The organism is Pseudoalteromonas sp. JB197, from assembly GCF_002332205.1.
Classification (GTDB): Bacteria; Pseudomonadota; Gammaproteobacteria; order Enterobacterales; family Alteromonadaceae; genus Pseudoalteromonas; species Pseudoalteromonas nigrifaciens.
This window is the reverse complement of the sequence record NZ_NRGZ01000001.1, coordinates 807,402-865,072: the sequence shown is the minus strand read 5'-3', so window position 1 is coordinate 865,072 and position 57,671 is coordinate 807,402. Positions and strand designations below refer to the sequence as shown.

Genomic DNA, 57,671 nt, shown 5'->3' with positions numbered 1-57,671 from the left:
GTAGTGCCTAAAGAATTTAAGGTCGATGTACACCACTGGCTAATACTGCACGGGCGTTATACCTGTGTGGCGCGCAAACCTAAATGTGGCAGTTGTATCATCGAAGATTTATGTGAGTTTAAAGAAAAGACCGAAGAATAAAAAGCACAGCTAAATAGCTGCTTGATTTATTTACAGTGAGGAGCACTTTTGTCTAATTTTTTGGATTACTTAGATGAATAAGTCTTACTTGATCTATCAAATCCAACTAATAGGACTCGATCAAATCTGACAGTCCCATATGTTCCATTAACGGGCCTTCAAGACGTGAATCTGAAACTTTGTTGGGTGGCACCTTCGGCTTAACCAACCTATCTTTTGACGTTGATTGAGGTTGGTTTGAGCGCAGCGAAACCCAACGAAAAAAGGCAGTGCCTGTTAACATTAGCGTTATGTATTATCGATTACCTAAAAAAGTACCGGATGTAGGTCGGATAAGCGAAGCGCCATCCGACACAGTAAAATATCTTGCCAATTATTATTATCAGCATTTTATATTGTCGGATGGCTGGAAAGTGCCAAAAGCAGACAATAGAAGTTGCAGCAGTCGTATTATAACTTTTCAATGAAAGCTTAGGTTAATGAAGATAAACAAAGGCTTTAAAATTTTGGAGACAACAATGATTTGCGAAAAAAGTTAACAATGCTGGATTCTTAATTTTGTGTTTCAAGATGTCACAGGTTCTAGAGGACTTAGTGTGGCTAAATTGAAGTGTCCGAATCAGTCCGACCACACCGAAGCAATAGCAGCCGCCTGTCGGCAAGCTGCTATTAATTAATTGATCCTGTGGCTTGTTAAAGCTTCAATATTTCGCCATCGTTTGGGACTTTGACACTTTGCGTCAGGCTATTGGCTTTAACAAATTCTCTCAGTTCTTTACGAGACAAGGCTGCATGGTTCACTGCATCCATATGCACGCCAATAATGGTTGCTTGAGGTGCAATGTTTTTGGTTCGAGTCACGTCTTCTTTTCCCATGATAATAGAGTTTGGAAATCCCTCAAGCTGTGCATAGCCGGTATTCAGGATCACAACTTCCGGCTGGTGCTTGTTTAAAGCTTGTTCTACAACACCGTTCCAGATCGTATCCCCAACCACGTATGTTGTTTTGTAACCGGGAGCCTGAAATACAACGCCCATTGCTTCACCAAGCAAAGCGGCCAATTGCGGAACTGCGTACATGTCGTCCGTACCATGTTGACCACCGGTTTTAGTCAATGTAATACCTTCAAACTCAGTGCGATCATGGATGACAGTAACCTGTTTAAACCCCTGCGATTTGATTAATGCTGCATCTGCTTCATGCTGCACAAATATTGGCAGATCTTTAGGCAGTAATTGCTGTGCGGCTTCATCCCAGTGATCCAAGTGCGTGTGCGTGACAATAATGGCGTCCACTCCGGAAATGACTTCGTCAACAGACATAGGTAATTCCAGCAATGGGTTTCTTAACGTACTACGGTAGGTGCCTTCAAACCCCGGATAAGCTCCTTTTTTCGCCAACATAGGGTCGAGCAGAAAGGTGGTATCCGCATAGCTAATTTTGAGTGTCGCATTTCGCACCAGCTGGATTTGTGTCTGCTTGTGGGCTGGCGTGTTTTTATCCGGCGTTGCCTGAGCTAATGCAGGCCCGGTCAACAAAACGCTACCAACTATTAGACTGGACATTAAGGTTCTTAAGTTCATCTCTGTTCTCCATATCAACTAAGTGAGGTGTTCAACACAGTGGCTATGATAAAGAACAATACAATTGACAAAAACTGACCTAAATGACAATATTCGAAAGTATTGGGCCACATCAGTAGAATTCAAACTTTCAGACGTTGCGGGGACGCTATGACAAAACTAAAAATTGGCTTGGTGCTTTATCCTTCCTTCAGCCCATTTCATGTTTCTGTACCCTATATGATTTTTGGGTCTATCCTCCCTGAAGAATCGCTGTTTGAATTGTTTCTAATTGCGCCCGATAGCAGCGCCATCAACGCCGAGCGGAGTATGTTTGTTCAACCTGACGGAGGGCTGGAGCTGCTGGCAACAATGGATGTGGTTATTGTACCCGGCTGGCATAAGCTGGATGAAAAACCCAGTGCTCAGATGCTTTATTCGTTGCGAGAAGCCTACAACAGAGGGGCTTATCTGGTAGGGCTTTGTTACGGCACTTATGCTTTAGCCTACGCAGGTATTCTGGATGGGAAAAAAGCCTGTACTCATTGGTTAGCTGAGCAGGATTTTAAAACCAGATTTCCCCAAATCCAGTTAGACACCAATGCGCTTTATAGCGAAGACCAGCGGCTTATTACCTCAGCTGGTACAGGGGCAAGTTTAGATTGTTGCCTCTATATCGTCAGAAAGTTTTTTGGGGTGAAAATTGCCAACAAATTTGCCCGTTTAATGGTGGTTCCGCCCCATCGTGAGGGAGGGCAGGCACAATTTATAGAACACCCAATCGCTCGCTCGACTTCGGAAGCTCAAATTAACACACTGATCGATTTTCTGCGTGAGAACATCGCCAAACCACATAGTATCGATGAACTTGCTACTGTAGTTGGGATGAGTAGACGTACCTTTACTAGGCGGTTTCAAAAGGCAACCGGGATGACTGTTGTCGAATGGTTAGTGAATGAGCGCTTGCAGCGCAGCCGTGAATTGTTAGAACTCACCGCATTGTCGATTGAACAAATCGCTGAACGGGTTGGATTTCAAACCGCCACTTCATTTAGGTTACATTTTAAACAAAAACATGCAGTCTCTCCAACAGCATGGCGAAGGACTTTCGGTGCTAATACTTTGATAGAAATGCCCTTTCCTTTAAACCATTAATTGGATTTAAGTAAGGGACATTGAAATTCTCCGTGCTCATGTAAATTTCACCTATGAAAGTGTTGCGGACATTTGTTTTTGAACGAATCGACTCTTTTTTTGTCTGCTTTTCGCTCTAGGCGGACTTCGCCAAAGTGCCATGAGCGGACTATGGGAAGTCCGCTCATGGCTTATTAAGAGTAAAAAAACCTGTTGGTTAAAATTGGCGACACATGAGTAAAACAAACTGTTTTTGTCCTACTTAAATTACCTTTATGTGATTTCTATACGTTTTTACTCAAATCTAAATTAAATTTATCTTTTGCAAATTTAACAAAAGAATCGAGCTCTTTTCTAGCATGCGTATCATCATAATCTACTCTAGGAAAAGACCTTTGCAGCTCAGCTTTAGTAACCTCTATCTGAGTAGCTGTCACTATCATGCTTCTGCAAAAACGAGAACGAGCAGTAAATTCAGGAGGTACCAAAATTGATTTAAGTTCTAAACACCTGGAAACCATTGCGTCATCTTCAAATGTCATTGGTCTTGATAAGTGAGCAAATTCATTCCGAATTTTTCGTAATATAGACAAGTCTTGCATTATATTCTTAGCTAATAGCCCTAATGAATATGCTATGTCGATTCTTACTGCAAAACTCCCCAAAGCTCCACTATTTCCTAATAACCGCTCTGTCACTTTTGCATCATCAACTAGATACAAACTCAACAACTCTCTTAACTGTTCATCAATAAATGCGGCAGCCATTAACGCACACCCTCGGTCAGACTCAGCGGCTAAAGTTTTTCTAAATAGAATAACAGCTTGCAACGGCTCAGCTGAAGTACCTTTACTCATGTCAGCAATGTTTTCTTCCATGAGTTGCATAAATTCAGGGAAGTCATCAGGGGATAACTGCATTTTTAGAGATACTCCTATTAAATAATGTCTGCCTAACATGCAATGTTTTGACGCGCTTTGAACTTCATAAAAGTGCCAATTGCGGACATTCGTACATGGCTAGTTTCTAGCCCCCAATAAGTTATAACCCTAACTACTTAAGCTATCAAGAGCATCTACTGCCACACAATGAACAGTTTTTCTGATGACACAAAGTGGTAACCCTTAAACTCATGGGGCGCTTCTTAATCAAGCTATTGCACTATGACCATATAGAAGCAAATGCAGCATCAGAAGACTTAGGCTTAGGTTTAGCTTCATCTATGGAAAAACGAATTGGGATGTTGAAAGCTGAACCGAATCCAATAGCGTCTCCTCTGGGTAAACCAGAGATTTCACTAAGAGTATGTTCGTTACCATTTTCTATCGCATGTCTTAATGCATTGATATCTCGCTCATTAGTTAAACGCAAAGAAATCCAATTTGAACACATGGCAAGAACTGTAGAAGATAGCTCTGAAGGCCTCTGCGTACTCACCAGTAAAGAGCAGTTAAATTTACGTCCTTCTTTTGCAAGCCTTTCGTATGCTTTAAGTTGAGCACTTTCCTCTGAAAAAGGATCTCTGAGGTAGTGATGTGCTTCCTCTAAAAGAAGCATTGTTGGATAATTCTTATCTTGGCCTCTTTTAAACAATACATCTGCGTACATTTCTAAAAGTGAACCTAAAATCATTGGGGAATGATCGTCTGCAATATTTTTTAAATTAATGATATGAACATCCCAATCTTGCACTTCCCCCGACTTTTTACCAAAAATATAGTCGACTTCTTTTTCAATTTCTTCACCCCACATAGCCGTAGGGTTATTGATAGCTTGGCCACCAGATAGATTAACCACATTATTAAAGCGTGGGTCATCTACAAGTTGTTGAATAATTTTAACTAATGGCAATACGTTGCCATAACTAAAAGCATCCCTTTTACTTGTACCGTTAGGCATAAAAGCTTGGCAGCCAAACTCTGCAACAAGGTTAGCTAGCGCTTTAAAAGGAGGCCATGTTGGAAAATGTCCAAGTGAGTTGCTTCTTAGTTTCATTAACCATTTACTTAATTGTTCTTGTCCATCTTGCCTACAGTCATCAACTAATTCGAACCAATTTTGAGTTGTTGATGGTGGTATGGTTTCTCCTGTAAGAATGGTGCCATTGTTACCTGCACAGACCATATGAAGTGATTTCAATGCATTTCGTAATGCAGGTAATTGTGTTTTATCGCTCGGTCTTAGTAGCTTGATTAATCCTGCATAGCCAAATGCTTGATAGGGAATTCGATGATAAACTGGGTGTCTACCGTCAAAAATATCGGGGGAAGGAATTGGAACACTTCCTAAGATCGTCTCCTTCACTCGCGCTTGCCCAATAAAAGCATCAGCGTATTCACCATTTATATCGAATATAACGAGTCTAGAGCTTTTGAATTTTTCACGAATTCTTTGTGACAATAAAGCATTGAAATTAGATTTTCCATAACCTGTACTACCTAGAACAGCCAGGTGTCTTGAAAGTAGAGAGTTGAGGCCTACATTAATCTTAGTTGTTTTAGTTCTAGAATCTCGCCCGAGTTCAATTGTTGATTCTTTTTCGTCTTCATTTACACCGTAAATAGTTTCTAAATAGTCGCTTGATAGTGGGATAGCTTTCGCCCCTAATGTTGGTAATTTCCAACTCTCGGAAATAAATTTTCGACTTGCACCATCCTGATATACATAACCGATTGAATATGCAATTAACTGCCGTAAAGGGGTATCAGTTACATTCATTGTGCCAACGTTAGAGGTGTGGGCTTTATCTGGATCAACAAATGCCATGTCTGTTACTCTAGCAACAACTAGGTTAGTACCTGCATCCAATCCAATTAAATCACCAGGCTGCGAGACTGAGCTTACACCTCGTCGGTGAGATGCCAATTGACCTTTGTGTCCCTCAAGTAAGTTTACACGAATTTTAGTTCCTTCAAGAGCAACAACATAGCCAATAGAATCAACGGTTTCAATGCTCATATCTGATTACCATTTAGAACTAAATCATTAATAGCTGAAACGAGATCCTGTGTGGTATTGTCTTTAGGGAACAGCACGGGTTTTGGAATGTATTTAACAAATGAGTTGAAGTAAGCCTTTGAACCTCCGCCAACAATCGTAATTTGATTTAATGACAAAGATTTAAGCTTTTTGATGCATTTTTGAGCTTCATTTAAATCCGTAGAATTTGTCTTTATTGTATCGAGTTCAGGATAAAAAATAACAATATGTAGAGATGGGTTTAGTAGCGCACCGAGAATAATCCTATTAATATGGTAGTCACCGAACCCATATCCGTTGATGAAAATGGCGGTTTGAGGTTTTGATAAAAATTCACTAAACCTGCGAAACATCTCACCGTACACAAAACCTATTGTGTGGTGATACTTATTAGCACCTGGATAAATTAAGAATTGCTTATCGTACACAGGTTCACCTTTTAGCAATGGATCAATATAGCGGCTTTTTGCTAAAGCTGAAGGGATCTCCTTAATATTACTGTCATGCTCTTGAATCCAAGATAGTGACCCATGTAATTTATGCAAATAAGCATGATAATGCCCAAATCTTGCTTCACCTTTTGCTGTGACGTTTCTAAAGCTCAAATCAAAGTTTTGAGGTTGAAATGTTCTAGTGTGAAGTCCAGAGAAGCCATTAACAAGTTGTATCCCTATTTCTTCAGCCGCCCACTCTAATGAGAGATCATAGTTGGTAGTAAAGTAAGCGCGCAATTAAACCCACATACCAATATTAATGCTACCTATGCATAATTTACTCAGCATATTAACCTGAGGTAATTATGAATAAACAGCAAAAAATAAAACACTGGCAAGGCATTTTTGAGCAGCAAAAATCGAGTGGTTTAGCCATCATTCAATTTTGTCGTGATAACAACATTAACGCATCGACTTTCTATGTTTGGCGTAAACGCCTTTCTGACGAAACGATAAGGGTTAAAAAGCAACAGGTGATCCCGTTTGTTATTCATGAGCAAGCCTTTACACACCCTTCAATCATTAAACTCACCACACCAAACGGCTATCAAATAGACTTCGAGTCGACATTAGCTAACCAAACGCTAGCCAAATTATTGAGCGTACTGTGACACCTTGCACCCACCAAGTTTACTTGGTCACGGGATTCACCGACATGCGAAAATCAATCAATGGGTTAAGTATTATTGTCAGCGATACCCTATCTCTCGATCCTTTAAGCCAAGCGTGGTTCGTTTTTTGTAATAAACAACGCGATAAATTAAAAATTTTGTTTTGGGATACCAATGGTTTTTGGCTTTATTATCGTCGCTTAGAGCAAGGACGATTTCAATGGCCAAATCATGCTCAAGCACACGTAGCCATGGGGATTGAACAACGGCAGTTACAATGGTTATTATCTGGCTTACCGGTAAATAATAAAACCCGCCACTCAACTTTATCAGGGTTATCAGTGATATAAATTAACCAGAACGTTTTTTTTACTTGAACGATCTTTCCCATGTGTCATGCTATTAAAATGCCAGACACTATTCTCATCACCGAACTACAAAATCAGCTTGCACTTATGCAGGCTAAGCTTGATGGCTTAGAAAAAGATAAAATTTCACTGCAAGAAGATAAGGTTGAAATGCAATCGCGGATTGACCACTTGCTTGCTGAGCTTAAGTTAAGTAAATCCCAAAAATACGGTAAAAAAAGTGAAAAAGCCCCACGGGGCACCTTCAATGAAGCGGAGCAGCATAAAACGACTGAGCCGCCTAAACACCATAAGAAAGGTAAACAAATACTGGCTGAGCACTTTGAACGAGAAGAGGTTGAGCACACCTTAACCGAGTTAACGTGTCAGTGTTGCGGTGAACAACTACATCAATGTGGTAGTGAAGACAGCGAGCAAGTGAAGATTATTCCGGCGAAAGTCAGTGTCATTAAGCACAAACAATTTAAATATGCTTGCAGACATTGCGAGCATGAACAATTGGCCAGTAAAATAATCACCGCGCCTAAACCCAAGCAGCCTATTCCTGGCAGCATTGCGAGTCCAGAAGCGTTATCGGCGGTTGTTACGGGCAAATACTGCGATGCCTTACCGCTTTATCGTTTCGTTGACATACTGGGCCGTGGCGGCCTTGAACTATCGCGCGGAACATTAGCTAATTGGTGTATTAAAGCGGGCCTGCTAATCAGCCCCTTAGTGGCAGCCATGCAACGTCACTTGCTTAGTGAGCACAGTTTATGTGCCGATGAAACCCGTACACAAGTGTTAGATGAAGGTGACAACCCTAGCAGCAATTCCTACATGTGGGTTTATCGCAGCAATGAGGTCAGCCGTGAGCCTGTCGTGATTTACGATTACCAAGCAGGTCGAAGTCGCGCTTGCGCAAAAGAATTTCTTGCCGGTTATCAAGGCTATTTACAGTGCGACGGTTACCGTGTTTATGACGGTATTGAAGGCATTACCCCTGTTGGTTGCTGGGCACACGCTAGACGCAAATATAACGATGCCTTAAAAGCAGAGTCGAAAAACAAAGGTCGAGCGCATAAAGCCATCAGCTTTATCAGCCAATTATATAAACTGGAAACCCACGCTAAAAACAAACAGTTATCTCCTCAAGCGCGGTATCAGTTACGACAAGAAAAAGCCTTACCCATATTAATGCACTTTAAAGCGTGGCTTGATGAAGCCGAAGGTAAAGTAACGGCGGGGAGTTATATTGGCAAAGCGATAAAATACACGCTTAATCAATGGCCGAAATTAATGCGGTATAGTGAAGATGGCGAACTAGGGATTGATAATAATATTACTGAGCGAGATATTCGGCCGTTTACCACTGGTAGAAAAAACTGGCTATTCTCAAAATCGGTTAATGGTGCTCAGGCCAGCGCGATACTTTATAGTATTGTGATGACCTGCCGTGCCAATGACATCAATCCTTATTACTACTTTGTGCATTTATTTAAAACGTTGCCGAATCGAGATGAGGGTGATGATGATTTTACCGACCTAATGCCGTGGAATGTGCAGCTAGACTTCGATTATAGCTAAGCGCACTGCTTAAATGCGCGCTTACGTAGTAAAAAGCATAGGAGCAGCTTGACCTGGCTGGCGATTCGAAATCAATTTTTCAAGTAATTCTCGGTGATATTGGAATCTATCTTGTGACCCTATATTTTCATTCCCAAAAGTTTCTTGCTCTACCAGTAATGCAGCTTTAGTTACAGATTGATATAAACAAAGGAGGACTTTTAAAAGCCTATTGATCGGTTGCTGCTCTTGGTCAGTATCAGTATTTAGTGGTGTAGTTTTTTTGTATACAGATAAGTATTGGGTTACTTGGTCTAAAAGTTGCTCAACATTTACATCTTGGTTAGTGATGTTTTCTTGAGTTATGAGTTTAAAGGCAAGTAATTCATGAACTATGTTAGATGTGCTGCTTATTGAATCAAGCCACACTTCTTTCATTGTCATACCACCACAACCTACAGAAGCACCAGCTCCAAGCAGAACACCAATGTTTTCTAATTGGCACAAAGAACTTAAATGACTTTTAAAGTCATCCTCAGAAATCACTGAACCACCTTGGTAGATAAATTCACACATCTTGTTCTCTTTACATCAAAAGTAGTATCAAAGAGTGTGCGATTTTTAACAAAGAAACACAATAGCTTACGTAATTTTCCTTAACTTTAGTCAAGTGCGCCTTTGTATCCAGGTTGTAGTGGCATAGTTAATTTGGCCACCACTTTAAGAGTCGATCGGAGGCTCGCTGGGACAGTAACATCAGGGCGTTACAAACGGCAGCTGGCACTTAGCCGAACTTTGACAAAGAGCTAGGTGCGCACTAACGGCTTCCAGTGCTATTGTGCAGAGCCAACAATTATTTTATTGTATGTTTTACTGCAATTTCCAGAGTCTTACTAATATGACTCTACATGTGGAACTCCAAACTTACTATGTCTCGCTAAGTAAGCTTTAGCTTCCTATATATGAGATGAATTTATGGATGATGATACTTCAAGAGACACTACTGAATGTAAAGAAATTAAATTAGATTCACCTTCAGTAAACAGGACTATAAAATCATTGCCTTCGCGGCAGTCTGGCATCGATAAGGCTCTTGCAGCTATGGCAATACCATCTTTTGCAGGTATTGCATCACAAGTTTTTGCTAAGCGGTCTGTTATTGATAACGCAATGGCAGCTATAGCGAGACCATCTTTTATAGATATTGCATCACAGGTTTTTGCTAAGCAATCTGTTATTGATAATTCTTTGGCAGCTATGGCAAAACCAATCGCTTTAGAAAGTGCAATGCAGGCTTTTTTTTCTCAGCAGGCTGTTATTGATAGCGCAATGGCAGCTATAGCGAGACCATCTTTTATAGATATTGCATCACAGGTTTTTGCTAAGCAATCTGTTATTGATAATTCTTTGGCTGCTATGGCAAAACCAATAGCTTTAGAAAGTGCAATGCAAGCTTTTTCTTCTCAGCAGGCTGTTATTGATAACGCAATGACAGCTATAGCAGATTCCTCTAGTCTTGCGCACGCTATTAAAAGTTTTGCTACAGCTAGTTCAGTTTTTCTATCTGATTCAAGTTATTTATCTGAAATGGCGCAAGTAATATCTGCCGTTAATATGGAGTCAGTAAATGCATCTAGCATAGAAAGGGAGCTAGAGAGTACAGAGTCTAAATTTAATTTGGTGGAAAATGGTAAAAACTTTCTCAGCACTTTCAAAAGTTTGCCACCTTTAATTCAATTTATACTTTTTGCCTTTTTAATGAATGTCATTTTACCGCAAGTAAATAGCATTTCAGCAAATCTGCTGACTCCTTTAGTAGAAAATTATTTAGAATCTAACAAAAAATCAGATAGGCAAAAAATCAAAGATATCAAAAAAATTCCACTTACATTGAATGATATTGATACTACAGATTTGCGCTTTATAACAGGCAATAACGTGCGTCTTCGAGCTAGCCCTTCTACCAACGCTGAAATTTATGATGAATTAGTCCTAGGCCAAATCGTAACGGTTTTAGCAAAGAAAAGGAATTGGGTAGAAGTTATGTATGAATATGAAGGCGGTGAGTCTATGTCTGGTTGGGTATTTACTAGGCATACCGCAAAATTCGTAAAATGAAACTAACAAGGAGCTTTTATATACCAAACTTGTGTCATACTACTGACACTAAGCTGTCCTTAAGCCGTAACTCATTATTGTCCAAAAACGAGTTGACCCGACAGTCCGGTTTTCGCTCTAGGCGGACTTCGCCAAAGTGCCATTTCCGGACGTTCGTAACGCTGCGCTAAACGGTGGAGTAAAGTTGGCGACTTTTTTGTGCCCTTTACAAAAAAGGCGACAACTTTACGGAGTCCGTTTGAGCGCCTGGTTATACATTATTACGGCACATCTATACATTTGAATGATCCGCTTATTATTTTGTCGTTTTTTGTTTTTTCATAGTACAAGATTCTAGAACCACATTCACTTGTTTGCCATGGCTTACAATAGTTGTAACTAATAGTACATATTAGCTCTTCACAACCTGCAGAAAGAGTATTTGATTTGTGAGCCATACTGTTACCCACCATACCCGCAAAAACTTTACCTACATTTCGTTCTGATTCATTTTCACAACTAAAATTTTCACTACTTATATCCTCACTAGAATAGTCTGAAAATATTTTTAATTGTTGAACTAACTCTTGGTCATAATCCACATAAGAATAAAATTGATAGAATTTTGTATACCACCCGACAAATACGCCAAGAAATAATGTAGTTGTGAAAATGATAAGCTTCTTCATACTATTTGTGTATAACGCAAAGCACACGGGCGTCGAGCCACGCAGCGGGTTGGCGTCCCAGCGACCAACGCGAGTGAGTGGTGCGCATTGTTAGCAAACAAAGGGAAAAATCCGTACAACACATCAGCACATACATGAATAACATAACACTCATGATTCAATTTTTTACGCATACTTTTAATTGCTGGTCACATTTAAATGACACTGGGCATTGTGTGTCAAACTGGCATTGGCCTTGTCTGCTTAAATTAGGCAATGCACTCGATGGGTTTGGTAGTGTATTTATAGGAGTTCCGAAGTTATTAACTGGTTGTACACACTGACCTGTAGACGACAATGGTGGTTTAACACACTTTAAGGTTCCACCACATTCAAGGTCATTGGTACAGCCATTTTGAACCTGAGGGGCAGAGTATGATGATTGAAACACCTGAGGTACTTTTGTACTTTCTAATGGAGTAAACTGCTGAACAGGTTGCTGGACTTGTTTACGAGAAGGGACTACGGGCGGAACATAAGTTACTGGTGCGGGTTGATAACTATTCTTTGCACCGTAATAATTGCCTATCGCGTTCATGATACCAACAATTGCAACCGTCCATAGACCCGACTTATCCGATTGGTTGCTTGTAACTTGTGTCTGCGACTGCTGGTTAGGTAGGGTTAGAGGTTTAAAATTTGGGCTCGCACCGTTTCTAACCAATAAATCAACAATACTTCTGTGACCTTGAAAGTTAGCAAACTGTATAGCAGACCTTCCAAGCTGATCTGTATCTGCAACTTGAGCTCCATATTTCAGTAATAACTCGGATGTTCCAAAGTCACCTGCAAATGCAGCTTCATGAAGCGGAGTGATACCATTTACAGTTTTGATATTAGGGTTAGCACCTTTAGCCAAAAGCTTATCAACTAATGAAGGGGAATTATTGATGGCGGAAAGATGGAGTGCCGAATACCCTGTACCAGACACAACATTCACATCAGCACCGGCATCAAGCAGCATTTGAGTTATCTCATAACTCTTAGAATAAACTGCTTCAGTAAGTGGATAGACACCTTGGCTGTTATATATATTTGTATCAGCGCCAGCTGCTAAAAGCAAACTGACTACGTAAGTGTTTTTCTTAATAACCGCTCGACTAAGCTCAGATAAACCATTGAACTTGTTTTCGGAGTAGTCTTTGGTCAGAATGCCCGTCGTAGCATCGTTTTCTAGTAGTAACTTCACGAGCTCGTTATACCCGTTCTCAATCGCTCCATGAAGAGCAGTGTAGTTATTAGCTAAAACGACATTAACATTTGCGCCTGCTTTTATAAGTAATTCTGCAGCTTCGGGTTCTTGGGAAATAATTGTTTGTGTTAAAGGGTAGAAATTTTGCTCGTTGTATTGGTTAGGGTCAGCACCACGTTCAAGCAATAGGGCAACAGCATTCTTGTTTTTTGTAATTGCGGCTATAGTCAGTTCTGATAAGCCATTTTGATTTGGGTTTGGCTTGTTCTTGGTTAAGAATCTGGTTTTTGCTCCATTATCCAGTAGCAACTTAACCATTTCGGTATTGCCATTTTCAAGTGCCGCGTGAAGTGCTGTACCATTAAAATAGTCAACAGAATTTGGGTCTGCCCCATACTCTAATAGTAGTTTGACAAATTCATACCGGTTTTGCGCGGCAGCTGTTTTGAGTGGTGGTAGCGGTGCATTAATATTTGGATCAGCTTTATTACGGAGTAACATTTCAAGTTTTCGAACGTTACCGTCACCGAAAGCCAAAAATTGTGTCAACGGCGTGTAGCCGAATGTCACTTCATTTATCTGCTCATAAGTTAACTTCGCAAGTTCATCTTCTTTTTCAAGGTTGACAAGCCTAGCGACACCTATTCCGCTACAGCCAATCAAGAAAAAAAGTAATAAAAATGGCAATAACTTAAATTTTATCATTGTACTGTCCCTTTTACTGATAATAACTGTTAGCTGAATGCATTACTTCTTTAGTCGAAACAGGCCTTAAGCTATGCAACATCTTAGCGCTATCAAAAAGTATCTGCATATCTGTCAAAGACTACAACTTCTGCATTTTTTGAAAATGTGTGGAAAATTTTCACGAGCAAATAGTTTAGACTTTCTCCATCATTAACCCGCAAGTACACATCCTCAAAGTCTTCAACCATTAAAATTCCGCCTTGCTCTGGAATACTGCCAATAGAGTCCGAAGTCCGAGACCATGATATATCTACAGATTCGCCTTTCCTATCGAATGCCTGCAAGTCTGTTATAAATGCACGTTTTGATGTTGAAACATTATGAACTGAAATCTTCAAAACACACTCGCGATGCTCTTTTAGTGCCACAGATGAAGGATGATGCGCCCGACCAAAGAATAGCTTTTCGCCTGCTTTCAGCTCAGCTTTAATTTTTCTTTCATTGAAGAAACTCCATAAAGCAAAAAAGCCAGATAACATGGCACCTGTAGCCGATATAATCGCTGCAAAGTTTGCTGAAATCATAAATCCTCTTTGGGCTGCAGAAGCTAACGCCTACAACAGGGGTTGGCAAACGCGAAGCGTTTGACAATCCCGTTGCTTGTAATTGTTAGCGTGCATTTTTGTATAAGCCTGCCAATTCTTGTGTAAGAAGCGTTGCTGAAATTTCTTTGCATCCGCTTACGTTTTGCCCAGCCCACAAAGGCGAGAACTCACCGCTGCCTAAACTTTCGGCCTTCGCACGCAAAGGGGCAATGGCAGCTGACGCCATTGGAAAATCAGGGGCGGTGTGGTTTATCGGTCCAAGTTCGTCAATTAGGCGGTTCACGATTCCACGAGCCAGCCCCCCACTGAATAGGTTCGTAATTGCGGTGACGCGAGCAGAATCTCTTTTTAGGGCCGCGCGATGCACTGCCGTTGTGTTGGCTTCAGGGCACAGCAGATACGCCGTGCCAATCTGCACCGCAGTGGCACCAAGCTCTATCGCGGCGGCAACACCTTTGGCGTCAGCAATACCACCGGCGGCGATGACTGGGACACTTACCGATCGTACGATCTGCGGAATCAACGCAAAGGTGCCAACCTGGGTGTAAAGATCTTTTGATAGAAAGAAACCGCGATGCCCGCCCGCCTCGAGCCCTTGAGCAATGATGGCATCAACTCCGTGCGCCTCTAACCAAAGAGCTTCGTCGACAGTTGTTGCAGTAGAAAGTATTTTTCCGCCCCATCCACGCACCCGATTCAGCAGCTCTATTTCGGGCAGGCCAAAGTGAAAACTCACGACTGGTGGTTTGAATTCTTCAAGTACGTCGGCAGCTTGAGCATTGAATGGTGAGCGTCCCGATTGCGAGGTTTTAGTGCTTAAATCGATTCCGTACTCGCTGAAGTACGGTGAAAGAGCTTGCCGCCAGTTTCTTTCCACCTCATCGTCAGGTTCTAGAGGAACATGGCAAAAGAAATTGACGTTGTACGGCTTTGTGGTCTGTTGCTTAATTATCGCTAGTTCGTTACGCAAGCCTTCTAAGCTGAGCATGGCGCATGGAAGCGACCCGAGACCACCGGCGCTGGAAACTGCAACGGCAAGCTCATGTCCCTGTACACCAGCCATAGGCGCTTGAATGATAGGCAAATCCACGCCAAGAAGTTCTTTTATGCTCATTGTGTTCCTCGTAAATATTGGCGCCGCGCCGCACGCTAACGCCGTAAATAAACGGCAAAAATTAGTTGGCTATAATTTGTGAGGTACGAACAAAGCCAACTGATTTTTGTCCGCCCTTTTTAATTTGCTTTGTTATATGCCCGATTACACCCCGAGATTTTTAAAAATTACCCGAGCTAACATCAATACAATAGTATAAATGAGAACTAATGTAACAAGCATTCCCAATAACCCCAAAAACACGACGTTCGTGGGTAATTCTCTCAGTGGCTGGTTTACATCTACGTTTAATACACCACCCACATAGTGAACTAAAGACACAAACAGGAATGTGGAAATAAACACTAGAAGTGTATAAACGAAATAACGAACAACTTTTCCTTTTGGGTCCGGAGCAGAATCAAATCTATAATCGAATTTATTCAAGTGAAACTCCAAGTTTGTTCAGGGCATATAACGCTCCGCTAAACCGCGCCGCTTTTTGGCGTCGGATTTGAGCGGCTTGTTATGTGTGTAGTATAAGACCGAGTCAACATTTGCCAGATGCTGATTCCATATACGAAAACGATGACCAAACCTATGGCAAGCAGACGGTTCTCAGGGAATGTAAACCATGCTACTGCCACGAGAATAGTTCGCAAAACCGCGTGGACAATACCTAATGGATGTTGAACTATCCACGACCAGACTACCCAATGCAGGCCAAGGCCCACGCCCAAACTTAACGGGACGAACGTGGGAGCATAGAGAAAGAGAGGTATATGAACCGCCCAAAGCAGGTTCACCATCAGTACGCAAAGGCCCATTAGCTTCGCCAATGGGTTATCAGAGGATATGAGCGCCTCCCCCCTAACCCGAGCTATTGCGAGCGCAAGAGGGAATATGGCTCCTGAGCCGAACAGCAGGATGAGAACCCCTGTGCGCTCGTCAAACTGCGTCGAGATTATCGCTATTGCAAGCCAGACGCATGCACCCGCGATCGGCATCGACGCCGAACCCTTCGCCGCAGCATTGAAGTCGCTTCTGTATTCTTCTAATGTCATTTCCCTGATTCCTGTTTCCAAGGTGGATTCACATAACGCAAAGCACACGGGCGGAAAAACGTGTTAGCGTTTGACGTCCCAGCAGCCGAAGGCTGCGCGTGATGCGTATTGTTAGGCATTTTTTACACCTAAAACTGACCACTGCTGCCAAGAACCTAGAGCAAAGAGGCCGCCAATAAACAAACATATACCAGAACTAATTAACCAAAATGTCAGGCTGTTTTCTGGGAACATTGGCATTAACCCGACGAAGGAAACGCCACGAATTAAAAATATACTGGCAATGAGGATTAGCGCTAATTTTGTCAGAGGTAAACTTTTAATTGCGCCCGCGCCCGACAGGCCATAAAGCGCCCAAACCAAAAGCACCATGACAATGACAGAGGTTACAATTGTCGGATACCAAAGCCCTTGCTCTGCCATCCGAGCCATCTGTTCGCCTGCACCAAAGAAACGATACCAATCGCCCCCGAATACAATACAGCCCAGATGAGCAAGTGCGGCAGCAAAACAACATATTGCCGCAGCCAGAAGATACTTGTTACTTGAAGTGTGCATCTTTCCTCCTTGAATGCCTAACGCCGAGTACTGCGGAAGACTTTTGCGAAGGAGGAACGACGCAGCAAAAGGCTGTCCGGCGCCGAAGGCGCGTACAGGTACGAATTGTTAGGCACTTTTAATTTCGTGCCAGGGTGTTAGTTTATGCTTTTTAAAGACATGCCTATAATAGGAAGCCATAACAACGCCAAAGAAAGCGCCCGCAAACATTGCGGTTGAGAGCATTACGGCCGGAGGTACATTTTGGGTGCCCCAAGCAAAAAAATACATAAATAGCCCCCAAGCACAACCAAAATAAATACCAGTTGAAAGCGCATTCTTCAAAAAGGAATTGTAATGTGGTAATGGGGCTTTAAAGCCAAGCCTGCGAAGCAATCTTGTAATTGGAGGATTGTAGTTCGACTTCCAAATTTTTGCTGCTTCGAGCTCTTTAACTGCAAAATTATATTTTTCTTCATAAGTCATAATCTATTCCCTTTTCGTGATGACGGTTCTACCTGTATTGCCTAACGCTCAAAGCAGCGGCGCGTTTAGCGTCCGCTGCCTTTGCTTGTTATGTGCTGAACTATAAGATCAAGCATGGACCTTACTGCTGTAGATAGTTTATGTTTATTTTCTAGCCATGCCGCAATTGACGGCGATAAAAAATAGTAAAAAGATACAAAACCCCTGCCTATAGATGTGGGAAGAAGTTTGTCATCTCTAAATCTTCTTAGCGCTCTAACTTCTTTACAAGATGGATCACCATAAACGGCAGTAGCGATAAAGCAGCTACTAAATTTTTTAACTGTAGCTGCACAATATGGACACACAGACTTTTCAGGCTCACCACGATACGTAATCATACGGGGAACAATTTTTTTTCTGCAACTAGGGCAACTGATACGATCATCGTTATGCCGACTGTTTTGCTGTGGGGCTTTTGAAATAATAGAGACATTAAATGCACGCAGACCTTTGTTACCAGGTTTAGATTCAAAACTTACCTTGTCTCCATTGGCAGGTAAGTTTGCTCCCTGTACAGACTGAACATTGAAATAATGATCTTCACCATTTTCTGATGTGATAAAGCCGAACCCTTTTTCTTGGCTAAACCATTTCACTGTGCCTTGCATTTATACTCCTTTACTTATTCTTCGTGTGCACATAACGCCGTAAATAAACGGCAAAAATTAGTTGGCTATAATTTGTGAGGTACGAACAAAGCCAACTGATTTTTGTCCGCCCTTTTTAATTTGCTTTGTTATATGCCCGATTACACCCCGAGATTTTTAAAAATTACCCGAGCTAACATCAATACAATAGTATAAATGAGAACTAATGTAACAAGCATTCCCAATAACCCCAAAAACACGACGTTCGTGGGTAATTCTCTCAGTGGCTGGTTTACATCTACGTTTAATACACCACCCACATAGTGAACTAAAGACACAAACAGGAATGTGGAAATAAACACTAGAAGTGTATAAACGAAATAACGAACAACTTTTCCTTTTGGGTCCGGAGCAGAATCAAATCTATAATCGAATTTATTCAAGTGAAACTCCAAGTTTGTTCAGGGCATATAACAATTTAATAGTGCGCTCATCGCGCATATTTCTGCCGACTAAACGCTCATTTGTCTACTCTATATAGTTTTAACAAATAACCTAAGGTATTACTATCACTAAGTTTTCTAAAATATTGAGTTAAGTTAAATAGATCAATATGCGCGTGCAGCTCATTTACATGAATATATGCGCAAAAAGCAGTTTGACCAATCAATTAACTACTATATTTAGCCAATCTCAATGACCGCTTCTCGCTCTAGGCGGACTTCGCTAAAGTGCTACTTACGGTCGTTGGTAACCTTACCCTATTGTTAAATGTTACTTCTCAGCCAATATTTTTTTCTTTTCTATTTCGAACTCTTTCTGGTTTAAAACACCGCTATCTAAAAGGTCTTTAATTTTAGTTAAACGATCATACTTATCAGCCACAGCAATCGCTGTTAGAGTTTCTTCTTTATCAATACACACAAAAATTATTTCTATTCTGGGGAAATTACCAAAGATATATGGTGGGGCTGCAGTGTGTTCTGAAACGGTTAACATCTTTTTATTATGAGCTTGTTTACGACAAAAATCATTTGCTCTTTTAGTCGCAGATCTTCTAATTCCTGATGTTCCACTAAAACCAGTAGATGCCTGATGAAAGATTCTATATCTTTCACCTTGAATTTCTTCGTCTGAAATATAAAAGTCTTTTCCTTCATACACAGCCCCGTCAAAATGTGAACTGCTTTCACTTTCTTTTTGTATTGGCGACATACTTGAGCATGCACTAAAGAAGAAAAATGCTGGAACCAAAAATATTATCTTTTTCATAAACACCTTAGAATGATGTGCAAGAACTACTCTGCACTGGCAGTCAGACTGCAAGTGATTGTTATGTATTTAGCTAGCCACGGTAGATATTATTAATTGCCGTTAGTGCGATAATAAATTTGTTAAATACATGACCCGGCGTGAACTCTGAAGGAGAGCCAATAAAAGATATAATTTTCTTTTTTTGACCACCAAATATTCCAGTGCCCCCATTAACCTTTATAAACAAAAAGGACGTGTCTAGCATGTCTGACTTTAATATAATAAAGCCTTGCGATAAAGCTTCTTGAAAGGCTTCAGTATCTCCACTCAAACTTGGGGCAAGAGAAATATCGTATCCCTTTCCTCGACTCATTTTCATATATTCTTTAAGGTTCCTGAGATCATTATCGTCAAAGGGAAGCCTATTCGTTGTTGATAGAATCGTGTCTAAATCTTGATAATGCAAAATATCTCCTTATTTAATAAGTTCATAACAACTTTATAAGAGGACACTGAATCTATATTCACGCAAAAATGTCCTTATTTTATGTGATTCAATTAATAACAAATAATGTAACTTATTGCCAGCTGTAAACATTGTGCTTGTTGTAGTTTATTTCACTATGCAAAAGGGAAAGTTTACTCATAGTATCTATTAGCTAATGACAATTAACCCTGACCGTCCGCTTTTCGCTCATAGCTGTAAGTCAGATATGAGCTACTTCAACTCAATAATTAATGCGCATTCCAGTATTACTTTTTGTTTTTTAAAGTAGGTGGCTGACTTTGGCACCTTTGATTTTTCATACCTTGTAAGTCAATTTAAATAAAATCTATTTATTCGTGATTTTGCGTAATTATTGGCGCATTTTCAAACTATTAATTTCACAAGTATCAATCCTTTAGTTATGCTACTAAACATTATGAAATTTTATTGCGAAAACGCCTATGTTACCTTTACTTCGTATCTTGTTAATTGAGCAAGACCCTATCATCTTGCAAGAGCTTTCAACGAATCTGTCGAAAACGATCCCTAACTTTGAGCGAAATGATGTTCATATCGACATAATTGAATGTCTTGATTTAAAGCAAGCGTTGGAATATGTAGAGGAAGATGGTGATATTCAAGCTGTGGTTCTCAGTTGGGATGTACACAACAAGGGCGAGAGAACATATAGTCGCTTTATCGAGCAGTTAAAAGGGATCCGTATCGAGTTGCCTGTGTATGTAATCGGCGACGACACTAAAGGATTAGAAATAGTTAACGAGTCGGGGGAAATTGAGTCTTTCTTTTTTAAAGATGAGGTGATTTCTGACCCAGAAGCTATTTTAGGTTATATGATCAACGACTTCGATGATCGAGGAGAAACCCCATTCTGGACGGCATATCGCCGTTATGTTGGCGAAGCAAACGATTCATGGCACACACCTGGCCATAGCGGCGGTTCTAGCTTTAGAAACTCCCCTTATATCAAAGATTTTTATCAGTTTTATGGCCGTAATGTATTTGTTGGCGACCTGTCGGTTTCAGTCGATTCGTTAGGTTCATTGTCAGACAGTACCAATACCATTGGCCGTGCTCAAGAATCAGCAGCGGCGACGTTTGAAGTTAAGCATACCTATTTCGTTACGAACGGTTCATCTACCTCAAATAAAATCATTTTGCAGACACTGCTACGCAAGGGCGATAAAGTAATCATCGACCGAAATTGTCATAAATCTGTGCACTATGGCATATTGCAATCAGCTAGTTTTCCCATTTATTTATCGAGTATTTTAAATCCTAAATATGGGATCTTCGCGCCACCCTCGTTGGCCGATATAAAGCAGGCGATCGAGCAAAATACCGATGCAAAATTGCTGGTTCTCACTGGTTGCACTTACGATGGCCTACTTAGCGATCTGAAACAAGTGGTAGCTTTTGCCCATCAACATGGTATTAAAGTGTTTATCGACGAAGCGTGGTTTGCTTACTCCCTTTTTCATCCCAGCTTACGCTATTATTCTGCCATTCATGCTGGGGCCGACTATATCACCCATTCTGCGCATAAAGTGGTATCGGCGTTTTCTCAGGCGTCTTATATTCATATTAACGATCCAGATTTTGATGCCGATTTCTTTCGAGAAATTTACAGTATTTACGCCAGCACATCGCCGAAGTATCAACTTATAGCGTCGCTTGACGTGTGCCAAAAGCAATTAGAAATGGAAGGCTATAAGCTGCTCAATGCCTTGCTAAAACATGTGGAAGAATTTAAACAACAAATGACCTCGCTCAACCATATTAAAGTGCTTGGTAAGCAAGACTTTATGGAAATATTTCCGCACTTTAGCGGAGACAATATGGGCCATGATCCACTAAAAATTCTCATCGATATTAGTCAATTGCCTTATTCGTTAAAAGATATTCATAAATTCTTGCTGGATGAAATTGGGCTAGAAATAGAAAAATACACTCACAGTACTATCTTGGTTTTACTGACGCTTGGAGGTACGCGTTCGAAGATCATTCGTCTGTACAATGCATTAAAAAAACTCGACAGCGGTAAGGTAAAACTGTCAACATCGACGCGTCGCTCCCGCTTGCCGGAAAATTTACCTGCCATCGACCTAGCGTGTATTCCAAGCGATGCTTTTTATGGCGAGCGCGAATCTGTGCCTATTAGTAAAAGCAACAACCGCATTTGTGCCGGTTTAGTTACGCCATATCCACCGGGCATCCCACTGTTGGTTCCGGGGCAGCATATAACTGAAGATCATATAGAGTATCTGAAAGAGTTAGCGGGACAAGGATTGACGATTCAGGGAAGCTTCGATGGCGAGATCTATGTTCTTAAAGGCAAGGTTAAGAAGTAAAGCGTCTTTTGGTCATAGTCTTTTTACTGAGCAGCTGTGTCGCTAGGCATTGCTGCTGTGTGAACTACCCATCGACGCCACTCCGTGTCGATCAATGGGCTTCTACAGCCTTGACTTAGAGACTAGGCTGCTTCTTTTTTCTCAGTTCCAACAGCAAACTTCGATAGCTCGAAGACTTTCGTTTTAATGGCTGATTTCTGCTGAGATGTGGGGGTAACCCTTGCGACGATCCCAGCCGCAATCAAATCTAATTCACCTGTTTTTGCTATGCTTTTAGCCGCTGACAAGTCTCGGTTTTGGTAAGTTTCACAAGCCGTACATGTGAAATATCTGTCGTTCAATGTCAAAACATGATGTTGGCCGCATTCAGAACAAACCCCAGTGGATTTTTCAAACCTGCCAATCTCGTGATAGAGTTTACCTTCAAGCTCAGTTTTGTATTTTGAAAGCTGAGTAATTAAGCCCATCACATTGTCGGCAACCATGCTGCCATTGAACTTTTGCATCCCTTTTACGTTTAAATCTTCGAACACTAAAATGTCATTTTCATTGGTTATCTGGCGTGAAATTTTGTGTGCAAAGTCGAGCCTTTGCCGTGAGATTTTGCCGTGTAATTTGTTGATGCGTTGTTTGGTTTTTTGCCAGCGATTTGAACCTTTAGTTCGGCGTGCAAGCTGGCGTTGCAATTGATTTAACTTTGTTTTTGACTGCTTTAAAAACGTGGGGTTATCGACCACAAAACCATCTGAGCCAACAACAGTTTGCTTTGAGTTAATGTCAAAACCTGTGATTGTTTTTAAAACTTGTTTAGCTGTTTTGCACTCAACTTCCTGAGTGATGCTGCATCCCCATTTTCCGTGGTGATACTGGATAGTTACAGTCTTGATTTTACTTGCTAGTTTGCGATGCAAGATAATGGGTATCTTGCCTACCTTTGGGATACTGATAGCGCCATTTTCAATGCGGATACAGTGCGAGTTATTGACCGCTCGAAAACTATCGTTGTGACGTTTTTTCTTTTTATATGAGATCTTGTGCTTTGGAAAGCGTTGCAAGCGACCTTTAGTAAAAACATTCTTGAGCGCTAATTCCAGGTCGCGGGCAACTTGTTGAGCTGCCGCAGAATCGAATGCTTTGATCCAGTTAAACTCTTCGAACGTCTTGATATCTTTAAGTAGTGAGGCCATGTCTTTGTAAAACAAAAACGTTTTATCGTGCTCGTATCGACGTATGTTCTCAGACAACAATAAGTTCCAAATGCCACGCGCTGTCGCGCCAAACTCAACGAGTTTAGCTTCTTGCTCTGGCGTAGGATTTAGCCTGTAGTTGTATCTAAGCGTCTTTTTCATATACTGTATAGACTACTGTATGGAAATGAGTTGTCAAGATGGAATATGAAACTAAATCTCACTGTAAATATTTAATAGCGCTACATTTAATACTTGTGGTTAAATATAGAAAACAATTGTTAAAAGGTGATGTAGGTGATTTTGTAAAACAAAAAATCACTGAAATTGCAGAGCGCTCAGAATTTAATATCGAAGAGATCGAGGTGGACAAAGATCATATACACATATTGCTAACGATCTCTCCCAATATCAGTGTTGCGAGTTACGTTAGGAGAATTAAACAATCTACAACGCAAAGTCTATGGTCGAGATTTAAATGGTTTAAAAAGCAATTCTGGGTTAAAAAAACATTTTGGTCTGACGGATATTTTGTTTGCTCTGTTGGAAATGCGGCTGCTGATACAATTCGAAAATACATTCAAGAGCAGGGCTAACTATTCCGATTCATCCCATCGACGCCGCTTCGCGTCGATCAATGGGTTTTCTCGGAAAATTTCGATAAAGCGTTATTGAGTTAATTTTTGAATTACTATTTTAATGTTTAGCTGTATTTTATTTAACGAATAAATAGTTTAGTAATAGAAAACGGCGTTATTAGTATTAAAAGGCTCAACAGATCTGTTGAGCCTAACATACCGAGTAACTTACCTTAGCTTACTAACAAGCTATTTTTATGAGCTGTACCGATTTACACAATTTAAATCGTTAAAACATTGCTCTAGTCTTGCGGCCATATGCTGCTCTGTATGACGAAGCCATACGCGAGGATCATAGTATTTTTTATTAGGCTTGTCGTCCCCTTCTGGGTTACCAATTTGCCCTTGTAAATACGCTTGTTTGTCTTGGTAATAGTTTAAAATACCGTTCCAACACGCCCACTGCGTATCTGTATCGATATTCATTTTTACTACGCCGTATGTTAACGACTCTGCAATTTTATCGTACTCAGAGCCACTACCGCCATGAAACACAAAATTGATTGCGTTATGCTCTAAGCCAAATTGTTTTGCTACATAGGCCTGTGAGTCTTTTAATATAGTAGGCGTAAGCACAACATTACCCGGTTTATATACCCCATGAACATTGCCAAATGACGCCGCTATAATAAAGTTTGGACTAATACGACTTAAGCGCTCGTAAGCGTAAGCTACATCTTCTGGCTGGGTATAAAGCGCAGAGCTATCGAGATGTGAGTTATCCACCCCGTCTTCTTCACCACCGGTACATCCTAGTTCAATTTCTAGGGTCATGCCTATTTTTGCCATGCGCGCTAAGTAACGTTCACATATTTCAATATTTTCTTCTAAAGATTCTTCTGAAAGATCGATCATGTGCGAACTAAAAAGCGGCTTGCCAGTAAGTGCAAAATGCTGCTCGCCTTCATCTAATAAACCATCAATCCAAGGTAATAATTTTTTTGAAGCATGATCGGTATGTAGCATAACCGCTACACCATAATGCTTAGCAACAGAGTGAACATACTTAGCAGCACTAACCGCGCCAAGTACAGCCCCTTGGTGTTCAGGTAGCGACAAGCCCTTACCACAAAAAAACTGCGCTCCACCATTTGAAAGTTGAATGATAACCGGTGACTTCATTGTTTGCGCGGCTTCAAGAGTTGCATTTATAGACGAGGTACTAACAACGTTAACTGCAGGTAATGCATATTGATTTGTTCGGGCATGCTTATATACCGCACTTACTTCATCGCCAACTATAACGCCGGGTTGAATAGTTGTAGCTAAATAATTCATTATAGGTTCCTTACTGTTTTAAAGCTTTTATACAAGCATCTGTAATTGCTCGCCAGTTTTGTTGCTCTACTCACCCTTTTTAGCAACGCCTGTTACGGCAAAAACTAACAGAGCGGAAAATGTTTTTGCTCATCAAAGCCGTATTTTAACGCCATAATATCACGGTATTAAAAACACCGGGCAATACTGGCACATTACAGTTAACAAGTTTGCTGAGTGATTTTGGTTACGTAGCAGTTGTACCTATTAAATCGGTACCCACTGCACATACTTGCTCTAGTATAGCTGTATTTATGACTGTACCTGTACCTACTTTACGCTTCGGCTGGTGTTTTTATTGCTTTTAATACCTCAACTAAGCTTGCGCCTTAGTAGAAACAGAGCAATTAGATTCTGCGCGCTAAATAAATGCCATAGTGAAATTGTTTAAGAGATTGTGCAACCTAGATGTATTGCAAATCTATATGAAAACCATAGAATGTGCATCAAGACTTACTACTGTTATATTTTCCGGCCTGCGCTGAATACGCAATTATATTTTGAGTCTAAAATTGCAGTGTTTTACTCTGTGTATGGCCAAAGTAGCTGCTAAGCAAACATGCGATATATTATAAAAATGAGTTTTAGCTTACTTTTATAATAAGCGCTATTTTGCGCAGCCTTCGTCATGTTGTAACAGTATTTTTTAAATTTAAAGACAATCCAAGGGTGCTTAAATGCGTTTATTACACACTATGTTACGTGTTGCTGATTTAGAAAAATCAATCGAATTTTATACCAAAGTACTTGGGATGAAAGAGTTACGCCGTGCAGATAACGAAGAATATCGTTATACCTTAGCCTTTGTTGGTTACGGAGACGAAAAGGACAATACGGTATTAGAGCTAACCTATAACTGGGATCAAGACAGTTACGACTTAGGCAATGCTTATGGCCATATAGCCATTGAATTTGATGATATTTACCAAACATGTGCTGATATTAAAGCTGCCGGTGGCAATGTTAGTCGTGAACCTGGGCCTGTAAAAGGTGGTACTACTGAAATTGCTTTTGTAAAAGACCCTGATGGCTATGCAATTGAGCTTATTCAGAAAAAAGAAGATATGAGTCGTTTTTAAATTTGTATTAAAGCAAGTAGGTTTAAATTAAAAAGGTGCTTTTAGCACCTTTTTTTAGCGCAATTGACTGTCTTTACTGCCTCGGCGATTAAAAGCCCCTGCTGTTGCGCTCTTGCCTTCAATTGCTTGCTGGCATGCAACACAATAACGAACACCGGGTAACGCCAATCTACGCGCTTGAGGGATCGCAGCATCACATTCTTCGCACAACTCAGCACTTGAGCCTGAAGCCAAATTACTGCGAGCGTACTGAACAGCATCGTTAACACTTGCGTCTATTTGATCTTGAACTGCACCTTCTCGTGCCCATCCACTTGCCATATATAACCTCCTAATGAGTTGGACGTTTATACTTATAATAGCTATTAACAGCTTTATTGGCACTGAATAGAACAAAAAAGCCGCTTGTAGCGGCTTTTTGTTTTTAATCGATTAATTTTAACAGTTATAAACTGTAATCAATCACCTGCATGCCTAACTTTTCAAGCTCAGGGCGCAAGGTTTTGGCATCACCAACAACTAAATAAATCATCTCTTTAGTGTTTAAATGTTTTTTAGCTAAGGCGTTAACTTCTTCTTTGCTAATATTACTAACAATTTCATTTCTTTCTTTTACAAAGCTAGGTTTTAAATCAAACTCTAATATTTGTGCTAAAAAGCCAAGTTTTGCATTAGGTGTTTCGTATTTAAGCGCATCTTTTTGGTTAATAGCTTTGCGCATAAACATAAGCTCTTGGTCTGTTACACCATTTTGAGCGTAGTTATTAAGCTCGTTGGTAAACTCTGTAATAGACGCAGCAGTAGAATCTGCTCTCACCGCTGCAGAGGCTGTAAAGCCACCTGATGTTTTATCACCCCAAAAATGAGAGCGAGCACCATAAGTGTAGCCTTTATCTTCGCGTAAATTTAGATTGATACGGCTGTTAAACGTGCCACCCAATGCAAAGTTCATTAAGTTAGCTTTAAAAAACTCACCGGTAATATCTTCAACCATGCCACGCTTACCAATACGAATTTCTGATTGCGGTGCGCCAGGCTTATCAACTAAATAAATTACATTTGTTTGTACTTTTGGCTCAGCAAAATTTAAATCAACGCTTGAAGCTTTGCCCTGCCAGTATGTAAGGGCAGCTTTAATTTTAGGTTCAATTGTTGATTCTTTTAAATCAGAAACAATAATAACTTGGGCACCCTGCGGTTTAAAGTTTGCATTATAAAAAGCTTTAACATCATCGAGCGTAATGGCTTCTATACTTTCAACAGTACCGCTACTTGGTAGTGAAGCTATGTTATTTCCGTATAGTAATTTGCTATACGTATTAGAGGCTAAATAACCTGCATCTTTCATTGAATGTTGGATGTTTTGAATGCTTTGCTTTTTATTACGCTCAAAGTCATCTGCATTAAATGCCGGTTTAAATAACTTTTCTTCTACAAGCTTTAATGTTGCATCTAGATTTTTAGTTAAGCTAGAAACATATACATTTGTATGTGTTTTATCAGCGTATATGCTTACTTGACTACCCAACTTTTCAAGCGCGTTACTCATTTGCTCTGTGGTGTAGTTTTGCGTAGCCTCACTCATTAGCGATGCAGTCATTGACGATAAACCCACTTTACTCGCTTGTTCATTATACAAGCCACCCGGAACTTTAATAAAAATTGCAGTCGTTGGCGTTTCTGTACTTTGAGTACCTAATATTTTAATACCGTTTGCAGTATTAGCTTGCCAAAGTGCAGGAACATCCACAGCAGGATTTGCACCGGCCTCTGGATGAACACTTCGATCAAATGTATCAACTGCTCTTCGTGCCACTAAATCATCAGCTGAAGTGGTCGATGGCCCTCCAAAATCATGCGCTTTAGGAGTAAAGTTGTCTGGGGCAGCTATAAGTTGAGTCTGCCCTTCTGGCACAACACTCATAATAACGGCAGATTTACCTTTGATATATTGATTAAAAACACGCATAACATCAGCTTTTGTAACTTTGTTATAACGTGCAATCTCATCTTTAGCTGAGTTTGGGTTACCTGTAAACGTTTCTGACGCGGCAAGTTGAGAGACTTTTCCTGATACGCTTTGCAGACCAAAAATTGCACCCGATTCTATTTTAGCTTTTACTTTATCTAAATCATCTTGTGTAACACCACGCTCTTCAAATTCAACAAATGAATCACGAATAATTTTTTCCATATCAGCTAACGTTTTTCCTGCTGTAGGATTAGGTAAAGCATAAAGACTAATTGAGCATGCTAACTCTTGGCATGGATGGTTTGCACTTGCTTGAACAGCAAGCTGGTTTTTAACTAGGTTTTTGTATAGTAATGAATTGTTCCCCCCACCTAATATTTCTGCAAGTATATCCAGCGGTGCTTCATCTTCAGAGCGAGCGTAAGTCGTTGGAAAACTCATACTTAATAAAGGTAAGTGAACCTTATCTTCCATTGAAATATATCTATCAGCATTTAGTGTTACCGCTGTTTTTTCTACTTTAGGTATTGCAGGGCCTTTTGGAATTGGCGCAAAGTATTTAGTAACCAGTGGTAGTATTTCATTAGCGTTGATGTCGCCACCAATGGTAAGCGTTGCATTATTAGGGCCATACCACTTTAAAAAGAATGCTTTTAAGTCATTCACATTTACACGGTTAAGGTCATCCATAAAACCAATTACAGGCCAAGAATACGGATGCCCATCTGGATACATTGCTTGAGCAACACGCTCACCTAAACGACCATAAGGGCGATTATCAACGCGTTGGCCGCGCTCATTTTTTACTGTTTCGCGTTGTACTTCAAATTTTTCTTGGGTTACAGCATCGAGTAAAAAGCCCATTCGATCAGCTTCTAGCCACAACATTTTTTCTAATTGATTTACAGGTACGGTTTCAAAATAATTTGTTCTATCTGAGTTAGTTGTACCATTTAAAGTACCGCCTGCTTCAGAGATTATTTTAAAATGTTCCTCATCAGCAACGTTTTCTGAGCCTTGAAACATCATATGCTCAAAAAAGTGAGCAAAGCCTGACTTACCCAACTCTTCGCGAGCAGAACCAACGTGGTATGTTACATCAACGTGTACTAAGGGATCTGAATGATCCTCATGCACAATTACAGTTAAACCGTTATCTAGTTTATATTTTTTATACGGTATGTTGATTTCACCTGCGTTTGATTTCACTGATTCAATAAGTGTAACGCCTGGGATTGATGCTTCTGTAATAATCTTTTTATCAACAGCTTGAGTTGAGCTATTACATGCAGCTAACCCTGATGCAAGTAAAACAGCAAGTGCTATTTTTGTGAGTTTCATTTTTTAGTCCATATTTAAATTAACTCAATGAGTTTAAAGACTAATTAAAAGTACAACAAGGAATATGAAACAATTGTAAGATTGGTTTTGTAACGAAGTGTAAATAGATAGATATAAAAATGAAGTGTGAAATGAGGGTATAAATTTGTAGTTTTATTCTTATAACACTGCACTAGCTTATTAAATAAATTAAGCGGCATTTACAAGATATAATTGTTCTTGATAACGTCATGAATAGAACGTCTGGTATCACACTGCTTTATACAATACTTAAAATAAGTAAGTGGCGTCCCCAAGGGGATTCGAACCCCTGTTACCGCCGTGAAAGGGCGGTGTCCTAGGCCTCTAGACGATGGGGACGCAGAAATTGGTTTGCAAATCATTGATTTACTATTTCTGTGTAAGATGAGACCGAGCCTGCGAGGCGAATGGCATTATCTTCTCAGAAACATTTTCTGTGTCACTAGGACAACTGAATTTTTAGACTCGTTTCAGGCGAGCTTTCTTAATAACACTGCACTGACTATTAAATAGTAAGTGGCGTCCCCAAGGGGATTCGAACCCCTGTTACCGCCGTGAAAGGGCGGTGTCCTAGGCCTCTAGACGATGGGGACACATAAATGTATCACTAGGACAACTGAATTTTTAGACTCGTTTCAGGCGAGCTTTCTTAATAACACTGCACTGACTATTAAATAGTAAGTGGCGTCCCCAAGGGGATTCGAACCCCTGTTACCGCCGTGAAAGGGCGGTGTCCTAGGCCTCTAGACGATGGGGACACATAAATGTATCACTAGGACAACTGAATTTTTAGACTCGTTTCAGGCGAGCTTTCTTAATAACACTGCACTGACTATTAAATAGTAAGTGGCGTCCCCAAGGGGATTCGAACCCCTGTTACCGCCGTGAAAGGGCGGTGTCCTAGGCCTCTAGACGATGGGGACGCAGAAATTGGTTTGCAAATCATTGATTTACTATTTCTGTGTAAGATGAGACCGAGCCTGCGAGGCGAATGGCATTATCTTCTCAGAAACATTTTCTGTGTCACTAGGACAACTGAATTTTTAGACTCGTTTCAGGCGAGCTTTCTTAATAACACTGCACTGACTATTAAATAGTAAGTGGCGTCCCCAAGGGGATTCGAACCCCTGTTACCGCCGTGAAAGGGCGGTGTCCTAGGCCTCTAGACGATGGGGACGCAGAAATTGGTTTGCAAATCATTGATTTACTATTTCTGTGTAAGATGAGACCGAGCCTGCGAGGCGAATGGCATTATCTTCTCAGAAACATTTTCTGTGTCACTAGGACAACTGAATTTTTAGACTCGTTTCAGGCGAGCTTTCTTAATAACACTGCACTGACTATTAAATAGTAAGTGGCGTCCCCAAGGGGATTCGAACCCCTGTTACCGCCGTGAAAGGGCGGTGTCCTAGGCCTCTAGACGATGGGGACACATAAATGTATCACTAGGACAATTGATTAGTTTAACTCACATCATGAATTTTAAGGTAATTGCGCTTAATACAAGTAAAGACTCGAGCTTTAATTGTGACGCTATTTTCTCGGTAAAACCGCCTTTAACTAATTAAAGCTAAATGGCGTCCCCAAGGGGATTCGAACCCCTGTTACCGCCGTGAAAGGGCGGTGTCCTAGGCCTCTAGACGATGGGGACACAGAAAACTGCTACCCTAGGACAAACACTAATAAGTTGGTGGAGCTATGCGGGATCGAACCGCAGACCTCTTCACTGCCAGCGAAGCGCTCTCCCAGCTGAGCTATAGCCCCAACTTATTTACACACGCTGTGATAAACACGTCGTGTATTGCTTAGTGCGGGGCGCATTCTATGCACCACCCAAAATAAAGTCAACAGTTTTTTGTTCTGCTTTATTTAAATGGTTTATTTTTCAACAAACTGGCTACCAAGCAGGCTAAAAAGGGCAATTTACAGTAAATTAGCCCCTTGAGTGTATTATAAATTATGGCTGGATGATTAGATAACCCCACGGCAAGATCATTATAAATTGAACTTATAGAGCAAGTAGTGATCAGATCAAGGCATAATAATTACTTGGTCGCATAAATATGAGCACTACTTTTCTGAAACATTTTAATTCAATTACAGATCCTCGCATTGAACGTTGTAAAAAGCATGAACTTATCGATATTCTTCTCCTTGCTATTAGCGCTGTGCTCTCTGGTGCAGAAGGATGGGAAGATATTGAAGACTTTGGGCACCTAAAACTTGATTGGTTAAAAAAATACGGCACGTTCAACGCAGGAATTCCAAAACATGACACGATTGCGCGCGTCATGTGTCGGTTAAAAGCAAATGAAATAGAAAGGGCATTTCAATCTTGGATATCATCACTGATTGAAACCACAGGTGCAGATATCATCGCTATCGATGGCAAAACCGCACGGCGTTCATTTACCACAAAAGACAGAAAAAGTGCCTTACACACGGTCAGTGCATGGAGTTGCCAACACCAGTTAGTGCTTGGGCAGACGGCTGTTGATAATAAAACAAATGAAATCACCGCAATACCAGAATTACTCACCCTGCTCGATATTGAAAACAGTATCATTACGTTAGATGCGATGGGATGCCAACAAGAAATAGCAAAACAAATCATCCAACAAAAAGCAGATTATATTCTTGCACTTAAAGGTAATCATTCAGGCATGCAAAAGGAACTAGAAGCGTGGTGGCACAAGTGCGAGCGTGAAAGGTTAACTAAGCATAATTGTGATGAACATACCGAAATAAGCTCAGGACATGGGCGTGTTGAAACACGTACATGCCAGCAGTTACTTATAGATAAAAGCTGGTTAGGCAAGGATTATCGTTGGCCTGGCTTAACGAGTATTATTAAGGTCAGGGCTGAAGTTCATGATAAGTCGGCAGGGTCGGATACCACTGAAACACGCTGGTATATAAGTTCATTAGACTTAAATGCAGCGCAAGCACTCAATGCGGTACGCAGTCACTGGCAGGTTGAAAGCATGCATTGGATGCTTGATATGAACTTCAGAGAAGATGAATCGAGAATACGCAAACTTCAAGGGCCATTAATGTTTAATGTAATGCGAAAGATAGCCATGGCGCTTTTTAAACAAGATGCATCTAAGTCAGCAAGTATGGCGAGGAAAAAGAAAATGGCAGGGCTAGACGATGATTACCGCTCAACCCTGCTAGAGTCTGGGATTAAAATGCGCTAGCCGTGTAGATAACCCCTGCTCTGCTTGTTTTAATTTTTATTGAGCATAGAAAAGGTATACATTTATATGCAAATTCAACTTGGCATATTTGGTTCATCGTTCAATGACGTATCCTTACTTTATGCCTTGGCATAATAACCACTTTACGCACTATTAGATCGCATTGGTTTTTTGCGGATTAAAATTGGTTTAATTTAAAGGCGATTTAATCACGGCGTAAATTTATAACTTAAGTGATTACTTTATATAAGCTGCACTTTATGATCAATAAACACACCACAGCAACTAAGTTAAAATAGATTGGCTTATTACTTTCTTGATTTTCGATATTAACTATCTAAGCCTAAACAGATAATACGGCGTTTATTTAAACACTAAGCATTGATTTGTCGATAAAACAAACTCCAAACATTACTTGTTGTTTATAAAACCCCCACTCAGCACATTTTTATCATTCAAGTGTTGACACATTTACAACTCTATCTATAATAGCGCCCCACAACAACGCAGCATTGTATTGTTGTTTAGATGTGGGTGATTAGCTCAGTTGGGAGAGCATCGCCCTTACAAGGCGAGGGTCACTGGTTCAAGTCCAGTATCACCCACCACTTTTTATAAGTGTTCACATCTAAATTTCTATATGAGTAATTAGCTCAGTTAGAAAAAGAGAGCATCTCCGCTACTAATAAGCAACGGCGAAGTTCACTGGTTAAAGTCCAGTACTATTTATTTTAATAGTAGCGTTTTAATTTATATGTGGGTGATTAGCTCAGTTGGGAGAGCATCGCCCTTACAAGGCGAGGGTCACTGGTTCAAGTCCAGTATCACCCACCACATATAAAACCTATGATTATATAATAGTCTCGTTTTAAAATTGTAATATGGGTCGTTAGCTCAGTTACAAAAAGAGAGCATCACCGCTACTTACAAGTAATGGCGAAGTTCACTGGTTAAAGTCCAGTACTATCTATAGGTAGTAGCATGTAATATGGGTCGTTAGCTCAGTTGGGAGAGCATCGCCCTTACAAGGCGAGGGTCACTGGTTCAAGTCCAGTACGACCCACCATTTTTAAAATGGTGTATATTACAAAAATCTAAATGGGTAATTAGCTCAGTTAGAAAAAAGAGAGCATCGCCGCTATTTACAAGTAAAGGCTGTGTTCACTGGTTAAAATCCAGTACTATTTATTTTAATAGTAGCGTTTTAATTTATATGTGGGTGATTAGCTCAGTTGGGAGAGCATCGCCCTTACAAGGCGAGGGTCACTGGTTCAAGTCCAGTATCACCCACCACATATAAAACCTATGATTATATAATAGTCTCGTTTTAAAATTGTAATATGGGTCGTTAGCTCAGTTACAAAAAGAGAGCATCACCGCTACTTACAAGTAATGGCGAAGTTCACTGGTTAAAGTCCAGTACTATCTATAGGTAGTAGCATGTAATATGGGTCGTTAGCTCAGTTGGGAGAGCATCGCCCTTACAAGGCGAGGGTCACTGGTTCAAGTCCAGTACGACCCACCACTATTTACAGTGGTGCATATTACAAAAATCTAAATGGGTGATTCGCTCAGTTAGAAAAAAGAGAGCATCGCCGCTATTTACAAGTAAAGGCAGTGTTCAATGGTTAAAGTCCAGTATTAACTATCACCCTTGATAGTTAATAATGTAATTTGGGTGATTAGCTCAGTTGGGAGAGCATCGCCCTTACAAGGCGAGGGTCACTGGTTCAAGTCCAGTATCACCCACCAAATTACAGCTTAAATGTTTAAAGCATTTAATTAAGCGTTATACCTATTTTATATGTGGGTGATTAGCTCAGTTGGGAGAGCATCGCCCTTACAAGGCGAGGGTCACTGGTTCAAGTCCAGTATCACCCACCACATATAAACACTTCTTAATATCTCCATTAAATACTAAAATAATATAAAAGTCCTTTTGGGAAATTAGCTCAGTTGAAAGAAAAAGAGCATCGCCGCCCTTTATAACGAATGGCGAGGGTCGCAGGTATCAAGCTAAGTATTAACCACCACATATAAACACTTCTTAATATCTCCATAAAATACTAAAATAATATATAAGTCCTTTTGGGCAATTAGCTCAATTGAAAGAAAAAGAGCATCGCCGCCCTTTATAACGAATGGCGAGGGTCGCAGGTATCAAGTCCAGTATCACCCACCACATATAAACACTTCTTAATATCTCCATAAAATACTAAAATAATATATAAGTCCTTTTGGGCAATTAGCTCAATTGAAAGAAAAAGAGCATCGCCGCCCTTTATAACGAATGGCGAGGGTCGCAGGTATCAAGTCCAGTATCACCCACCACATATAAACATTTCTTAATATCTCCATTAAATACTAAAATAATATATATGTCCTTTTGGGCAATTAGCTCAGTTGAAAGAAAAAGAGCATCGCCGCCCTTTATAACGAATGGCGAGGGTCGCAGGTATCAAGCTAAGTATTACCCACCACATATAAACACTTCTTAGTATCTCGTAATATCTCCATCAAATACTTAAATAATATATAAGTCCTTTTGGGCAATTAGCTCAGTTGAAAGAAAAAGAGCATCGCCGCCCTTTATAACGAATGGCGAGGGTCGCAGGTATCAAGCTAAGTATTACCCACCACATATAAGCCTATGAATGCATATTAAGTACTTAATAAAGTTGAGTAATAACCTAAATTCCCTTGTAAGCAGCTAAACTGTTGATTATAGTCTGTGTTACACGTAATCACTGTTAAGCCAAATGCCAACAAAGATCTATTCAACAGCCAAAATACTTATAGTGGAGGAGCAACCGCTCGCCCAAAGCTATATGAAACAATCGCTAGAAAAGCTTGGCTTTGGACAGTTACGATTTGCAGATCATGCTAACTCGGCAAAAGAGCAGTGTATAAACGAGCAATTTGATTTAATTGTATGCTCATTCAATCTAAATAAGCATCAAGATGGTTATCAGCTTTATGAGGAATTGCGAATAAAGCAGTTAATTAAAAGCTCCACTGGGTTTATTTTTATTTCTGCAGAAACAAGTGGCTCGCTTGTACATAGTGTTCTTGAATTACAACCCGATGATTTTTTGGTTAAACCATTTACAGCACAAGAGCTTAAAATACGTATAGAGCGTATTTTAAAACGTAAACGTGATTTACAAACAGTTTACAATTTTATTGATGACGGTAATGATTCCAAAGCACTTAAGTACATAAGTGCAGCATTAAATAAAAACAACAACTACAGCCCTATTTTACTGCGATTAAAAGGTGATGCCCTACTACGCCTTAATCGTAACCAAGAGGCCAAAGACTTTTTTAAGTCGGTACTCGATATCCAAAAATTTGCATGGGCTAAAGTAGGTTTAGTAGAAGCACTGATAGAAAATAATGAACATATTTTAGCCCAGCGCATGCTTAAAACCATGTTAGAGCGCAACGAAACTCGTTTAATCGCGCTTGATTTATTAGGTCGTTTAGAAATAAAACTTAATCAATTTGAGCTCGCACAAGAGTTTTTAAGTCAGGCTGCGGATATTGCTCCTCTTAATATTATGCGTCAAAAGTCTTTGAGTAATGTATCGTTAATTAATCACGATTATGAAAAGAGCTATTTAACCCAAAAAGATATTGCAAGCTATGCAAAATACTCAATTCACGATAGCCCAGATATTTATTTAAATGCGGCGCGTGCCGGTATCGACTTTGCGCTAACCACAGATCAAACGGATCAAATACAACGAATTTCTCGCCAAACTAATCAATATATTAATGATTTAAAAAAGCAGTTTCCTAATAATGTAAACCAGGCGCAAATCGATGTATTAAACGCACGCCTACACTACTTAAAAGATGAACATCAAAAAGCTAAGCGACTAATAGAGCAGCTTGATGAAGATGATACACAAATTCGCTCTGTAGACGGCGCACTCGATAAAGCAAAAGCATTTCACGAACTAGGCTTTCATCAAAAAGCCCAAAATTTATTTGGCCAAATAATTACGCATTGTCAGCGTCATCCAAGTGTAAGCGACACAACCTATTTACGTTATATTCAACAACAGCAAAGCGAGCGTCGTGATATTAAAATGGGGGCTAAAGAGTTAAACAACCATGCTGTGAATCGATTTAATAGAGGGCAATTAAATACGGCACTAGAAGCGTTTACTCAAGCATTTAGGGTAATGCCTCGTAATCAGAGTATCGCACTTAACTTATTGCAATGTTTGTTTGATTCGACCAAACAACAAGGGGGGGATTCGTTTAATATGGGGCTTGCTAAAAAATGCTACGCCTTACTGAGCAAAGCTAAACTACCTGCAGATCAGGCGCAGCGTTTAAATAAAATTTTGCATAAAGCAAAAGATATGCAGCTAGATATTCAAGCCGACTAAACGCGTTAAAGCTTTTTCATTGACGCGGCATTAACGCAGTATCGCAGGCCAGTCGGTAATGGGCCATCAGGAAACACATGACCTAAGTGCGCATCGCACACATTACATACTGCTTCAATACGCTGCATCCCATGAGTGTTATCACTAATATAGGCAACAGCTTCTATTGTTGCGGGTTTTGTAAACGAAGGCCAACCCGTACCGCTATCAAACTTTTCATCTGCGTCAAACAATAAGTTATCGCAACATATACATACATACTTGCCTGGCTCTAACAATGTGCAGCTACCGGAGCTGTGCGGTCGCTCAGTGCCTTTTTTACGAGTAACGTAATAGGTATCTTCAGATAATAACTCTTGCCACTGAGCGTCGGTTTTAATAACCTTTTTCGGCGGCGTTGGATTGCCATTATTGGCAAAATTAATAACATCATTCCACTTCAACATAACAGCCTCTTTAAATGCTTGGTTAGCTATAATCGTATTTAGCTTTATTGGTTAATTATTACGTTATTACATTTGCTTAAGATCAACTTAATCAAATGTAATACTTCGTCTTTCTGAATTAGTCAGTATCTGCTGTAAAAAAGCATCTAGCTCTACTTTTGACGCAGGTAAACTAATACTAAATTGCGTTTGCTGGTAGCTGTGTACTAGCAGTTCATTATTGCGGGTTGAAAGGTGCTTAATATTTTTAATTGCTAACCACTGCGGGCCAGATTTTTTATCAAAAAATCCCGCTAAGCTAAACAATACTAAATGTTTTGCATCGCGCTTAATAAAATCATTAACTTGGTTTCGTGTTTTAAACAGTGGGGTTAATCGGTAACAACAAGAGCAAAAAACAAATACCCATAAGACAAATAAAAATATAAACCAAGGCTGCTCTGTAAGCTTTGTAGTTAGCATTAGCACACTAAGCGCCACACCTATAAACAGCACCACCACCGCTATTTTTTTATTTATAGCGTCCACTTTTAATCCTTATTAAGGCGTTTTTCTGCTGCGGATTTTTCGGTAGGCTCAGGCCAATCATTAAAAAACACTGTTAAATAACGACTTTTAGCTAAGTACCACAGCACCCATAATACAACCACCATTTGAATCGCTAAAAATAACGAAAAATGATAATAGCTATGAGCTGCTTGAATACTTAACCAAGTTAAGTCTATTACCGCACACAAAATAAGAGGCCAGCGCATATAACGCCAAATCTTAGCTAAGCGTTCACTACTTTTATGAGACTCGCGGGGTCGACGCAAACAAAATAAAATAATTGGTACTATGGCTATAGCGCCAATGGCAATAGCAATAAAAAAATCGTTTTTAGATTTAAAAAATATCGACATCAAATCCAATTCTGGGCGTCGGCTTAACCCTGCCACTATCCAAATAAAATAAGCTCGTAACAATACCAGCACACTTAAATGAAAGGCGATGGGTGTACGGTAACTGCCGTACTTATCCCAGTACTCTGGGCCATAGCGGCTCATAATTGATTTTTCCTATCGGCAATAGTGCCCAATATAAAAAATGCTGCTAACAAGGTAACACCTAACCACTTAGTGCCAAAAAACAATAACGCCTTAATCAGTAGCGGGCTAAGCCACACAACCACAAAACCAAATCCAAAGGCGGTGATCAATACAAAGCACAGCACTCTTACTATAAAATGACGACGTGCAACCAGCCCTTTGGTTAGCTTTATAATATCGTTTGCATACAAGGATACTAAGCACACCATTATCAGCATAGATAGATTGTATAAATATCCATGTAGCCATTGGCTAGTATTAACTAGAATTGAGTTTAATAAATTTAAAATATTAGCCATTATGCTTCTCAAATAATGTAATTAAATCATCTTCGGTAAGAATATCTACACCGAGCTCTTGTGCCTTAGTTAGTTTAGAGCCGGCCTTTTCGCCTGCTACTAACGCATCGGTTTTAGCCGACACACTACCCGACACTTTAGCACCGAGCTGCTGCAAACGTGCTTTGGCGTCATTACGGTTTAATGTGTTTAAGGTACCGGTAAGCACATAAACAAGGCCAGCTAATGGCTGCTCTTGCGCTGAAGGTGGAGTAAGTTCAGGCCAATTAATACCTTGCTCTACCAGCGCATTTACAACATCTAAATTATGCTGTTCGGCAAAAAAGCTACGTACATGGGTTGCTACTATTTCGCCCACATCACTTACTTGAGTTAAACTATCAATGCTGGCATTTATTACGTTTTCAAGGGTTAAGAAATGATTAGCTAAATTCTGTGTGGTTGCCTCACCCGCTTCACGAATACCCAATGAGTATAAAAACTTAGCCAACGTTGTCGCTTTAGCGTCTTGGAGCGCAGTAACCAAATTTTTAGCCGACTTTGGCCCCATACGCTCAAGCGATTCAAAATGTCCTTGCTTTAAAATAAACAAATCTGCAGGGGTTTTAATCAGCTCTCTGTCGACGAGTTGATCAACAATTTTATCGCCAAGGCCGTCAATATCGAGTGCTTTGCGCGAAGCAAAGTGTTTAATCGCTTGTTTACGTTGCGCCGGGCACACTAAACCACCAGTACAACGCGCTACGGCTTCACCTTCTACTTTTTCTACATGGGAGTCACAAATTGGGCAAGTTACCGGAAACTCAATATCGCGGGCATCATCAGGTCGGCGCTCAAGTACTACTTGCGTTATTTGTGGAATTACGTCCCCTGCACGGCGAATAATTACCGTGTCGCCCACTTTTACGCCTAAGCGCGCTATTTCATCGCCATTGTGCAAGGTAGCGTTTGATACAGTAACACCACCAACAAATACCGGCTCTAAGCGTGCAACCGGTGTAATTGCTCCCGTACGCCCCACCTGAAACTCTACATCGAGTAATTTGGTTATTTCTTCTTGGGCCGGAAACTTATAGGCAATAGCCCAACGCGGAGCGCGTGCTACAAAGCCTAAACGCTCTTGTAAGGCTTTTTGATTTATTTTTATTACCACGCCATCTATTTCATATTTAAGCTCGCCACGGCGCGTTAAAATATCAGTATAATAAGCCAGTGCAGCTTGTGGGCCTTCTACTAATTTTGTTTCAGGGCAAAGTGGTAACCCCCAATCAGTCAACTTTTCTAATTGCTGATAATGATCCTCTGCAATGCTACCGTCGGCTACAAGGCCTGTGCTGTAGGCATAAAACATCAGTGGGCGTTTAGCCGTAATTTTAGAGTCAAGCTGGCGCAGGCTACCTGCGGCGGCGTTGCGTGGGTTTACAAATACTTTTTCACCACGTTTTTCAGCTTCAATGTTAAACTTTTCAAAGCCTGCATTATCCATAAACACTTCGCCGCGCACTTCTAGTTCAGCAGGATAATCGCTACCTCGTAATTTAAGTGGCACATTACGAATTGTTTTAACGTTTTGAGTTACATTTTCTCCCGTCAACCCATCACCTCGGGTCGCGGCTTGCACTAGTACGCCATCACGATAAATAATCGACACAGCTAAGCCATCTAGTTTTGGCTCACAACAAAAAGTAAGCTCTTCGGTACTCATTAAACGCTCTTTTATACGGCGATTAAAGGCAATAAACTCATCTTCGCTAAAGGCGTTATCAAGCGATAACATAGGCACTTGGTGCGCTACTTGCTCAAATTTACTTAGCGCAGCACCGCCCACTTTTTGGGTTGGTGAGTCGGCAGTTATTAATTCTGGGTGCTGAGTTTCTAGTGCGCTGAGTTGTTGTAATAAACGGTCGTATTCAGCATCAGGAATACTGGGGGTATCAAGTACATAATAATTGTAACTGTGCTGTTCAAGCGTACTACGAAGATGGTTTATTTGCTCACTAATGCTGCTTGCCATTTGGACCTCAAAAAACATAAAAAAAGCCACTTTGACGAGTCAACGCCCAGTGGCTTATAAAAATTTAACCTATTGCGTTAATTACGCAGAAAATGCACGTACCTGTTCAACATATTGACGAACGCGATCTACGGTCATTTCTTCACGCTGCGCATCTAAAATTTGCGCACCAAATTCGTCGCTGAGCTTTTTAGCTGCACTGTGCAGCATATTAAATGCTGCTAAGCCATCACCTTCACACGGTAAGGTCATAAATAAGCTAACGCCTGCGGTACTAAATTGTTCCATATTATCAATATCGAAGGTACCTGGGTTATACATATTTACTAGTCTAAATAATACCGGGCCCTGGCCTGCTGGATCTAAATGACGATTAAAAAAGCCTTCCTCTGAGTATTTAAACCCTAAGGTGTTTACCGCGGGCAATAATTTACTGCCTTGCATGCTCATTCCATCTGGCATTTGAATATGCACAATCACAAAGTCTGAAACCTCTGCAGGCTCTTCGCTTGGCTCAAGGTCATGCTCTGGCTCAATTACACTAAGGTCATCTTCAATTGGCACTTCTGGCACGCTAGTATCTATTTGCGGCTCGTTGGCATCAAAATTTAGTTCACCAAATTGTGGTTCTTCTTGCTCAAAGGCAACGCTCTGTGCGGGCTCTGCACTTGGCGAATGAGAGTGAGCTGTGTGTTGTGGTTCGACCCGCTCGTTAGCAGGTATTTCTGGGTTGTCTTTTTTTCGCACTGACCATAAACCGTGTACTAATAAGCCACCTATGACAAATACACTGATCACGATTAAAACCCATCTTAATTCTTCGGCCATCCCCTCACCTTTTTTATTTTATATGCCTAAACCTGTGTATTAGTTAAAACCTAATACGTTTAATTTAACTATGCGTGTGCAAGTTGCACAGCTTGTTCAATATCTACAGCCACTACGCGCGATACACCTGGCTCAGCCATGGTAACACCTGTTAATCTACCAGCCATTTCCATCGCAATTTTATTATGACTAATATAAATAAACTGCACCGATTGTGACATTTCTTCAACCAAACGGCAAAAACGTACCACGTTGGCATCATCTAGCGGTGCATCTACTTCATCCAGCATACAGAATGGAGCTGGATTGAGCCTGAATATAGAAAACACTAATGATAATGCGCTCAGCGCTTTTTCTCCACCACTTAACAAATGAATTGTTGAATTTTTTTTACCTGGTGGTCGTGCCATTATACTAACACCACTTTCGAGTAAATCGTCACTGGTTAATTCTAAATAAGCACTTCCACCACCAAAAACCTTTGGAAATAGCTTTGCAAAGTCTTGGTTAACTTGATCAAAGGTCGCTTTAAAGCGAGTTTTGGTTTCTATATCAATTTTACGAATAGCCCCTTCTAGGGTACTCAGCGCTTTTGTTAAGTCATCTAATTGATTATCAAGATATTCGCTGCGCGCTTTGGCTTGATCAAACTCATCAATAGCGGCTAAATTTACCGCACCTAAGCGCTCCAACTGATTAACAATATCTGCGAGTTTATTTTGTGCTGTGCTTATAATGAGTGTTTCTGGTAACTCATCAAGCACCTGCTTTAGGTTTTGCTTTAACTCTTCTAGCGGTTCAAGCGCCAACTGTGCTTTTATTAATAAACTTTGCTCTTCTATGCTTAATTTTTGATGCTGCTCTTGTAGCGCCACCAGCTCACCTTGTGAACTTTTAAGACTCGCTTGCTTCGTGCTTAAGCTCTCTTTTGCTTGGTTTAATTTATTTTGTAATGTGTTTAAGTTTTTCTCGCCTTGCGCATGCTGTTTAAGTAACAGGGCTATTTTTTCAAGTAGTTCTTGCTCGGGTATTAGCAGCTGGGTTAATTGATCGTGTAATTCTTTTGCCCCCTGCTCTGCACTTAAATGCGCTTGCTCTGCATGGCTTAGTTTAGCTTGGCTTAATTGCCACTCGCTACGTGACTGTTGCTCTGCAAGCGTTGCTTGATGGGCTTGCGTTTTATATTGCTCAAGCCTAGCTAATACTTGGCTATAATTTGTATCACTGTGTGTGCGCTTGTTATTTGCAGTAGCAAGATCACTGCTTAAACTTAACTGTTGCTGCTTAAGTGTTTCAAACTGCACTGTTTGATCTTTAAGCACCCCTTTTATTTGTGCTAACTGCGTAACTAATTGCTGTTGTTGCGTTTGGTACTGTTGCAATTGCTGCTGGTACTGCGCTACTTGCTCTTTTAACATATCGTTGCGCGTACTCGCTACGGCAATATTTTGAGCCAGCTGATGTATGGTTTCTTTAAGTTCACTTTGCTGCGTACTAAGCTCACTTTGCAGTGCTTTTTGCTGCTCAAGCACTTGGGCTGCGAGTTGTAACTCACCCTCTACATTTTTTAGCTGCGCTGTTTTAAGCTGCAATTGCTTGTGCTTTACCAGTAATGAGTTTTCAGCATTTCGATCTGAGCTTATATGCCAGTTCCGACCATGCAAAGCGGCGGTTTCATCCATTACGGCAATATAAAAATTATCCTCTAATGCTTTAAGTTCGCCGCTTTTACTATAAGCAATACGGCTCAATACTTCAGGGTAAACCCCCTGAGTTATAAATGCCGCTAAGCTATTTTTTACATTTGCCTGATTGCTTTTTGTTGATGCGATATGCCACACACTATTATTTGCCAACTGCTCACTTACATTTAAATGCTCAAGCGATTTAAGTGCTTGTTCAATACAGTGCTCAAACCCGTCTTTAACCTTTAATTGGTTAAATAAGGTGTTGTGGTGCTCGCTCTCATTATCTAGCCCTAATGTACTGCTTAGTCCTGCGATACTGGCTTTTAGCTCGTTAGCTTGCTGGCTAAGTTGCTTATATTGCTGCTCGGCATTGTTTAACTGCGAACTTTGCTCTAAAAGCAGCATTTGGCCTTTACTGTGCGCCGTTTGCTTAGTTGCTAACTCTTGAGTAAGCACTTGCCTTTGTTGTTTTTGAGAAGCTAACTGCTGTTCAACATCGCTACTTTTTAGGTGTGTAATTTGCTTATTTAACTGCTCACTTTGTTCATTAACGTGTTTGCTTTGCTGCTGAGTTTGCTCAATATTATTTGCTTGCATCTGCAACTTATTATTAAGTTGCTGCAGTTGCTCGCTAAGCGATTGCCAATCCTCAGTGTGTTGCTGCTTTAGCTCTAAAGCACTCTCAAGCTCTTGGCTTAACTCACTTACTTGCTCGTTGCGCATTAAGTTGTTTTCTATTGCCTGCTGCAAAGCGTGTTCTAGTTGTTCGCACACTGTTTGCTGCTGCGTTTTAAGCTCTAAACTATGCGTTTGGCGCTGCTGTAGTTTAATCTGATTTTGTTTAAGCGTTTGAATTTGTTGCTTTATGCTTATTTGTTGTTGCTCAGATCGCGTAAGCTCAGTGTGTATTACATGTTGTTGCTGTTGCGCATCACTTACGCTTTCTTGCGAGGCTTGTACTTGGGTTTCTAAGCTTGCAAGTACGTCGTCGTGACCAGAATGAGCCGTTTTAAAAAACGTAACTTGCTCATTTAATTTATTTATTTGTTGGCTTTTTTCGAGTTGTTGTTGGTGTAGTTTTTGCCATTTTAAAACGGCAATTTGCCCTTTTAACGTTCGCTCTTGCGCTTTTAACTCGCGGTATTTTTTAGCATCAACCGACTGCACCGCTAACTTAGTAAGCTGACTTTGTAACTCTTTGCGTACATCGAGTAAGCGCTCTAAGTTTTCACGGGTGCTTTTTATTCGAGTTTGCGTTTCGCGGCGGCGCTCTTTGTATTTAGATACTCCTGCGGCTTCTTCTAAAAACACCCTAAGTTCTTGCGGTTTGCTCTCTATTAAGCGCGAGATCATGCCTTGCTCAATAATGGCGTAACTACGTGGGCCAAGGCCTGTGCCCAAAAATATATCGGTAATATCGCGTTTGCGGCATTTACTGCCATTTAAAAAATACAACGACTGACCATCGCGAGTAACTAAACGCTTTATAGCAATTTGATTACGATCGGCAAAGGTATTAGGAAAGTCGCCTTTGTCGTTATCAAAAGTAAGCTCTACCGAGGCCTGCGAAATAGCTTTACGATTAGTTGAGCCATTAAAAATAACATCAGCCATGGCGTCGCCACGTAAATTTTTAGCCGAGCTTTCGCCAAGCACCCAGCGCACTGCATCAATAACATTAGACTTGCCGCAGCCATTAGGGCCTACAACACAGGTCATTTGATCAGGAAATGGAATTTTAGTTGGCTCTACAAACGATTTAAAGCCTGCTAATTTTATAGTGCTTAAGCGCATCTTTTTGTTATTACCGAATATTATTGGTTATAAACATTAACCTTGCTTTAGTTTTAAGCTTGGCGTTTAAAATTATCTAAAATAATACCGGTTGCCATAGCCACGTTCAGCGACTCAGCCTGACCAAAAGCCGGTATGGTTATTTTATCAGTTACTAATTTGGCACACGCTTCGCGTATACCGTGCGACTCACTGCCCATTAATAACACGCCTGAACCTGTAAATTGAGTGTTGTGCACATTTTCCCCGTCTAAAAAGGCACCATAAATTGGTAATTTTAATGTGGCTAAATGCGCAGGCAAATCGACTTGGCTTACCGACACTCTTACAAACGAGCCCATAGTGGCACTAATTGTTTTAGGGTTGTATGCATCGGCGCTATCTGTACTGGTTACAATATGTTTAATACCGTACCAATCAGCAACTCTAATAATAGTGCCTAAATTGCCAGGATCAGATACACCATCAAGTGCTAATATTAAGCCACTGGTTTGTAGTTGTGCTGCTTGTGGCATATTTACAATAGCAATGGCGGCATTGTTACTAACCAGCGTACTTGCTTTTGTTAGCAGCTCTTCCTCGGCGCAAATAAAATTAATACCCAGATACTGTGCTTGATAGGCATTTATAAATGCCTCGGTAGCAAATATATCAACCGCCTTTAATGGGCTGTTTAATAACTCAAGTACGTTTTTTTCACCTTGTACAAGGTATTGATTAAATTGCTTGCGGTACTTTTTTTGGCCAAGTTGGCGAATAAGTTTGAGTTGGTTTTTTGAAATCATAACAGCCCCATAAAATGATGCGCACAGTATAGCAGATCTCATACCTACTTCTGAACTCGAAAAATAGCTAAAGTAGTGAGTTTGGGGTCTTAATACTATTGGCGCTGCGCTCAAAGGTTAAGTTAATCCGCATAAACATTCCTTGTATTGCCTCAACCTGCTGCGACTCTCCTAATATACACACTAACTCTTGATATAACGCGTCGCATGCATGTTTAAACCGCTGATCAACTTGACCTTTACTTGCCAGCAAAAATGCATCGGCAAGAGCATGCTGCCACAGTGCAAAATATTTTAGATCTTTACCTGCTACGTTTTCGCACACAGAGCGTAATCGCACTGCTGCGTGGCCTAAATTTAATGCGGTTAATGCCAAGTCAGTAATAGCGCGAGACTGCGAACCTTGGTCGTAATGAGTGAGTCGTAATAATCGGTCGGCCATCCGCTGGTTATACCAAACAATAGGCGCACTGTGTTTATTAATATCGAGCAGGTCTTGATGGGTTGCTTTAAAAATTCTATGCACTAATAACTGGGCGCTTGGCCCTGTAAGTAAATGAAAAACCCAAAATAAAATAGCTACCCCAGTAAAAATAGCCATTGCCGCACTCAGCGTATAATCAATTGAAAATGCTCGGCTCATATCGGTACTTGGGCTCACCAAAATAGAAAACGGTATACAAAAGCCTAATCCGTAAGGCAGGGTTTCTCTATCGGCAAGTAGTAATAAACCAATAAAGTAAGGGCCAGCTAATACCAATATGAGTATTTCTAATTGCCCACCACTGTAGGCTAATAAGTTAAGTGCATAAAAAATACTGACAAAACTAGCAACCACAACTCCAATCATTATCCGCTTTAACACCACACGCAAAACAATGAGTGGAAAACGCGCTAACATAATTGAAAATATCACCGGTAAAATCATAATCATTATTGCTGCCGGCGATCCTGTGCTTACCCAAATACACGCGCCAATAAAAAACACCATAACGGTGCGAAACCCAACAATTATTGCCGCTAACGGATCACGGTAAGTTACTGTGCTAGGTGCATTTAGCAGCCTTGTATCGCGCTCTTCAAGGGCGCGATAAGCACGCAGCAACACTGTTAACTCTGTGGTTATATCAACACTAACATTGAGCATATGCGATTCAAAGGGCAGCTCACTGCTGTTATTCGCACGATATTCGGTTAACTCTCGGCGCAAGTTTTTTACTTGTTCTATGCAATCATCAACACTGTTTGCTTGCGCTATATTTGCTAAAACCTGTTTGAGCTGAGTAAATAATTGAGTCAGTAGCGGGCTCATCAATTTTGTATGGCTACGTTGTAAACGGCCAAATATTTGAATTAACGCCAGTAAAGATAATACTTTTTGCGACAGTTGATTTGCTGCACGAGCGCGCCCAGGACCTTTAGGGCCTTCGTAACGCACCGCGCTAGAATCTTCGTTAACTGCGCCTAAGGTTGCCAAAATGCCATCTATTTGCTGGTGTCGTTCTTCGTGCGAGCCTTGTATGTTTAGCTCAGTAACTAGGTAATTAAGGGTTTGGTTTATTAATGACTTTGCCTGAATTTGCAGCCCATTTTTCACTTTTACTGGCCAAAATAAATGGCTCACAATGCCGGCGCAAATTGAGCCAATTATAATTTCGCTCATACGCGATTGGGCAATACTAAATACAGCTTGGCTACTTACGGTGGTAGGGCTTGCTATTACCAGTAACACTATAATTTCGGCGGTAACCGCCGCCATAGCAAACCCATAAATAAAATTTGTTTGCCTAACCAAAGCCGATAACGTTGAGTTAATACCCAACCACAACCCCAGTATGCCCAGTGCTAAGTAAGGGTAAGATATGAGCTGCGTTAATAGTAATATGCCAAACAAGCCGCCTATAACAGTGCCTACTATTTGGCACAGAGCTTTTTCGGCCACTAAGCCACTCTCTGGGCGTATTTGTAAAAACACCGCTGAAACTAAAGCCCAGTAAGGGCGATCTAAATTAAGAAACAAAGCAACTGTAAGCGCCATTGCCATAGCAATTACGCCTTTTAGTGCAAAAATAACAGCCTGCTTTTTAGGTAAAAATAGGTTACGCAGCACAGCCTCCATTAGCGCTCAACAAGTCGAATAGTTGCGGTCATTCCGGCACTAAGCTGAGTATCTGCAGGAAACGCGTCTAATTTAATATCCACCGGAATGCGCTGCGATAAGCGTACCCAGTTAAAGGTTTGCTGAACTTGTGGTAAACGCTGGCCATTACTTTGCGTATTAGTATTAGCAATTGCTTTACCTATACTCATTACCTGACCAGTTAAAGGTTTACCACCACTTAACAAAGCTACATTTGCGTGTTGCTTTAAATGAATAAGAGGGATTTTGGTTTCTTCAAAGTAGCCTGTTACATAAAAAGAGTCGGCTTGTACAATGGCAAATACCGACACGCCTTGAGCAACATAATTGCCTTGGCGTAAATCTAAGTTAATTATGTAACCCGACACAGGTGCAACAACTTGGGTTCTATCAAGGTTTAACTGCGCTACTGCTTGTTCTGTTTTAGCGAGTTCATAGTTTGCTTTTGCTATTTTTGTATTAATTCGCGTTGCTTCTAAACTTTCTTCACTAATTGCTTGTTGGCTGTTTAATGCTATTCGACGCTCGTATTTATGCTTAGCAAGCTCCCAGGTATATAATGCATTTTCGGTACTGGCTTTACTGCGCTCTAGCGCTGCCTGATAACGCTTAGCATCAACACTAAAAAGCAGATCCCCTTGCTTTACACTTTGCCCGTCAATCATGTTTAAATGAGTTACCCAACCAGACACATCTGGCGCTACCGTAACTATATTGGCTCTAATGCGGCCATCGCGGGTCCATGGTGTATGCATGTAATCATTCCATACCCAACGCCCTGCAAATACGGCCATAAAAATAACCAGTACTGTAACTAAAATACGTAAATATTTGGCCATTAAATTATTCTTCCACTTAATAAATATACGGTTAATGCTAAGTAACATACAAATAAAGACACCTCAAACCAGGCAACCCGCCAAATGCGATCGTGCCAATCTAAACGGTGCAAAATAAAACGACTCAGCGCTGTTAATAAAAATGCTATGGGAAAATAAACAACCAAAGGACTAAATTCTAGCCCTCCTAAAACAACAGCCTGAAGCATAAAAAGGTATCCTATTTTAGTTTTTATAAGTGGATAATTAAGCTCAGTATAGACTGAGCCTGACGAGCTTATAATAGAATGATATGTAAATAACCTAAATTCAGGTTAAATAACACCAAATTACTGCATAACGGTATTAAATAAACACGACTAAAAAATTATACTACTTTTATGGGGCGCAAAAAAATAGGGCACGCTTTAAGGGTGCCCTATTCATTAGTATTTTCTTTAGTTTAATTTAGTTTAATACTTATTTTTATATGCCCATAAGTGCAAAAGCTCATGCGCAATGGTTGCTGCAGCAATGGCGGTTACTTCACTTTGATCATACGCTGGCGATACTTCTACTACATCCATACCTACCATATTAATGCCTTTTAAAGCACGTAATATTTTAAGTACTTTGTCTGATGTTAAACCACCACACACAGGAGTGCCTGTACCAGGTGCAAACGCAGGATCAAGGCAATCAATATCAAAGGTTAAATAAACCGGTAAATCACCTACTCGCGCAATTATTTGCGCAGCAATATCGTTTGCCGATAAATCGTTGGCTTGCATGGCATCAATCACTGCAAACCCATGCTTGCTTTGATCAAAGTCGGTGCGAATACCAATTTGAATACTGTGCTCTAAATCAATTAACCCTTCCATTGGTGCATGATAAAACATGGTACCGTGGTCGTAGCGTGAGCCATTACTGTAAGTATCTGTGTGCGCATCAAAGTGCACCAAAGCCATTTTGCCATGTTGTTTTTCATGCGCACGTAGCAATGGTAAAGTCACAAAATGATCGCCACCTAGCCCTAACAAGGTTTTACCTTGGCTTAATATTTTACTCGCGGCTTGTTCAAGCTGCGCCGTAAAATACTCAGCGTCGCCTACCGGATAAGTAAAGTCTCCAGCATCGGTCACTTTTAAATGCTCAAATAATGGAAACGTCCATGGATACTTAGTACCTTCCCACGCTAAATGCACCGATGCACGACGAATCGCGTCTGGGCCTAAACGTGCACCTGGGCGGCCCGAGGTCGCCATATCAAATGGTAAACCAAGCACTACTACATCAGCGTCAATCGCGGTAATATTTTGCACCATAGGACAACGTAAAAAGGTCATCCCATTGGAATACAATGAGTGATCGGGATGATCAAACAAAGTCGACATACTTATAGCTCTTCTAAATAAGTGTAGCCATCAAGGCCATTTTGCAATTCGTCTAAAACGCTTTGCTGTTCGTGTTCTGCAATTTTGCTACTTACCAACTGCTGATACGACTGCTGAAAACTCTCAACGTCTAAATGCACGTAACGCATCATATCGGCTACTGTATCGCCTTGGTTTATTTCGGTAATGCTGGCTACGCCGTGCTCATCCATATTCACCATAGCGCTGTGCGTATCGCCAAATAAATTATGCATATCACCTAATATTTCTTGATAAGCACCCACCAAGAAAAACCCCATTAAATATGGTTTATCTGCACTAAACTCAGGTACTGGTAGTGTACTTTCAATGCCTTGACCATCAACATAATGATTAAGTGCACCGTCAGAATCACAAGTAATATCCAGTAATACTGCACGTTTTTTTGGCGCTTCGGTTAAGCCACTTAATGGCAACACCGGAAACACCTGATCAATTCCCCACGCATCTGGCAGTGATTGAAACAACGAGAAATTTACAAAAAACTTATCGGCTAAACGTGCATTAAGCTCGTCAATTATTGGCCGATGAAAACGGTTTTTGTTGTCCATGTGCTTATTAAGCTCATAACACACGCGTAAATTTGTTTGCTCAGCCCACGCACGCTGGGTTAAGTTTAGTAACCCCATTGCAAACTGATTATGTGCTTCGGCTAAATCGCCTTGGCTATCGTGATAAATCTCAATTAATGCACGGTCATCAGTTAATACATGCAATTGCTGCCACGACATCCACATATTTTTAAGTAACTGCGGGGCATCATCAGCCGGTGCTTCAATTTCTTCAGGTGTATAACTTTCAGTACCAATCACATTTGAAATAAGCACAGCATGGTGCGCGGTTAATGCCCGCCCCGACTCCGAAATAATAGTTGGAAACGGCTGTTCATACTGCTTACAAATGTCGCCTATGGTGTACACAATATTGTTAGCGTATTCAGCTAAGCTATAGTTCATTGAGTTATGTGACTGGCTACGAGTACCATCGTAGTCAGCAGCTAAACCACCGCCCACATCAAGACACTCAATTTTTGCACCTAGTTTACGTAACTCGCAGTAAAAACGTGCTGCTTCGCTTACACCTAAACGTACATCACGAATATTCGCCATTTGCGAACCTAAGTGAAAATGCACCAACTGGACTAAATCAAGTTGATCCGATTCTTTCAAACGATTAACCACATGCAAGACTTGTGATGCCGATAAACCAAATTTTGATTTTTCGCCGCCACTTGCTTGCCATTTACCTTTACCTTGCGATGCCAAGCGCACGCGAATACCAATGCGTGGCTTTACATTTAATTCTTTAGCTTGGCTAAGAACCATGTCGAGTTCAGAGAGCTTTTCAAGCACTATGTATACTTTATGGCCTAGCTTTTCGCCTATTAGCGCTAAGCGTACATATTCTTTGTCTTTGTAACCGTTACATACAATCACCGCACTGGTTTTTTCAGCCAATGCAAGTACGGTTAATAACTCTGGTTTGCTACCTGCTTCTAAACCTAGTTGTTTTTTTTCTAGTTGTGCTTGGCTGGCAACAATTTCTTCAACCACTTCACGCTGTTGGTTTACTTTAATTGGGTAAACTAATAAATAATCTTTAGGGTAGCCGTAATCTGCAATCGCGGTATTAAATGCAGCACATAAGCTGTGCACACGATGATGTAATATTTGCGGAAAACGTACTAATGCAGGCAAACTTAAGCCTTTATCTTCTAGTTGCTTAGCAATGTCCGTCAGTGCAATAGTTTGCTCTGGCGCATCGGCTTTAGGGGCAACATATACATCACCTTGTTCATTAATACCAAAAAAACCTTGGCTCCAATGACGAACATTGTAGCTCGTACGAGCTTGTTCTAGTGATGTTGTTTCTTTCATTTATCTTTCTCTTTTATTTAGAAATGCCGAACTGGCTAATTGCGCGCATTAAAAGAAAAATAGCGGTTTAAGTCCAACAAGAATTTTTACTCGTAACGAGTAAATTTTAATGTTAAAAATTAGAAACAAAGTAACGCTAAAGATCATAGCGCCTCAGAGGCAGGTAACATAAAGGAAGAATCTAAATTGCGCTTAATATACGGCTTTTATTACAACTTTTGTTATTAAGGATTGCAGATATATAGCGTAAAATTAGTTGCTAAATTGCGGCTTGAAAAGCCAATATTAGCGATATTAAAATAAAAACAGGGTACAAGCTAAAGTCGGATAAACGCAGCGCCACCCGACAAATTATAGCTTATTTAATAACTCACCTAGTCCAATACTTTTATCTGATTGAGTGATGTTATATTTATATGCGTTTGAAAATAGTACTTTCCTGTTTTTTTACCCATAGCGTAAAAATCAATTATCATACGTTTAGCCTCGCCCGTAACTTCAACTGTTTTATTAATAAAATATAAATCGGGCGAAGTTCCATACTTTTTTATAAAAGCATTTACTGTTCTAGGGTGAATAGCGACACTCACATTTCTTCTATCTCTATAGTCCAATTCTGTATTTAAATAGATACCACTGTTTTGAATGCCCGCCGCCTTTATTGATAACTTAAATACGCCTTTTATTCCTGCAGGAGCGACTTCTTCGGTGAGGGCAATTAAATTCATAGTGCTGGTTATATCCGAGTTAGATATAACTTTAGGTGTTGATGTACACCCACTAAGAATTAAAATAGAAATTAAAACAAAATACTTCATCTATACAACTTCCTTGTTAATCAAATTTGTGAGGCTAGCGTACTTTTACTTAAGCCTAATATTAATAATAAATGAGCTACTATAATACGCTATAAGCAACTTTATTAGTTTAAAAATATATTATGCGCCCTTAAATAAAACGTAGTATTTATTAGTCGCTTTTACCTAAACAAACACATGGCGCAAAAATAATGCCGCTAATTAGTCTTTTTTATCTATCGTTATTTCAAGCGTTTTGCTATTCCCAGCAAACCACTTCTGAACATACAAAGATCCAACAATAGGGGCAACGCCTTCATCTGGGACTTCTTTGTAACGAACACTGTTTTTTGTTTCTTTTTCGTATTCAAAAGTTACTACTTTTTTCGACATAAAATACTCCTTATACTCACATTTATACCTAGGATAATAATTTAATAGTTTTAACAAATAACTTAAAGTATTGCTACGTAATCATTTTTAAATAATCTAAAAATATTTTTCCGCTATAATTACGTATTACATTCGAGGCCGTCATACTCTTTAAAAGTGTTGGTTAATATTCCCGCCCCCTTACAATCCAAACGCGTAGAATATAAACCAATTTAAAACAATACCTTAACTAAATTAATACTTAAATGAGTACTGCTTTCAGTTTAAAAATAATGGTTATTTAACCCATAAATTTAATCTTTAATTAAAGCATCTAAGAGAGCTTGAAGTTATTATTTAAGCTGCTATATTGGAGCTATGAAAACATATATTTTTTTATTTAATTATATTATTTGTTTGGGGAGCTTCGCCCTAAAATTCCCCGCTTAAGCGGACGCTTCTCTGCGTCCATCTGTTTCACAGAATTTACTATTAATTTTTAATTTAACTTTTAATTTAACCTTTAATTTAGGCCATTCTCGGCAAGCTTTCTATCGCCTAGATTAAAGTGAGATTTAAATAATACTGTGTTTTTATTATCAATATTATTTATGCGCTATTGTTTAGCGTGTGGCAAATTTGGTTATTAAATACAGTAAAAGCATAAAGTTTCTTCGTTTAGTTTTAAGCAATATAAACGAAGATCAGTAATTATTTAATCTTATTAAAGGAGGTGAATAGCCGATTGATATTGTTTCTTTAATTTTTAGTTTACTAAAAGCAGAAGTAATTAATTTGTTATTTATTAATAGGTGATGATATGTCTAAAAATGATATGAAAAAACCACAGTTATCGTTAAAAGAAAAACGTAAGTTAAAACAAGAATCGAATACAACAGAAGTAGCAAAGCCAAGGAAAAAGAGAAAGGCTTAAGTTACTTTAAGTAACGCTAACTTTTAATGTTATTAGCTATGCCTTTAATTAGGCAAATAAAGTGAGCTGCGGTGGTTATTTACGATGAAGCCGAACGTGGATCAGCCGGCTTATCGGTAGAAGGAAACTAACCCCGCTCCACTTTTAATGCGAATAATTTATAAGTAACTAACGTTTATTTTCGACAAAGTCTGGAGGTAACTTACCTTGATTGTTGTTAGGTTTTTAGTTTGTGAAAAAAGCATTTTAAATTAATCTATTATTTATTGTTTAGGTGGTGAATATGTCTAAAAATGATAAGAAAAAACCCGCTTTATCGTTAAAAGAAAAACGTAAACTGAAAGAATCAAATACTGTTGAAGTTGCAAAACCAAGAAAGAGAAAATCTAAGTAATAACAAAAAAGGGCGCCAATAATATTGGCGCCCTTTTTTATGCTCTAATATTAGCTGTATTATTTATATAAACCTTGCTCAGTAGCCATTTTTTTCGCAATTTGTGGGGCCGTCCAAAGTGATGGTAACAACACAAAAGACACTGGTACGGCGGTTACTACAATAAACGACTGCAATGCAGAAATACCACCTGAACCTATCGAAATTAATATTGCTGCCATAACTCCCATCATAATGCCCCAAAACACTCTAATGGGTGTTTGCGGATGATCGTTACCCGTCATTACCATAGATACCGAGTAGGTCATAGAGTCACCCGTGGTTGCTACAAATATTGTGGTTAAAATTAAAAACAACACCGATATAACAAAGCCCATAGGCAGCTGCTCAGTAATGGCCAACAGCGCAGCGGGTAAATTTAAGCCCGCAAAGGGTTCTGAAATAACACCCGGGTTTGCTAACTCAAAAAATATTCCTGAACCACCCACTATCGTAAACCAAAAACAAGTAATAACAGGAGCAATTATTGAGATAAGTGTGATCATTTCACGAATAGTACGGCCGCGCGAAATTCGTGCAACAAACATAGCCATTAAAGGTCCGTAACCTAAAAACCAGCCCCAAAAGAATACTGTCCACCAGTCTAACCAAGCGGTATCGGCACGAAAAGTGGCCATAGGAATAAAGTTATTAATATAAAGCCCAAACGAATGAATATAGCTATCAAAAATAAAGGCTGTAGGCCCCATCAGCAAAATAAACAGCATTAACGCCACGGCTAAAATTACATTAAAGCGACTGAGTAATTGAATTCCTTTAGTAACACCACTTACGGCAGATAGAGTATAAATTGCAATTAAACTAAATAAAATGGCCACTTGAGTGGTGTAAGTATCTGGAATACCAAATAGTTTTTCTAAACCAAAACTTACTTGCAAGCCTAAAAAGCCAATAGGGCCTACCGTGCCTGCTACTACAGCTATAACACAACACGAATCGACAATAGCACCAAATGCGCCTTTCATTACGCGATCGCCAAATACCGGATACAACAAAGTACGCGGCTTAAGCGGTAAACCTTTTTCGTAATGTAAATGCATATACACTATGCCAGTCAGGCTGCCTAAAATAGCCCAGGCTAAAAAACCCCAATGCATAAAGCTTTGCGCTAAAGCATTAAATGCAGCCTCTTTAGTGCCTGATTCACCACCAAAAATTGGCGGCGGCGAAATAAAATGTGCCATTGGCTCAGCAGCAGCCCAAAACACCCCGCCACCAGCAAGGAGTGTACACATAATAATGCTGATCCACTTAAAGGTAGTAATCTCTGGCTTTTTTAAGCCACCTAATACCACTTTCCCGGTACGTCCAAAGGCTAAAAACAACCCAATTATAAAGGTCGAAAGCAATAATATTTGCCAAAAGGCACCAAACGTTTTAGTAGAAAAAGCAAAGGCGGTATTGATCCAACCCGACATCAAATCAATATCATAAAGTGCTAGCACAGCAAATAGCACAAGGATGCCACCACTGATTAAAAATACCGGTATATCAACCCCTGCCAAATACTTTATTGTAGATGAATGCTCATCCTTATGTTGTTTTGTTACTCCAGTGGTACTCATTTATCGTCTCCTGATGGATTTTTAGTTACCGACATAGCGACATACCACAACACCCACCCTAAATACGAAATTACACAATGAAGCGACGCTAATCAAAAGGTTAAATTATCTTTCGATCTTGCTTTATTTCGAGTTTAGAAAATGCCATAACAAATATCTTAACTGCCAATTTGTGAATATTTTACCCTTTTCAGCAACCTAATCCAACGGCACTCTAATTATTAACAGTGAATTTACACAATAGCAAAGCCTTGCTTACAGCTATTTTTAATAATAAACAAATATAAAACAACAATTTTGAAGGGGCTAGGCAAACAGAAATGGCAATATAAATAAAGAGATGCGAAAGTACTGCGATAAAAAAAGGTACATAAGGCTAAGTTTATTAATAGTCAAATGCATAATTAATCTCGTAACAAATTTAATATGTATTGATAGTATTTTTGTAAAATAACTAAGAGAGTGTTTGGAATAAACTTATTGATGGTTTTTAAATTATTAGCAACGCGTATAACATACATAAAAAAAGCGCTTAATAAGCGCTCTATTACTTTAATAAATACCGATACTTACACTAATACTTGACGCGTATTTGCTATAAAGTGATGTACTTCACGCTCAATTTTAGGGTCAACAGGCTCATCTGGCCGACGATCATTCGGGCAAGGCATTCTTGGCGTAGTACCAAATAAGCGACAAATTAATGGACGCTCGTCATATACAGTGCAGCCATTGGGACCAAGATGTACACAATTGAACTCGTTTAACGCCGCTTCATGCTCAGCATCTGTTTTTACCGGTAAGCGCGACATTTCCTCTGAAGACGTTGTTACTGGCCCGCAGCAGTCGTGGCATCCTTTTACGCATTCAAACGCTGGAATATTAGCGCGTAATCGTAAAATTACTTCCTGATTTTTGTACATCACTATTTATACCCTTTATTTTTGCAACGCACTGACGCGGCAACTTTACTAATTTCTCCACAACGCATCAAAGCGATGCCTAAGCCTAGAGTGGCTAGATCAGCTATAGTACGCTTTGCACTGCCCAAAAATCAAGCTAAGTTAGCATTTAGTTACGCCATAGCGCTAATATACACAGCTTATAAACTAAATATT

General features: G+C 40.1%; 47 protein-coding genes and 15 tRNA genes (1 of these 62 only partly in view). 18 read left to right on the top strand and 44 right to left on the bottom strand.

Going from position 1 to position 57,671, the window contains the following annotated elements; genetic code table 11:
- Window positions 1-141, top strand: partial view of an endonuclease III gene (gene nth, locus CIK86_RS04170; protein WP_041454385.1) — the end only. The gene continues 495 nt to the left of window position 1, outside the view; the window shows 141 of its 636 coding nt (coding positions 496-636); the start codon falls outside the window, past its left edge; it ends in the stop codon at window positions 139-141.
- A 693-nt stretch (window positions 142-834) separates the two neighbouring features.
- Here nth and CIK86_RS04160 read toward each other — a convergent pair.
- A complete protein-coding gene (locus tag CIK86_RS04160) occupies window positions 835-1,725 on the bottom strand; it encodes an MBL fold metallo-hydrolase (RefSeq protein WP_053409385.1) in 891 nt (296 codons plus the stop codon).
- 150 nt (window positions 1,726-1,875) lie between these two features.
- Here CIK86_RS04160 and CIK86_RS04155 point away from each other — a divergent pair, with 150 nt between their 5' ends.
- The gene (locus CIK86_RS04155; protein WP_086998162.1) at window positions 1,876-2,859 is read left to right on the top strand and encodes a helix-turn-helix domain-containing protein; all 984 of its coding nucleotides are present in this window, start codon (window positions 1,876-1,878) and stop codon (window positions 2,857-2,859) included.
- Window positions 2,860-3,122: 263 nt separating this feature from the next.
- Here CIK86_RS04155 and CIK86_RS04150 read toward each other — a convergent pair whose 3' ends face one another.
- From CIK86_RS04150 to CIK86_RS04140, 3 genes are all read right to left on the bottom strand, one after another.
- Window positions 3,123-3,758 carry an MltR family transcriptional regulator gene (locus CIK86_RS04150; protein ID WP_176359700.1) on the bottom strand — a complete coding sequence of 212 codons (636 nt, stop codon included), beginning with the start codon at window positions 3,756-3,758 and terminating at the stop codon, window positions 3,123-3,125.
- Window positions 3,759-3,999: 241 nt separating this feature from the next.
- A complete protein-coding gene (gene herA, locus CIK86_RS04145) occupies window positions 4,000-5,796 on the bottom strand; it encodes an anti-phage-associated helicase HerA (protein WP_086998168.1) in 1,797 nt (598 codons plus the stop codon).
- On the bottom strand, window positions 5,793-6,548 hold the full coding sequence (locus tag CIK86_RS04140; protein ID WP_217896503.1) for an SIR2 family protein: 756 nt from the start codon (window positions 6,546-6,548) through the stop codon (window positions 5,793-5,795). The genes herA and CIK86_RS04140 overlap by 4 nt, the downstream gene beginning before the upstream one ends.
- A 68-nt stretch (window positions 6,549-6,616) precedes the next feature.
- Here CIK86_RS04140 and CIK86_RS04135 point away from each other — a divergent pair, with 68 nt between their 5' ends.
- Genes CIK86_RS04135 through CIK86_RS04125 form a run of 3 tightly spaced genes read left to right on the top strand, consistent with a single transcriptional unit; the run spans window position 6,617 to window position 8,856 of the window.
- Window positions 6,617-6,922, top strand: coding sequence for a hypothetical protein (locus CIK86_RS04135; RefSeq protein ID WP_013465796.1), 306 nt, complete (start codon window positions 6,617-6,619; stop codon window positions 6,920-6,922).
- Window positions 6,919-7,272 carry an IS66 family insertion sequence element accessory protein TnpB gene (gene tnpB, locus CIK86_RS04130; protein WP_254910727.1) on the top strand — a complete coding sequence of 118 codons (354 nt, stop codon included), beginning with the start codon at window positions 6,919-6,921 and terminating at the stop codon, window positions 7,270-7,272. The genes CIK86_RS04135 and tnpB overlap by 4 nt, the downstream gene beginning before the upstream one ends.
- Before the next feature lie 39 nt (window positions 7,273-7,311).
- Complete coding sequence (locus CIK86_RS04125; RefSeq protein ID WP_086960352.1) at window positions 7,312-8,856, top strand: IS66 family transposase; 1,545 nt, start codon at window positions 7,312-7,314, stop codon at window positions 8,854-8,856.
- Window positions 8,857-8,877: 21 nt separating this feature from the next.
- Here CIK86_RS04125 and CIK86_RS04120 read toward each other — a convergent pair whose 3' ends face one another.
- Window positions 8,878-9,411: a hypothetical protein gene (locus tag CIK86_RS04120; protein WP_217896470.1), complete on the bottom strand. Its 534-nt coding sequence runs from the start codon at window positions 9,409-9,411 to the stop codon at window positions 8,878-8,880.
- Window positions 9,412-9,810: 399 nt separating this feature from the next.
- Between CIK86_RS04120 and CIK86_RS04115 the strand changes: the two genes are divergently transcribed.
- On the top strand, window positions 9,811-10,953 hold the full coding sequence (locus CIK86_RS04115; protein ID WP_096317086.1) for an SH3 domain-containing protein: 1,143 nt from the start codon (window positions 9,811-9,813) through the stop codon (window positions 10,951-10,953).
- 260 nt (window positions 10,954-11,213) lie between these two features.
- On the opposite strand, the gene CIK86_RS04110 is transcribed toward CIK86_RS04115, so the two are convergent.
- From CIK86_RS04110 to CIK86_RS04055, 10 genes are all read right to left on the bottom strand, one after another.
- Entirely contained in the window at window positions 11,214-11,621 is a 408-nt protein-coding gene (locus CIK86_RS04110) for a hypothetical protein (RefSeq protein ID WP_086994356.1), read from the bottom strand.
- Between the two features lie 157 nt (window positions 11,622-11,778).
- Window positions 11,779-13,557, bottom strand: coding sequence for an ankyrin repeat domain-containing protein (locus CIK86_RS04105; RefSeq protein ID WP_086994358.1), 1,779 nt, complete (start codon window positions 13,555-13,557; stop codon window positions 11,779-11,781).
- Window positions 13,558-13,649: 92 nt separating this feature from the next.
- Window positions 13,650-14,123 (bottom strand): hypothetical protein, encoded by a 474-nt coding sequence (locus CIK86_RS04100; protein WP_140391171.1) that lies wholly within the window; start codon window positions 14,121-14,123, stop codon window positions 13,650-13,652.
- An 85-nt stretch (window positions 14,124-14,208) separates the two neighbouring features.
- Window positions 14,209-15,258, bottom strand: coding sequence for a nitronate monooxygenase (locus CIK86_RS04095; protein WP_086994364.1), 1,050 nt, complete (start codon window positions 15,256-15,258; stop codon window positions 14,209-14,211).
- A 464-nt stretch (window positions 15,259-15,722) separates the two neighbouring features.
- Window positions 15,723-16,301, bottom strand: coding sequence for a hypothetical protein (locus tag CIK86_RS04085; protein ID WP_086994367.1), 579 nt, complete (start codon window positions 16,299-16,301; stop codon window positions 15,723-15,725).
- Between the two features lie 111 nt (window positions 16,302-16,412).
- On the bottom strand, window positions 16,413-16,859 hold the full coding sequence (locus CIK86_RS04080; RefSeq protein ID WP_086994370.1) for a hypothetical protein: 447 nt from the start codon (window positions 16,857-16,859) through the stop codon (window positions 16,413-16,415).
- A gap of 108 nt (window positions 16,860-16,967) precedes the next feature.
- Window positions 16,968-17,324 carry a DUF6404 family protein gene (locus CIK86_RS04075; RefSeq protein WP_086994373.1) on the bottom strand — a complete coding sequence of 119 codons (357 nt, stop codon included), beginning with the start codon at window positions 17,322-17,324 and terminating at the stop codon, window positions 16,968-16,970.
- Between the two features lie 65 nt (window positions 17,325-17,389).
- Window positions 17,390-17,974: a cold shock domain-containing protein gene (locus CIK86_RS04070; protein WP_036561522.1), complete on the bottom strand. Its 585-nt coding sequence runs from the start codon at window positions 17,972-17,974 to the stop codon at window positions 17,390-17,392.
- A 753-nt stretch (window positions 17,975-18,727) separates the two neighbouring features.
- A complete protein-coding gene (locus CIK86_RS04060; RefSeq protein WP_086994376.1) occupies window positions 18,728-19,225 on the bottom strand; it encodes an SHOCT domain-containing protein in 498 nt (165 codons plus the stop codon).
- A gap of 73 nt (window positions 19,226-19,298) precedes the next feature.
- Window positions 19,299-19,673 carry a hypothetical protein gene (locus tag CIK86_RS04055; protein WP_086994379.1) on the bottom strand — a complete coding sequence of 125 codons (375 nt, stop codon included), beginning with the start codon at window positions 19,671-19,673 and terminating at the stop codon, window positions 19,299-19,301.
- A gap of 482 nt (window positions 19,674-20,155) precedes the next feature.
- Between CIK86_RS04055 and CIK86_RS04050 the strand changes: the two genes are divergently transcribed.
- Window positions 20,156-22,063 carry an aminotransferase class V-fold PLP-dependent enzyme gene (locus CIK86_RS04050; protein ID WP_011327780.1) on the top strand — a complete coding sequence of 636 codons (1,908 nt, stop codon included), beginning with the start codon at window positions 20,156-20,158 and terminating at the stop codon, window positions 22,061-22,063.
- A 122-nt stretch (window positions 22,064-22,185) separates the two neighbouring features.
- Here the strand turns inward: CIK86_RS04050 and CIK86_RS04045 are convergent, their stop codons facing one another.
- Complete coding sequence (locus CIK86_RS04045) at window positions 22,186-23,412, bottom strand: RNA-guided endonuclease TnpB family protein (RefSeq protein WP_096317073.1); 1,227 nt, start codon at window positions 23,410-23,412, stop codon at window positions 22,186-22,188.
- Between the two features lie 38 nt (window positions 23,413-23,450).
- Between CIK86_RS04045 and tnpA the strand changes: the two genes are divergently transcribed.
- On the top strand, window positions 23,451-23,846 hold the full coding sequence (gene tnpA / locus CIK86_RS04040) for an IS200/IS605 family transposase (RefSeq protein ID WP_011327281.1): 396 nt from the start codon (window positions 23,451-23,453) through the stop codon (window positions 23,844-23,846).
- A gap of 237 nt (window positions 23,847-24,083) precedes the next feature.
- Here tnpA and fbaA read toward each other — a convergent pair whose 3' ends face one another.
- Window positions 24,084-25,166 carry a class II fructose-bisphosphate aldolase gene (fbaA, locus tag CIK86_RS04035; protein ID WP_011327779.1) on the bottom strand — a complete coding sequence of 361 codons (1,083 nt, stop codon included), beginning with the start codon at window positions 25,164-25,166 and terminating at the stop codon, window positions 24,084-24,086.
- Window positions 25,167-25,882: 716 nt separating this feature from the next.
- Here fbaA and gloA point away from each other — a divergent pair.
- Window positions 25,883-26,284, top strand: a complete 402-nt coding sequence (gene gloA, locus CIK86_RS04030) for a lactoylglutathione lyase (RefSeq protein WP_086998883.1) — start codon at window positions 25,883-25,885, stop codon at window positions 26,282-26,284.
- 54 nt (window positions 26,285-26,338) lie between these two features.
- On the opposite strand, the gene CIK86_RS04025 is transcribed toward gloA, so the two are convergent.
- The 10 genes from CIK86_RS04025 to CIK86_RS03980 all read right to left on the bottom strand — a co-directional run bounded on the left by CIK86_RS04025 (window position 26,339) and on the right by CIK86_RS03980 (window position 31,382).
- Window positions 26,339-26,605, bottom strand: a complete 267-nt coding sequence (locus CIK86_RS04025; RefSeq protein ID WP_011327776.1) for a DksA/TraR family C4-type zinc finger protein — start codon at window positions 26,603-26,605, stop codon at window positions 26,339-26,341.
- A gap of 124 nt (window positions 26,606-26,729) precedes the next feature.
- Window positions 26,730-29,597, bottom strand: a complete 2,868-nt coding sequence (locus CIK86_RS04020) for a pitrilysin family protein (protein ID WP_086998886.1) — start codon at window positions 29,595-29,597, stop codon at window positions 26,730-26,732.
- 284 nt (window positions 29,598-29,881) lie between these two features.
- Window positions 29,882-29,957 (bottom strand) — tRNA-Glu (locus CIK86_RS04015).
- Between the two features lie 178 nt (window positions 29,958-30,135).
- Window positions 30,136-30,211: transfer RNA gene (locus CIK86_RS04010), tRNA-Glu, on the bottom strand.
- A gap of 89 nt (window positions 30,212-30,300) precedes the next feature.
- A tRNA-Glu gene (locus CIK86_RS04005) sits at window positions 30,301-30,376 on the bottom strand.
- An 89-nt stretch (window positions 30,377-30,465) separates the two neighbouring features.
- Window positions 30,466-30,541, bottom strand: a tRNA-Glu gene (locus CIK86_RS04000).
- 178 nt (window positions 30,542-30,719) lie between these two features.
- A tRNA-Glu gene (locus CIK86_RS03995) sits at window positions 30,720-30,795 on the bottom strand.
- A gap of 178 nt (window positions 30,796-30,973) precedes the next feature.
- Window positions 30,974-31,049, bottom strand: a tRNA-Glu gene (locus CIK86_RS03990).
- Between the two features lie 144 nt (window positions 31,050-31,193).
- Window positions 31,194-31,269 (bottom strand) — tRNA-Glu (locus CIK86_RS03985).
- A 37-nt stretch (window positions 31,270-31,306) separates the two neighbouring features.
- A tRNA-Ala gene (locus CIK86_RS03980) sits at window positions 31,307-31,382 on the bottom strand.
- Window positions 31,383-31,681: 299 nt separating this feature from the next.
- On the opposite strand from CIK86_RS03980, the gene CIK86_RS03975 reads away from it, so the two are divergent.
- The 9 genes from CIK86_RS03975 to CIK86_RS03935 all read left to right on the top strand — a co-directional run bounded on the left by CIK86_RS03975 (window position 31,682) and on the right by CIK86_RS03935 (window position 37,218).
- Window positions 31,682-32,818 carry an ISAs1 family transposase gene (locus tag CIK86_RS03975; RefSeq protein WP_008466968.1) on the top strand — a complete coding sequence of 379 codons (1,137 nt, stop codon included), beginning with the start codon at window positions 31,682-31,684 and terminating at the stop codon, window positions 32,816-32,818.
- Between the two features lie 532 nt (window positions 32,819-33,350).
- A tRNA-Val gene (locus CIK86_RS03970) sits at window positions 33,351-33,426 on the top strand.
- Window positions 33,427-33,576: 150 nt separating this feature from the next.
- Window positions 33,577-33,652 (top strand) — tRNA-Val (locus tag CIK86_RS03965).
- Window positions 33,653-33,808: 156 nt separating this feature from the next.
- Window positions 33,809-33,884 (top strand) — tRNA-Val (locus CIK86_RS03960).
- A gap of 151 nt (window positions 33,885-34,035) precedes the next feature.
- A tRNA-Val gene (locus CIK86_RS03955) sits at window positions 34,036-34,111 on the top strand.
- Between the two features lie 156 nt (window positions 34,112-34,267).
- Window positions 34,268-34,343 (top strand) — tRNA-Val (locus CIK86_RS03950).
- Between the two features lie 151 nt (window positions 34,344-34,494).
- Window positions 34,495-34,570: transfer RNA gene (locus CIK86_RS03945), tRNA-Val, on the top strand.
- 56 nt (window positions 34,571-34,626) lie between these two features.
- Window positions 34,627-34,702: transfer RNA gene (locus tag CIK86_RS03940), tRNA-Val, on the top strand.
- Between the two features lie 875 nt (window positions 34,703-35,577).
- Window positions 35,578-37,218: a tetratricopeptide repeat-containing response regulator gene (locus CIK86_RS03935; RefSeq protein WP_086998000.1), complete on the top strand. Its 1,641-nt coding sequence runs from the start codon at window positions 35,578-35,580 to the stop codon at window positions 37,216-37,218.
- Between the two features lie 5 nt (window positions 37,219-37,223).
- On the opposite strand, the gene msrB is transcribed toward CIK86_RS03935, so the two are convergent.
- From msrB to CIK86_RS03845, 17 genes are all read right to left on the bottom strand, one after another.
- Window positions 37,224-37,664: a peptide-methionine (R)-S-oxide reductase MsrB gene (gene msrB, locus CIK86_RS03930; protein ID WP_086997997.1), complete on the bottom strand. Its 441-nt coding sequence runs from the start codon at window positions 37,662-37,664 to the stop codon at window positions 37,224-37,226.
- Between the two features lie 87 nt (window positions 37,665-37,751).
- A complete protein-coding gene (locus tag CIK86_RS03925; RefSeq protein ID WP_011327772.1) occupies window positions 37,752-38,192 on the bottom strand; it encodes a hypothetical protein in 441 nt (146 codons plus the stop codon).
- Between the two features lie 2 nt (window positions 38,193-38,194).
- Window positions 38,195-38,710 (bottom strand): DUF2919 domain-containing protein, encoded by a 516-nt coding sequence (locus tag CIK86_RS03920; protein WP_086997994.1) that lies wholly within the window; start codon window positions 38,708-38,710, stop codon window positions 38,195-38,197.
- On the bottom strand, window positions 38,707-39,051 hold the full coding sequence (locus CIK86_RS03915; protein WP_086997991.1) for a DUF3392 domain-containing protein: 345 nt from the start codon (window positions 39,049-39,051) through the stop codon (window positions 38,707-38,709). Before CIK86_RS03915 ends, CIK86_RS03920 begins: the two co-directional genes overlap by 4 nt.
- Window positions 39,044-41,065, bottom strand: a complete 2,022-nt coding sequence (ligA, locus tag CIK86_RS03910; RefSeq protein ID WP_086998006.1) for an NAD-dependent DNA ligase LigA — start codon at window positions 41,063-41,065, stop codon at window positions 39,044-39,046. Before ligA ends, CIK86_RS03915 begins: the two co-directional genes overlap by 8 nt.
- A gap of 81 nt (window positions 41,066-41,146) precedes the next feature.
- Window positions 41,147-41,893, bottom strand: coding sequence for a cell division protein ZipA (gene zipA, locus CIK86_RS03905; RefSeq protein WP_011327768.1), 747 nt, complete (start codon window positions 41,891-41,893; stop codon window positions 41,147-41,149).
- A gap of 68 nt (window positions 41,894-41,961) precedes the next feature.
- Window positions 41,962-45,375, bottom strand: a complete 3,414-nt coding sequence (smc, locus tag CIK86_RS03900) for a chromosome segregation protein SMC (RefSeq protein ID WP_086997988.1) — start codon at window positions 45,373-45,375, stop codon at window positions 41,962-41,964.
- 53 nt (window positions 45,376-45,428) lie between these two features.
- A complete protein-coding gene (locus CIK86_RS03895) occupies window positions 45,429-46,160 on the bottom strand; it encodes an RNA methyltransferase (RefSeq protein ID WP_086997985.1) in 732 nt (243 codons plus the stop codon).
- Between the two features lie 67 nt (window positions 46,161-46,227).
- The gene (locus CIK86_RS03890) at window positions 46,228-48,279 is read right to left on the bottom strand and encodes an FUSC family protein (RefSeq protein WP_086997982.1); all 2,052 of its coding nucleotides are present in this window, start codon (window positions 48,277-48,279) and stop codon (window positions 46,228-46,230) included.
- Window positions 48,279-49,139: an HlyD family secretion protein gene (locus CIK86_RS03885; RefSeq protein ID WP_086997979.1), complete on the bottom strand. Its 861-nt coding sequence runs from the start codon at window positions 49,137-49,139 to the stop codon at window positions 48,279-48,281. Before CIK86_RS03885 ends, CIK86_RS03890 begins: the two co-directional genes overlap by 1 nt.
- Window positions 49,139-49,348, bottom strand: a complete 210-nt coding sequence (locus CIK86_RS03880; protein WP_011327763.1) for a DUF1656 domain-containing protein — start codon at window positions 49,346-49,348, stop codon at window positions 49,139-49,141. The genes CIK86_RS03885 and CIK86_RS03880 overlap by 1 nt, the downstream gene beginning before the upstream one ends.
- 243 nt (window positions 49,349-49,591) lie before the next feature.
- The gene (gene speB / locus CIK86_RS03875; RefSeq protein ID WP_086997976.1) at window positions 49,592-50,515 is read right to left on the bottom strand and encodes an agmatinase; all 924 of its coding nucleotides are present in this window, start codon (window positions 50,513-50,515) and stop codon (window positions 49,592-49,594) included.
- A gap of 2 nt (window positions 50,516-50,517) precedes the next feature.
- A complete protein-coding gene (gene speA, locus CIK86_RS03870) occupies window positions 50,518-52,431 on the bottom strand; it encodes a biosynthetic arginine decarboxylase (RefSeq protein ID WP_086997973.1) in 1,914 nt (637 codons plus the stop codon).
- A gap of 374 nt (window positions 52,432-52,805) precedes the next feature.
- Window positions 52,806-53,249, bottom strand: coding sequence for a hypothetical protein (locus tag CIK86_RS03865; protein ID WP_011327760.1), 444 nt, complete (start codon window positions 53,247-53,249; stop codon window positions 52,806-52,808).
- Window positions 53,250-53,450: 201 nt separating this feature from the next.
- Window positions 53,451-53,621: a hypothetical protein gene (locus tag CIK86_RS19205; protein WP_167376930.1), complete on the bottom strand. Its 171-nt coding sequence runs from the start codon at window positions 53,619-53,621 to the stop codon at window positions 53,451-53,453.
- 1,366 nt (window positions 53,622-54,987) lie between these two features.
- Window positions 54,988-56,553 (bottom strand): BCCT family transporter, encoded by a 1,566-nt coding sequence (locus CIK86_RS03850; RefSeq protein WP_011327758.1) that lies wholly within the window; start codon window positions 56,551-56,553, stop codon window positions 54,988-54,990.
- A gap of 569 nt (window positions 56,554-57,122) precedes the next feature.
- Window positions 57,123-57,476 (bottom strand): YkgJ family cysteine cluster protein, encoded by a 354-nt coding sequence (locus CIK86_RS03845; protein ID WP_011327756.1) that lies wholly within the window; start codon window positions 57,474-57,476, stop codon window positions 57,123-57,125.
- Between the last annotated feature and the right edge of the window lie 195 nt (window positions 57,477-57,671).

Excerpts from the sequence above, each read along its gene's own strand:
- CIK86_RS04160 (WP_053409385.1), bottom strand. The coding sequence starts at position 1,725 with ATGAACTTAAGAACCTTAATGTCCAGTCTAATAGTTGGTAGCGTTTTG.
- CIK86_RS04155 (WP_086998162.1), top strand. The coding sequence starts at position 1,876 with ATGACAAAACTAAAAATTGGCTTGGTGCTTTATCCTTCCTTCAGCCCA.
- CIK86_RS04150 (WP_176359700.1), bottom strand. The coding sequence starts at position 3,758 with ATGCAGTTATCCCCTGATGACTTCCCTGAATTTATGCAACTCATGGAA.
- herA (WP_086998168.1), bottom strand. The coding sequence starts at position 5,796 with ATGAGCATTGAAACCGTTGATTCTATTGGCTATGTTGTTGCTCTTGAA.
- CIK86_RS04135 (WP_013465796.1), top strand. The coding sequence starts at position 6,617 with ATGAATAAACAGCAAAAAATAAAACACTGGCAAGGCATTTTTGAGCAG.
- CIK86_RS04125 (WP_086960352.1), top strand. The coding sequence starts at position 7,312 with ATGTGTCATGCTATTAAAATGCCAGACACTATTCTCATCACCGAACTA.
- CIK86_RS04120 (WP_217896470.1), bottom strand. The coding sequence starts at position 9,411 with ATGTGTGAATTTATCTACCAAGGTGGTTCAGTGATTTCTGAGGATGAC.
- CIK86_RS04115 (WP_096317086.1), top strand. The coding sequence starts at position 9,811 with ATGGATGATGATACTTCAAGAGACACTACTGAATGTAAAGAAATTAAA.
- CIK86_RS04110 (WP_086994356.1), bottom strand. The coding sequence starts at position 11,621 with ATGAAGAAGCTTATCATTTTCACAACTACATTATTTCTTGGCGTATTT.
- CIK86_RS04105 (WP_086994358.1), bottom strand. The coding sequence starts at position 13,557 with ATGATAAAATTTAAGTTATTGCCATTTTTATTACTTTTTTTCTTGATT.
- CIK86_RS04100 (WP_140391171.1), bottom strand. The coding sequence starts at position 14,123 with ATGATTTCAGCAAACTTTGCAGCGATTATATCGGCTACAGGTGCCATG.
- CIK86_RS04095 (WP_086994364.1), bottom strand. The coding sequence starts at position 15,258 with ATGAGCATAAAAGAACTTCTTGGCGTGGATTTGCCTATCATTCAAGCG.
- CIK86_RS04085 (WP_086994367.1), bottom strand. The coding sequence starts at position 16,301 with ATGACATTAGAAGAATACAGAAGCGACTTCAATGCTGCGGCGAAGGGT.
- CIK86_RS04080 (WP_086994370.1), bottom strand. The coding sequence starts at position 16,859 with ATGCACACTTCAAGTAACAAGTATCTTCTGGCTGCGGCAATATGTTGT.
- CIK86_RS04075 (WP_086994373.1), bottom strand. The coding sequence starts at position 17,324 with ATGACTTATGAAGAAAAATATAATTTTGCAGTTAAAGAGCTCGAAGCA.
- CIK86_RS04070 (WP_036561522.1), bottom strand. The coding sequence starts at position 17,974 with ATGCAAGGCACAGTGAAATGGTTTAGCCAAGAAAAAGGGTTCGGCTTT.
- CIK86_RS04060 (WP_086994376.1), bottom strand. The coding sequence starts at position 19,225 with ATGAAAAAGATAATATTTTTGGTTCCAGCATTTTTCTTCTTTAGTGCA.
- CIK86_RS04050 (WP_011327780.1), top strand. The coding sequence starts at position 20,156 with ATGTTACCTTTACTTCGTATCTTGTTAATTGAGCAAGACCCTATCATC.
- CIK86_RS04045 (WP_096317073.1), bottom strand. The coding sequence starts at position 23,412 with ATGAAAAAGACGCTTAGATACAACTACAGGCTAAATCCTACGCCAGAG.
- tnpA (WP_011327281.1), top strand. The coding sequence starts at position 23,451 with ATGGAATATGAAACTAAATCTCACTGTAAATATTTAATAGCGCTACAT.
- fbaA (WP_011327779.1), bottom strand. The coding sequence starts at position 25,166 with ATGAATTATTTAGCTACAACTATTCAACCCGGCGTTATAGTTGGCGAT.
- gloA (WP_086998883.1), top strand. The coding sequence starts at position 25,883 with ATGCGTTTATTACACACTATGTTACGTGTTGCTGATTTAGAAAAATCA.
- CIK86_RS04025 (WP_011327776.1), bottom strand. The coding sequence starts at position 26,605 with ATGGCAAGTGGATGGGCACGAGAAGGTGCAGTTCAAGATCAAATAGAC.
- CIK86_RS04020 (WP_086998886.1), bottom strand. The coding sequence starts at position 29,597 with ATGAAACTCACAAAAATAGCACTTGCTGTTTTACTTGCATCAGGGTTA.
- CIK86_RS03975 (WP_008466968.1), top strand. The coding sequence starts at position 31,682 with ATGAGCACTACTTTTCTGAAACATTTTAATTCAATTACAGATCCTCGC.
- CIK86_RS03935 (WP_086998000.1), top strand. The coding sequence starts at position 35,578 with ATGCCAACAAAGATCTATTCAACAGCCAAAATACTTATAGTGGAGGAG.
- msrB (WP_086997997.1), bottom strand. The coding sequence starts at position 37,664 with ATGTTGAAGTGGAATGATGTTATTAATTTTGCCAATAATGGCAATCCA.
- CIK86_RS03920 (WP_086997994.1), bottom strand. The coding sequence starts at position 38,710 with ATGAGCCGCTATGGCCCAGAGTACTGGGATAAGTACGGCAGTTACCGT.
- CIK86_RS03915 (WP_086997991.1), bottom strand. The coding sequence starts at position 39,051 with ATGGCTAATATTTTAAATTTATTAAACTCAATTCTAGTTAATACTAGC.
- ligA (WP_086998006.1), bottom strand. The coding sequence starts at position 41,065 with ATGGCAAGCAGCATTAGTGAGCAAATAAACCATCTTCGTAGTACGCTT.
- zipA (WP_011327768.1), bottom strand. The coding sequence starts at position 41,893 with ATGGCCGAAGAATTAAGATGGGTTTTAATCGTGATCAGTGTATTTGTC.
- smc (WP_086997988.1), bottom strand. The coding sequence starts at position 45,375 with ATGCGCTTAAGCACTATAAAATTAGCAGGCTTTAAATCGTTTGTAGAG.
- CIK86_RS03895 (WP_086997985.1), bottom strand. The coding sequence starts at position 46,160 with ATGATTTCAAAAAACCAACTCAAACTTATTCGCCAACTTGGCCAAAAA.
- CIK86_RS03890 (WP_086997982.1), bottom strand. The coding sequence starts at position 48,279 with ATGGAGGCTGTGCTGCGTAACCTATTTTTACCTAAAAAGCAGGCTGTT.
- CIK86_RS03885 (WP_086997979.1), bottom strand. The coding sequence starts at position 49,139 with ATGGCCAAATATTTACGTATTTTAGTTACAGTACTGGTTATTTTTATG.
- CIK86_RS03880 (WP_011327763.1), bottom strand. The coding sequence starts at position 49,348 with ATGCTTCAGGCTGTTGTTTTAGGAGGGCTAGAATTTAGTCCTTTGGTT.
- speB (WP_086997976.1), bottom strand. The coding sequence starts at position 50,515 with ATGTCGACTTTGTTTGATCATCCCGATCACTCATTGTATTCCAATGGG.
- speA (WP_086997973.1), bottom strand. The coding sequence starts at position 52,431 with ATGAAAGAAACAACATCACTAGAACAAGCTCGTACGAGCTACAATGTT.
- CIK86_RS03865 (WP_011327760.1), bottom strand. The coding sequence starts at position 53,249 with ATGAAGTATTTTGTTTTAATTTCTATTTTAATTCTTAGTGGGTGTACA.
- CIK86_RS19205 (WP_167376930.1), bottom strand. The coding sequence starts at position 53,621 with ATGTCGAAAAAAGTAGTAACTTTTGAATACGAAAAAGAAACAAAAAAC.
- CIK86_RS03850 (WP_011327758.1), bottom strand. The coding sequence starts at position 56,553 with ATGAGTACCACTGGAGTAACAAAACAACATAAGGATGAGCATTCATCT.
- CIK86_RS03845 (WP_011327756.1), bottom strand. The coding sequence starts at position 57,476 with ATGTACAAAAATCAGGAAGTAATTTTACGATTACGCGCTAATATTCCA.